This is a genomic window from Paraburkholderia caledonica (genome assembly GCF_000383275.1).
In the GTDB taxonomy this organism is placed as follows: Bacteria; Pseudomonadota; Gammaproteobacteria; order Burkholderiales; family Burkholderiaceae; genus Paraburkholderia; species Paraburkholderia caledonica.
The window spans coordinates 229,386-287,056 of sequence record NZ_KB911036.1 but is presented as its reverse complement, the minus strand read 5'-3'; the positions used below and the strand labels follow the sequence as shown (position 1 = coordinate 287,056).

Below are 57,671 nucleotides of genomic sequence, written 5' to 3'. Positions count from 1 at the left end.
GGCGAATATGAAGACTTTCGGAAACGGTACGAAGCCGCCGTCAATCGTCGAATGGATGACCTTAACCGACGCCCCCGGGTTGCCAGACAATCACTACTGTGCGGAATTCGCGGTCCCGCCAATTCGACCGTCTCTGCCCCGAATGATACGTGACTTGGGCCTGAAGAGGGCTAGCGTCGAGCAATGGCTGGCGACTCTTCGGAAACTCACACAGAAGCGCCTGAAGACTGAAGAACTCGAAATGTCGGGGATCGTCTCACGTTTGTCGGCAATGCCCCTTAATGGCGTGCTTGAGCACACGCAGGTCATTCAACTGCTTGACCTCAAGCACGTGACGCCCAAGCTTTCCTGCGAATCACGATTTGGCTTCGTAACGACGTCTGGATGGAAGGAGGTCTGCGAACGCATTCCAGAAAAAGAGTACAGGGGCCGACGTTTGCCGGGTGTCGGGTACGGTGCCACACATCTGATTCGCTATCGGCATCGTTCACTCGGTTGGGCGCTCGTGCGGTGCCGATACCGCGACCTTTTCTCAGAGCGAGCAGACTGCTGGGGTGTTCTCGACGAGCGAGGTCGGGCGATAGGCCAATCTGCCTTCGGATTGAACAGCCCCGAGCAAGCAATGAAGCTCGCGGAAATCGAGATGAGTCGCCGCTTCGCGTCGTGGGGAAAAGATAATGCACTATCGAAGTGGCGACGCTTTTCTCTAGCGGGTGGTGAGGGCTACCGCGAGATTCTCGTTACCCTTGACGATTGGCCAGCCAGCTATCGGTCCCGGCACTATCGCACCCGAAACATCCTTGTCCATATCCGTACCAGTGTACGTAGCACCAAGGATAGACGTAGGGTGCTCTTCCTGGACGAGGTGCAGAGCGATTGGCATGCTGATCTGCACACACGATCCAAGGCAACGTTGCATGAGCAGGGCACAGCGGAACTTCCTGAGGCTCCGTTTCGACGGGAGTGGCCGCTGTTGTCGATGAAACTGATGCTCTGGTGGGCACAGCGCTTAGGCGTTGATGGCCTTGCATGGAGCAGCGCCGAGCAGCAACTAACGCGCTGGGGTGCATTCCGCGTGCCGGAGATTCTCTATAGGGAGATACTCCCCGATGTCGCCAAATCTGTGACAGCAACGCTATCAATCGAACTCAACCGCACAGTATTGCCAGTCCGAAGCACCAGACAGGTCTGCGCTGGCAAGGATGGGTGGGGAGTGCACAACCGGGAAGGCACCCCTGTCACTAAGTCATTTCATACAAGAGCGCAGGCCGAGTGTTTCGCCAACCTTACCGATGTCTTCGTCAACATCGAGGTGCCAGTACTTTGGATCAGCGGACTACAGCTAATCAAATCAATTCCTCTCTACGGAACCGAAAACGCCGAAGCCTGGTTCGACCGTTCTGAACGACCATCCCATGTTAGCTGAACAAGTCCAAATAAAGGATGCAAACGATGTTTACATGGCGCACCCGTCCCGCTCAGAACCTCAAGCGCCAGACTGAGCCATCGCAGATGAAGTTGCTTGGAGCACGACAACAACAACGACGACAACACGGTGCCGCAAACCATGCTAAGTGACCAACAAATCGACGAACTACTCGCGAAGGCCATCACCTGTCTTGAGGCTGGCTATTTCGATGGCGCTTTGCGTCTATGCGAGAAACTAGAGCGTCATGGAAAAAAGTCTCGAGACGCTGTGTCTCACGCGGCGTGGCTCACGCGTGTGTACCTCGGCGGCCGTCATCGCGAGGACGCGCTCAAAATGTGGGACGTAACACGCGCCGCAGCACATCTTCCAGGTGGGCAAGGTTTAGCTGAAGGCGCGCTGCTCGCGGCCCACGTGGGTCGGGTTGAAACAGTCGCAGCCTGCATAGAGGAGACGTTACGCGTTGCAGCAGCACAAAATGGTGTACTCGTTACGTTTCATCCAACAGCGTTACTACAGCTAGCGGAGTTCGCTTTCGACCGGCTTAATGACAAATTCTCGGCGCTGAAGCTCGTGAACTGCGCGCTCGGGTTCAGAGCCGCGTTCCTTGTGCTGGACGACGTGGAACGTCTTGGGCGATTGCTGTCACGCCTAAATGCCCCGTTGCCGCTGTGGGTCGACTGGGGAGCTATCTTCATCCGCCACATTAGCCTTTCTACCGATCGGCACTGGTTGCATGGACGCAAGATCGGGGATCCGAAATTCGTAAAGTGGGCGAAGGAGCAAGGTGCTGCTTCAGAAGGCGTACTCAAACGAACGCTGAGCGTTGGTCCACCGCAATTACATGAAATGCTGGTGCGTCTGGCTCCACAAGTCGGTGCACCGGAGTTAGGAATTGTGTTGCATGAGCGCTTCAGCGGCACGAAAGACAAAGGTGATGCCGCACCCACCGAGCCCTTGTGGTTTGATCCACAGGTGTTGCGGCTTCGCTATTTCTGGCACGACATGCTCACCGAAGACGAACAACACATGCTGCGAAACGGCGAATGGGCGATGTTTAACACACCCACGCCGGACTTCTCGATGGCACTCGCACAATGGTGGAGAATGATGGAATCGGTGCTTAAGCGAGCGCTGGCGAAGCCGATACACGAGTTGTTTGCCGCCAATCCAGAATGGATTGCTTGGGATCGCGATAACCTTGGCGAGCGCGTAAAAAAGCGCGAGACTATCTTCATTGATAAGTTAGCAGAACAAAACAAGTGGCAGCGGCTTACGCTTGGTGACATGGTTCTCATTCTCAGGAAGTGCATTTCGGACGAGCCCTCGAAGAGTGAAGACGTTGGAGGCGGTTCCCGACTTCGCAAAGAGGCAAAACGATTCCTCAATAAGCATCGCGACCAACTTGGTCCTTTGGTCCTCGGTGGTGGTCGCTGGACGCATGCTCCTCAACTCACTGCGGAAAACGTTGACATCTTCCGTAACCAATCCTCTCACAACGAGTCCGTCAACATCATTGAAAGTTCAATCGGACGATGGGCCGGGAAGCATGTCCTCGATCTGCTTTTTGCCACCTATGTCAAGCAGTGGGGCTTCACTCCGACCATGTATCTTGACCTTTTGACCGCCGCCGAAGAAGCCGATATCTGACACTGACACGGTGAGTTCGACGCCACAAGCGCCGCTGTCTTCGGAGATCAATCCATGCACCATCCACGTGTTCCAAAGGATTGAGCGCTTGAACTACACTCCGAATCCCTGCGTCTCCTCGTCGGTAACGTCGAGGTACCTGGCCCATACCTCGACGGTAATTTGGTCCCAAAGCCGGTCGCGCCCACTCGAATCCGCCGCCGACAGCAGTCATTCGCGGTCCCCGGATTATGCAGATCATCAAATGTCGGCGAAGGCGAGTTTTGCCCTCAATGGTTTGGAGCCACCTCGATCAGCCGTTCACCAAAACAACGGCAAGTACGCACGGGAGGCACAACTACTTAGATCTCAAGTCTCAATGTGCTCGCGCGCATTTAACCTTGCGAAAGGTGGACTGTGCGGGCGCGCTTGGCGAGCGGGCGTGCAATGTCCACCCGGCCCGTGTTATTGATCGGAGCGTTAAGCTAATCGGCGGCTGCACTGAGTGAAAGGGACCCGTTACTTACTCAAACGCACGAGACGGGTGCCACCAGGTGATTCACCCGTGACGTCGAGAAACAGGCGTCACCTGGGCGAACATTGTGCTGAACAATGCGCGCCAGCGCAGCAGTTCCGCTCTCTCTCCAATATGCATTGTTTCTGCCGCCTTGCATATCGACAGACGTTGGCTGCGCAGTCCGTCTGCGACACGATCCGCGAGATCGGGAAAATCCAGCGACTGACCTTGTGCCTCGATCGCCTTGCGCAGGTCTGACTCCCGGTACAAAGCGAACTTTTCCGACGCTCCGAAATAACCGTTGCGCACGACATGTGTAACAGCCCTCGGGAAAATCGCACCGAATTTCAGAAGTAACTCCACGCTATCGCGTTGTCGATTGATGACCCACAGTACGACGAGACCTCGCGCGAGTTCGTCGAGCGCATTGGCGAGCGTGCCGCCGTAATGCGCTACACCCGCCTGGCTACGAGCCGCCGTGTTAACGACGACCACCGGATCACGGTGCGCATCGCAAAAGTTGACGAGATCCATCCAACCACTTACGTCGTCCAAATCGCACGACGCGCACTCCACTTCATCATGAACGGCCTTCATGACATCGGGATTGGACGTATCGTTCTCGACCAGCGCGACATTGACGTCCACGCGTCGCAGATAGTCGACCAGCGCCAGCGTAACGAAACTCTTGCCAACGCCGCCCTTGCTGCCGCCGACCATATAGATAGCAGGATTTTCCATTGCCATTTCATACCTCTACAGGTTTTCGGTATCCGGCCTGATCGGAAATCCGAGGAAGCCCTTGATCTCTGTGTGTTCCGGACTGGTGATTCCCCCATCCCCTTTCTGTTGTGATCCGACGCGCGCATGGCTCGAATGTGATGGCTTCGCCTGAGTGCCCTTCTTCACGCGAGGTGATGTCATGGCGGCATTCGTAGCGACGTGTCGCTCCGCCTGCACGGCCAGCGCTGATTTCAACACCGTCCTGGGCGATCTGCTGGACGATTTCTTCCTGTGTGTAGCCCTTTCTCTGTGCATCGACGATTTGAGGCTGTATGGACTTCATTGCATCCTGGACATTGACGCGGTGCTCATGCGCGGGCTTTTCCGGCAGTGCATCGAGACGGCGCGCTGCGGCGTCCCATTGCGCCCGGGTAAAGCTTTTCACCGCCGGCATGATTGGCTCCTGCACACTCCTTCCATGCCATCTTGCAAAGGGGACTGGCACGCGTCAATACCTGGAAACAGACTCAAATCGGGCTGATGGACGGTACTGGATTGAGTTGGACTTCTCTGGAATAACAAATTTATTTGCGCCGTCGCGTACGCGCAACGTACTGTCATTTGCGCGTCGGCCAACACGAGTGCATCAGCCTTCGAGTCGAATGATCCGAGGCTGTGTATTGACAACGGGCAGCACATGAAATCCGTCGCGCGCCAATTTGCGTCGAATGATCGTGGGATTCGATATGACATATCGGTCTGATGCGCGGCCTGCGGTACGGGCGCAGAAATGACTTTGTTCAATTTGCGCGAGCGTTTACATCCTCGCGCACGGATTCAAGACGGCCTTTGTTTTTTCCGTGCGGAGCGCGGCCGCCCATGCTCATCCATGTTGCGCCATCGGTCATACCTTCGCGATCCCTTTCAATCGTCTATTTGCGTGTGGGGGGAAGACCCGCTCACGCGATACGCCACTTTTTCAGCCGGACCACTTCATCTTGCTGCGCGGACGAGTACATTCTTTTTGCAGCAGGTGTTCATCTTTCTGCGCGACCACCGGCGACCACACTCACAGGATTTGCGAATGACAAAAGAAGAAGAATAACAACGAGGGATGGCAGGATAGGCTTGCGCCGGTTTTGGGTGCCATCTTTTCGTCGAGGTATTGTTTCGCGCAAGCCGGTGCCTTTGCAGCTCGCTCAAAGCCCTGATTAACGATCAATGGTCTCGACCAAGCAATTCGTGCGAAAACCGCAGCATCCCGGTTATCAGTTGGCACGATGAGGCGACTGTGATGTCTCGTCAGCCTATCATCGATTGAGTAGCACCTCGGCCATGTTATCGAGCTCTGCCTTTCGTACCACCCAGTCGGGCAACGCACGATCCAGTTGCCGATAGAAGCGCTCACTGTGATTGAGTTCCTTGAGGTGACACAGTTCGTGAACCACGACATATTCGATGCACGGCCTAGGCGCTTTCACCAGGTGAGTGTTGAGCAGCACTTCACCTTTGGGTGAGCAGCTGCCCCACTGAGTTCTCATGGACAGCAGGCGCAAGGGCGGCGGAGCACGCCGAAGGCCGACGCGTGGTGACATGTCCGCGATCACCCGGGCGAACACCTCTGTCGCGCGCTCCCGGTACCACCCTTCCAACATGTAGCGGACTGTCAGCGCGTCGCGTTTTGCTGTGGTGATCTCAAGTCGTCCACGCCAAAGACGCACGCCAAGCTCGTCACCGTGCGCCGGCTGCACCTTCAGCATGTGACGCCTGCCCAGATAGAAGTGCGTCTCCCCACTGATGTACTCCCGCGGGAGTACGTGCAACTTGCGCGCTTTCGACGCTTGCAACTGCTGCCAAACCCAAGCGGCGCGTTGACGAACAGCCTTCTTGACCTCCGGCAGGGTTGTGCCCTCTGGCGCATCCACTAGCACCGCACCGTCCGGTGTCACATGGATCGATACGCTCCTAGCAGCTCGCACCAAGAACCGAAGCGAAAAGCGAATATGCTCGTCACCGTAGGCAACATCGTACAACGCCATATCAGCCGCTCCCACGGGACAGGCCCACTCGGGTGACCTGAATCACTTGATCGATCGCCTCTTTGGCTTTGTCGAGGCCCATCAAGCCAAAAAGCTGGGGCAACAATGCCTTCCGAATGGCAGCCTCAATGTTCTGCGGGTTCAGCGAATGTTCTGCCACGGCCTGCTGCACCACTCCGTGAATCTCCTGGGCTTGCTGAACCCATGAAGCTTGATCGGTCTGCACAAACGTGTCTTCGCCCAGCACCATTCGGCAGATGCCGAAATAGGCTCGGATGTGCTTGTTATCGCCCAGCCCATCAGGCAAACCACCGACATTGCGGGCATCCACCTGCTCTTCGAACTCCTTAAACAGGGCGTACTGTTTCAGGGGGTGATCGAACATCGCCTCCGCTTCGGCAATCGCCTGCTTCAGCAATTCGGCAAATACCTTCTGCGCATAGGGATCGTCTGCCAGATCCTGTTCGATGGTTTTCTTCAGGCGCGTGCGGATCATATCCGTCTCGTTACGCGTCTTCTCTTCACTCCACTGCTCAGTTGCCTCAGGTCGGCCCAGCTGATGGACCAAATAAACGCCCTCGGGCTCTCGCACTTCGCTGCCAATTACCTGCTTGTCGACGAGGCGCCGAATCTGCTCTTCATAGACGCTGTAGTCCACGGTCTCCAAAGCATCCTGACGAGCGATCTTGCGCAAACTCGTGAAGAAGCGAAGGTCTTCCTTATAGCGCCAGACGTCGCCTTCGGAAAAGCTGTGGTCCTCGAAGAAGCTACGTGAAGACAAAGCCGTTTGCAGGCACAGCCCGAACGCGGTGAGTGCGCTATAGAAGTCATCACGCACTTTCTGGCGCGTGTCGTAGGCCTGGCCGTCCTCGTCTTCTTTGTACCGGGGCATTAGCACCTGGCGGTATTGCTCCAAATCTTGCTTGTTCTCCACCTCGGCAAAGATCGCCCACAGCGAATCGTGCAGGCTGGGCAAGCGCTTGTATTCGGTGCTGATCTGCTGGTACAGGCCATCAATATCGGCTAGCTCGTAGCCACCTTGGGTACGAGTTTCCAAGTCCTGGTAAGCACGCACTGCGGTGTCCAGCTCTTTCAGGATGCCGCGGTAGTCCACGAGCACACCATAGCGCTTGGCCTCGTGCAATCGATTTACGCGAGCCACTGCTTGGATCAGGTTGTGCTCTTTCAACGGCTTGTCGATATAGAGCACCGTGTTGCGTGGCTCATCGAAGCCGGTGAGCAGCCGATCGACCACGATCAGCAAGTCTGGCTCACCTTCACTGCTGAAATCCAGGAGTGTTTGCTCTTCGTAGCCCGCAGCGTTCTTGCCTACATTGGTGTTCCACCACTTTTGTACCTCGGGCAGCTTGCTTTCGTCTACCTCGGTATTGCCTTCGCGACTGTCGGGAGCCGAGATGATGACGGCGCTGCTGACCAGGCCGGTGTCATCCAAATACTGCTTGTAGCGAATGGCTTCCAGCTTGCTGGCCGTGGCCACCTGCCCCTTGAGGCCCAGACCTAGTTTCTTGATGTTCTCACTGAAATGATGCGCGATGTCCCATGCGATCAACTCAATGCGATTGGCAGCGCCGTACACGGCTTGTTTGTTGGCGAACTTGCGCTTGAGGTCCGCGGCCTGCTCAGGGCTCAGGCCTGCCGTGATGCGGTCGAACCAGCGGTTCACGGCTTCTTCGTTGATGCTCAGCTCAGGCACGCGCTCTTCGTAAAGCAGCGGGGCCACAGTGCCGTCTTCGACTGCACGCTGCATGGTGTAGGCGTGCACGATGGGACCAAATTTGTTGGCAGTCTTGTCTTTCTTCAACAGCGGTGTGCCGGTGAAGGCCACGTAGGCTGCGCGCGGCAACGCCTTGCGCATGCGCTCGTGGGTTTCACCGCCATGGCTGCGGTGCCCCTCATCCACGAGCACAATCATGTCGCTGGATGGGTTATAGCACTCCGCCAGCTTGGAGGCCGTTGCGAATTTGTGGATCAAGGTGAAGACGATCCGCTCCGTGCCTTTGCCAATGCGCTTGGCCAACTCGCGGCCGGATCCAACCTTGGCCTTCTCGCCATCCTTTTTGGTCGCCACGGCGGAGCCGAAGGCGCCGCTGTTCATGAAGTTGCGCGCCAGCTGGTCTTCTAGGTCCAGCCGGTCGGTCACCACCACCACGCGACAGGCTTGCGTGCTTTGGTGCAGCACCAGTGCCTTGGTCAGGAAGACCATGGTGAAGCTCTTGCCTGAGCCCGTGGTGTGCCACACGACACCGCCGTCGCGTCCACCGTCCGGCTTGCGAAGGTTGATGCGTTCCAGCAACGCACGAATGCCGAAGAACTGTTGATACCGCGCTACAACCTTGCCCGCCTTGCGGTCGAACAGGACGAACAGACGCAGAAACTCCAACAAGCGCTGAGGATGTAGCAACGCGGCCAGCAACCGGTCTTGGTCTGCGGGCAGCAGGGGATGGGTTTGCGACTGTGCCCACAACTGGCTGAAATAAGCTTGGATCTTGGGCGGTTTGTCGGCCAGCAGGGCCGTTTCCACATCGGCACCGAGAGATCGGTTCTTCCATTCGGTTAACTGAGCATCGCTGAACTGCTCTTCACGCCAGCGCGCCCAGAATTTCATCGGCGTGCTGGTGGTGCCATAGCGGCCCTCGGTGTGGCTCACGGCCAACAGGAGTTGGGCATAGGCGAAGAGCTGGGGAATTTCGTCATGCCGCTGGTTGCGCAACTGCTGGCTGATGCCTTCGTCGACCATGGCTTGACCGGGATGTGTGGCATCGGGCCGCTTGGCCTCAATCACCACCAGCGGCAAGCCGTTCACATAGGCCACCACATCGGGCACGCGTCGGTGCGTGCCTTGGGTGGAGAGCACCTCCAGCTCCTCCGTGACATCCCAGCGGTTGGCCGAGGGATCGGCCCAGTCCACTAAGGCAATCGTGGGCTGATGCTTCTTGCTATCGGGCATGAACTCAGTGACAGTAACACCCAGAGCGAGGATCTGGTAGAGCCGCTCGTTGGCCCGCAACAGACCCTCCGCCAGATTCACGGCCTGCACCTGCCGTAGGATCTGGTCGATGCCGCTGGGCGAGAGCGGGAACTGCTCACCCTTGTAGTCGAAGCGTCGGGTTTGCAGCACCTCGATTAGTCGGGTTTTCAGGATGACCTCGCGCGTGCTGCCGCGTAGGGCCAGCGCTTCCGCTGTGGACAGGAAATGCCAGCCCAGGCTGATGAGCAGGTGTAGCGCTGGGATGTGGGCGCTGTATCGTTCGCAGGTCTGTGGCACGGCACTCATGCGGCCTCCGGCGCCGTGTCCGATTCAGTCAGGCGCACGCGGCGTTTGCCAGTGAGCAGATCAGCCATGAGCGCAAGTTTTTCTTCTTTCAGCTTGTCCCGTTGGCGTTCGACGCAGCGCTCCTCAGACTCTGCGGCGCTAAGCACCTCTGCAATGCGTCGTTGTGCATCGATGCTGGGCACTCGAAGTTTCAGCTTGAAGAATTCCTTGACGCTGACGTTGAGCAGGCCATGGTTACGGGCGCCTTCCTGAGCGATACCCGAGATGGCATCGTTGAGCATGCCTGCCTCGAAGTAGTGCCGAAAGAAGTCGGCATCTGCTTCAACTCCCGGTTTGATGCGGAAGCAGATGTACAGGCTCGACACCACGCCCGCCTCGTAAGCTAGTAATGGTTTGATTGCACCAACTGGATAACCGGCGGAATAACTCTTGTTGTAGGCGAAGTCGCCGCGCTCCAAGTACGTGTAACCCTGAAGGTTTTCGCTGGCCACGCTCTTGTTGAAATACTCACGCTGGCTGATTAAGCCATGCTGACCCGAAATCGTCAGCACGTTCTGGTTACCAACGGTATTCTTTCGCACGATGCGTTCGAATACCTCTTCGAAGGCTGGCTGCTTCCAGCGCGTGTTGGCAGGCCCGAAACCGCGATGGCCGCTAAGCAAGCTTTTCATAAAATTCTGCTTTTGCTTGCGGCAATTGATCACGAGCTGATCGGTCTTTTCGATAGCATTGCTCCAAACACTCAGTGTTTCGGCGATCGCCCGCTGTTCCCGCTGCGATGGGTAGTTCACTTGGAACTGCTTAAGTTGTTCTGTGTCAAGCCGGCCTGTTCCGTGTCCTGCCGTGTCCACAAGCGCAAGGATTTCTTTCTTTCGCCCCAACAGCTGAAGCGCTAGAAACTCAGCGTTAATTCCCTCAACGGGAATCAGTGCCTTGATGTCCTGATTGAAAGACAGTTCTCGCTTTGATATGCCAACAGGCAGATCCTTCAAGAGTGTCATTCCTCGTGTCAAAACAAGTATGGCTCCCGGAGGAACGATGGCGGCTACCGCCCTGCCTGCCGGCGTGAGACGAAGTCTGGTATCCGCTAACCAAAGCGTCTTCATGTCTTTGGCGGTTACCCAAGGAAAGTCCCCTTCCCAGTAGTCATCGCGTTCCTTGCTGGGCGTACCTCCGGAAATGAACTTGGCGCATGCGCCTAGCGGCGTGCTGATCCATCCGTTAGGCGACATCTTTTCCTCCGGGTTACGCGTGCGCCGGCTGCCTATCTGCCTTTCCACCTGCACCAATTCTCGCTTCTCTGGTAGGTCCGTCTCCAGCGCCTCCGCTTGACGCCGAGCTGCGTCGAAGGCGTCATGGCGCTTATTCATAGCCGAGCTCCTTCAGGTAGCCCGTCATCCTCTCTTCCAGTACTGCCAGCTCGGCCTTGAGATTTAGGCGCTCTTCACGCACCGCCTTCATGTCGATGGCGTCAGCCTCTTCGAAGGTGTCCACGTAGCGTGGGATGTTTAGGTTGAAGTCGTTTGTCGCTAGCTCGGCTGGGCTGGCCAGGTAGGCGTATTTGTCAATCGTTCGGCGCTTGAGCACAGCCTGCTCGATGCGGTCCAAGTCTTGTGGTCGCAGGACATTCTGGTTCTTGCTGTCTTGGTAGTCACGGCTCGCGTCGATGAAGAGCACCTTGTCATCGGCCTTCTTCTTGCGCAATACCAGGATAGCCGCGGGGATGCCGGTGCCATAGAACAGTTTTTCGGGCAGGCCGATGACGATATCGAGCAGGTTCTCTTCGATGAGTTTCTGGCGGATCTTGCCCTCGGCTGCGCCGCGGAAAAGCACGCCATGAGGCACGACTACGGCCATGCGGCCGGTGCCCGGCTTCATGGTTTCGACCATGTGCAGGATGAAGGCATAGTCAGCCTTGGTACGCGGCGGAACGCCGCGGCGGAAACGCTTATACGGGTCGTCAGAGGCCGTTTCGTGGCCCCATTTTTCCAGCGAGAAAGGTGGGTTGGCTACGACGATGTCAAAATGCTTGAGCAGGCCTTTGCCATCGAGCAGCTTTGGGTTACGCAGCGTATCGCCCCACTCCACACGATGGTTATCCTCGGCGTGCAGAAACATGTTCATTTTGGCCAAGGCCCAGGTGCTGCCGATGGCTTCTTGCCCATAGAGGGCGTACTTGCGGCTGCCCGCGTTAGCGCGGATGAGCTGGCCGCATTTCATCAACAGCGAACCAGAGCCGCAGGTCGGGTCGCAGATTTCGTCACCCTCCTGCGGAGCCATCAATCGTGCCATGAGCTGCGACACCTCGGGGGGCGTGTAGAACTCGCCGGCCTTCTTGCCGCTAGTCGAGGCGAAATTCTTGATCAGGAACTCGTACGCATTGCCGATCACGTCGAGGTTGCCCACGCGGCTTTCGCGCAGATTGAGCGCGGGCTTGGCAAAGTCTTCCAGCAGATGCCGCAGAATGTCGTTCTTCTGTGCCTCATCGCCCAGCTTGGCCGAATTGAAGCTGATGTCCTGGAATACGTCTCGCAGCTTGGTGAGATTGGCCTCTTCGATGGCGTGCAGGGCTTTGTCGATGCGCTCGCCGTTGCCGGGTTTGTGACGAGCGTCATGCAGGGCATAGAAGTTGGCGTTGCGCGGGAGCACGAAGCGCTCGTTTTTCAACAGCTCTTCGATCAACGCCGGGTGGTCGCCATGCTCAGCCTTGTAGCGGTCGTAGTGGTCCTGCCAAACATCCGAGATGTACTTCAGGAAGAGCATGGTCAGGACATAGTCCTTGTAGACATCTGGTGAGACCGTACCGCGGAAGGTGTCGCAAGCGTTCCAGACGGCAGCATTGATCGTGTCTTGCTGGATGGGCATGGTGTTCATGGGTTTAATTCGTAGGGGATTCTTGAGAAAACAGCGCAAGTGCAAGCGCGTCGAGTTGCTGCTGCCGGTTGCGAATTAGGGCGTGGAGCTGCCGCTCTTCGTGAATGGCGGCATCGGCCAGCGAAACGATCAGCTGCTGCTGGGGCAAAGGGGGGACGGCCAACGGCATGACCTCCAGGACCGGCCGGCGGATGCTCAACTGATCGGACCCTTCGGCGTTGCTGGCCAGATAGCGCTGAGCTGGCGCACGATTGATTTGCCAAGCCAGAAATTCCGGCAACAAGGCTGGTGATTTGATGCGCAGCAGGAAGAAGTTCGGAGAGCACACCGTGGGCTTGGGCACCTCGCGCAGACAAACAGCGTAATTGCGCGCGCCGCGGGCGACGAAGACCACGTCGCCTGGCTCCAGCCATTGTGGCGACTTACTCACGTCGATCTCCGTTCGCACTAATCCATCCCACGCAACATCTCCTGCAGGGCTGAGATCGCGCATTTGAAGCGCAAACGCGTTGCCCCCTTCAACGAAGGGCACGCTGCCACGAAAGGGGTGGCCCGCCTGAACATCGGAAAAGTTTCTTAGTAGCTTGCTCATTTGCATCAATCTGGTTGATGCGTAAATTATGCTTGCGGCTCGCCACGGATGCAACTATGATGCGTCCCTGTTCGCATCATTTCGATTGATGCATGCAATTTTCTCAACTTCCGCAAGGGCCTTACGATGAAAGAATATGAAGTTAACTGCGTGAATAAGCCGAACCGCAACAGTCCCCATGAGCACATCACTCACATCGGGCATACGGCAAACAAGTGGCGCCTTACTAGGGAATCGGCGATTTCCCGAATCGAATCAAAGGCCGAGGCGTTCTACACCGTCGACAGATCTACCGGGAAGCGGATCTTCATCGGTGTCGTTCGCGAGGCGGGGAAGGCGCCGTACCTCCGGACCCATGCAGACGGGAAATGGAACGACAACTTGCTCGCACAGGGAGAATGCGGTTCAGATTGCAAGATTCTTTGAGCAGCGTGCCGTGCCATTGAGTTGCCCCGGCTAGAGCCGGGGCACAGCGGGAGATTCCCCTACGGGGCCGCCGCGTACTTTGTAAAAGGGTGCGAAGGCAAAGTTACGGCGATTGGTCAGGGCTTGAATTGCTCCGGCGATGTGCAAAGCCCGAGCCGATTTTGGTGATTGCGACCATAGATGGAATTGCATATGCAGAAAAAAATAAAAGATATGTTTCGAAAAATCTCGGCAAGCGACGTTATCGCAATCGTCGGGATATTGGTCGCCATCTGGCTCACCTATCACAGCGACGCATTACAGGGGGTATTTCAGAAATCCAACGTAGAACTCGGCTTCGAAAACGCTCCACCCATCAAGGCGGGGGAGAAAATCCAATTTCTTGTGTCCGTCAATGAGAATATCAAGCCGAGCGACACGATCTATATTCCAGTCGAATTCGACGTAAAGAATGCTGGCGATAAGGAGTTGGAAAACGTTTTATTGTCGCTTGCTTACGATAAGCGGGGAAAGCATGCAAGCGACGTTTTCAGTGAGTCGTCCTACGATCATCACGGAACAATGACATCGGGCAACGTGCGACACGAGTCAAATTCAACGGATCATTTCGACTATTCAAATTTCACACTTTTTAAGCTGAATGTCGGCGATCATCCAATGCTGTCTGACGGTGTTGTCGCATACCAACGGCCGGAACAGGAGCCAATGCTGGCTTTGTCGCCTTTAGGGGCCTTGGTGAAGGTCGAATTAGAGGCGGGCAATGTACCGAAAAAGAAGTATTACATTGACTACAAGGTCGTTGAGGTTGCCGGTCAAGAGCAACTTGTGGGCTGGTATAAGAGCTACTATGTGAAAGCGATAGCAATTGAAAAACGAGAGCATGCAAGCTTTTTCGAGTACTTGCTAAAAATTATTCACAACAATGAGGAGGAGATAGCGTTCTTGGTATCCCCGAATTATCAATCGGTATTGGCAGATGAGCGAACTGTGTGGGTGCCAAATAAGAGCGACTCGAGGCTCCAAATGGTTTCATTTAATCCCTATACATGGTCGCTTCTGTTTAACTGACCGAAGGAGACGAGAGAAGTGAATCGCGCCCGTGCAGCGGCTTCCACTTGAAAACTCAGAGAAGGACTTATAAGGCCTTCGAGGCGGCTGTCGAAGGGGCGAAATTCAGTGGCGGCTGGACGCGCAGAATCCGTGCTGAAAGCACCGTCACAACGTTGTGGGCAGGATTGACAGCGTGACGCTCCCTTCGATCGGTTCCCGAATTTTGCTCCGAAGTGCAGCGCGACCCACAGCGCGGCAATGCTCGGCTATAAGCTCAGGGTAAGATTAACCCAATTCCAGTCACATGGACTGGATTCGCCTCGACCATCAGGGAGGGGTCAATACAGCTAGTCTTTGCACACAAAGACCAATCCGACTGGACTTTATGGACACCGCTTAACTTACGATATTCGAAGGTCCGCGTAATGTCACTCCTCATCAAAAACCGTAGTCGCATGTTTGAGGCGTTCTTGGCGCCAATACTTCGCGGTTTGCCTCGGCACGCTCAAGCCTTCCTGTTTTATTTGCGGCACCTCACGTGATGGTGCCGGCGCGTCGTGCGCGACCAATTCCTCCCCGCGTTCCGAGGGCACCGAGAACTCTTGCAGGAAACTGGTTTCGATGATGGGTAGGCCCCGGTTTACAGAATGATGGAACAACGGATCGACCACCTTCAACTGTTCCGGTACGTTTTCTAGCCTATTAGACTTGGCGCGCAGCGCTTCAACTAACTCCCGGCTCACCGGAGCGCGTGGCAACGCGACACGTGTACTACCGAATTTGCCGGCTTGGATACCACCCCATGGGCGCGAATAAACAACTGTATCAGCAGGACTCGCACTGGCCGGATTGGCCGAGGGCTGATTTTGTAGACCGTAGATCGGTGTCCATGAGGGCTCGGCTGGACTCTTGCCGTAGAAGGCGAGGTACGCTCCATTGGAGCAACGCGCTCGCGCGTACGCTTGGGCCGCCAAATAGGCGGCGTGAAAGCGCTTCGTCTCCCGCTTGCCGCGGTGCACGGCTGCCATCGTCTCTACCAAGACGGACGCGCCCATCGCAAAAACTGGCAGCCCTCGATTAAGAGCGAGATCCAACGTCGTGCGGATTTCGGATTCGGTCGCATCGTCCCGCTGCAGTGCGAGTGCGGCAGAAACGATCGCCCCATCGGGCAAATGAGGAAACCACTCGACGAGGTTGTCGACCCATTTCCTACGAGCGTGAAGACGCCGGTTCTTGAGTAAAAGGTAAGCACCGGCGGCCGCAGCGACCGGGTCACGCTTTTTCGCATAAAGCACCAGATCCGCCGCGTTCCAAGCCTCCCCGAGGCGATCAGCTTCGGCAATTGCTCCACGCGCCAAGTAGGACATGATGAGCTCGTTGTCTGGCTGGCTTCGCCCGACAGTGATGTCGAGCGAATCCCCGTTTTCCCCCGCGGTGCGCGTCAGCGCCACGCGCACTCGCCCGCCGGGCGGCAATGAGACCAAGCGCCAAGCAACTTCGTCGCCACCAATTTGCAACAGCTGAGAGGACAACGGCACGTCTAACACCCACTGTTGCATACCGTCGTCGCGGTGCCGCTCAACGGCCTCGACCTCCTGCCCCTTCCAGCGTCCGCCGTGTAGACCCCACAGCGTCATCCATACCTTACCAATCCGCCGTGACGATTGTTTACTTGCATCGCCTCGGTTTCGGAGGTGGTCCAAAGAATGGAAAGGCGTGACCCACTGCAGCCATTCGTGAGGACTCTCATCACCCAACCGAAGAGTGGCCTCAGCAAACTCATCATTCAGCTCAGCTGTTTGCTGCAAAATGGTCCCATTCGGAAGCTTCCCCAGCACATACGCCCGATTTCGCTCTCGATCCTGCCGCTGCGGCAACACAAAGTAAGCGGGCCGTCCCGGTGACGCGGTACCACTGGCGAGCAGTGTTCCATCCGGGGCATAGACGTCCACGGGTAGCGTCAGTAGCCGTGACTCGTGCCATTGGCCCGAAACCGACACTGTCAGTCGTGTCATGGGCATCGCTCCTCAGGTGATCCGAAAGCGGCAGGAATGGACCGCTTTGGTCAGGAACTGTCGAGTGTAAAGTTGCTCGGCATACTCGTTGTTCGAAGCGTTCGTGCCGTAGGACCATTCCCCCTGTTGTTTCACGAACTGGGCTGGACCGTTCGCCAATGGCTTGACTTCGCGCTGTTGCGCAGCGTCCTCCATGAAGGCGCGTGCAACAGGGCGATAACCTTCAGGCTGGACATCCATCTCAACCAGCACTGAGGGCCGAGTCGCAAGGATGTGCATACTTACGTTCCAATCCCCTTCGCCTTCCGTTTGTCCGAGTTTTTGCCGTTCGCCGGATTCTGTCTGCTGTGTCAGCGCTAAAAACGCGGCGACCGCTTCTCGCAACTCTGCGATTCCCACACCGAAGCCGGGGGCCGCGGCACGCTGGGACCCACAATGACCGCGCAGCGCCTGCAGAAGCGCCGCCGTGAAGTGGGCAACGCCGCCCGTTGGTGCGTAAGCCAAGCGGTTCGCAGTCGTCGCTCGTAGCACGGCCCACTCCGTAGTTATGGGCTGCCCTGTCCTCTTGCCCCCGATCAATGCCTTTGGGTCGTCAATCTGATTTATCAGCTCCTCGCTAAGTTCCATACATGCGTCGACTAGAAAGAACAAGTTAGCGGCCGTCTTGCGAATCGTAGCCTGACAGGTGTTAGAGACATGGAATACGCCGGACCATGGATCATGCGGGTCCTCGCCAAAATCGTCGGCTACGAGAAACTGGCTGATCCCATTGCTCACGCCATGCCCGCAAAAATGAAACACGCCCCGGCTGTTTGGATTGGCGCCGAGCCGGTCGAGCCATTGGGCATATGCGGTTCGGATGCAGGCCACCGTCGGCCGTGTCGGATTCGTAACGGTCCCTGAAGGCGCTTGGTAAGGAAATGTCGGGGACGTCAACATCACCAGAGAGCCCAGCGGTGCTTCTGGGTTGTAAAAGGCATGGTCGGACGGCAATGCTTGCCCTGCAGGCATTGCATCGGGGCCGCTCAGAAACCAGTCGGCCAGTGCTTCTACGGACAGACGTGGCGCGGAGAGTGGATCGAGACCGCCGAAGCCTGCCGCCGCCAAGCTCGGATATTCGCCGCAGCCAACCAGCAGCACATGCGTCGCCGCCGCTTGTGGATCTTGTTGTACCGCCGCCGATTCGAAGACGAGGCCCATTAGTCTTCCTGAGTCAGGCGTATCGCTAGGCGCTTATAGAAACTTGGGCGGGCGAAGTAGCCACCATGAGCGTCCAGCAATCCATACCCGGTATCGAAGCGATAGTCGTCCACGCCATTGAAGACAGTCTCGGCACGGAAGGAAAAGACGTCGTTTGTATCATAGATGTTCAACCAGCGCGCAATATTGACTGGCGACTCCAGGCGATCTCTCTTCGGATCAGCTGGAAACTCCTTGGCGCTAATACGGTACAGGGCCATTTCCTCGAATAGAGCGACCTGCGAGCCCACGGTAACGAACACCTCCACCTTTACGTCCGGTGCGAAATGCGTCAAGACGTCGTACATGATCACACCGCCTAAGCTGTGGCCGATTACTATCAGTTTGTCGTCGCCTATCTGCTTGGCAGCTTCAGCGGCGCGCAGTTTTTCAAGCACATCCGTGATAATCTCGCCTGGCGCATCGACTGTACCGCGCTTGTCCAAATAAATAAAAACGTCGCCGAGGAAGCGTGACGCCTTGGCATGGGCGGACTTGCGCATCAGTCCGATGGCTAAAGCAGACGCAGCGTCGTTCGGCGCTTTGGCGAGGCGACTAATCGTCTCGCGCAGGGCACGAAACCTGTTGCTCAATCCAAGAGACTCGGCAGGCTTGCCTGTCATCTTCGCTGCGCGATAGGGACCAATCTCCGCCATCAGGCGGTCGATGAACTCGTCGTTGGACAAGAAGGGCTCTTGGAACGCCCAGGCCGGCACTGGATGGGCAGTAGCATATGCCATCGAGGCTGCATACCCTTCCAGTAGGTCGTCGTAGTCTTGATCGGACTTCAGCAAGACCGACGCTGTATCCCAAACCAGGTCTATCGCTGTTGCGAATCCTTTGGTCTTACTGAGCTGTCCGAGATTGACGCCATGCGCCCCATGATGAAATCGGGCCTCTTCGAGCCAGATTTCGGCGTTCGCGGAATCGGCGCCGGACGTGCCGAGCGCCAAAGCTTCAACGTCTTTCGAGCCCACAGGAACAGACGCCTGATTCCAGCGAAACTTCACGCCTTCTCCACCCCAGTAGGGAAAGCTCATCAATACCTTTGCAGAATCCTGACCCAGCTTCGGTAAAAGGAGGGACTTTAGGAATTTCGATTTGCAGGCCACGCCCTCTGCATAGTCCGGATCCTCGATCCGATTATTGACCCCGTGGACGAAAACGACCGGCATAGTTCTCCTTGTTTTTTTGGTTCCGGCGAGTTTCATTAGCCATGACGTGAGACTTGCTCATCATACGAAATGATACTATTTCGTATGAACGCTTGCATTGATACAAAGCCCAATCCGCGCCCTCCCCGGAACCCCGCGCATCACTTTTCGAGCGCCGCACGCTACGCAATATGGCACCAGCCGCGTGTCTCGTGCGGAGACGACGGCAACTCTCAGTTCGATCTTCGTTCAGCCCTGCGTCACATCAGGCCAGAACGCAAAGTCGCCGTCAGAATCACTGACACGACGGGGTAGCCGTGCCAAGAGCGGCCTTAGGGGAGACGGATTACGAATGAAACAACAGCGCTGCCCAGCTGGGCTTGCGTACCTCATGTGCTGCCTTGCTCCACGGTCGAGAATCCCAGGATCGATTGGATGATTGGCTGAGCGCTTCACTTGCAGCGTGTCCTTGCCGCGTGCGTTGTCGCGTTTTCGACGCGCATCTCTGATTTCGTCAGGAGCGACGGCGACATGCCGGTGCGCTGATCACGAGCTGGTCGCATGTAGATCCGAAGCGGAGATTGGAGTGCGCTTCCTGTAGCGGTGACTGCGGCACCGCGGTAACGGTGGGGCGCAACTGTCGACCCATTTGAAATGGTCGTGAGTTTGATTGTCCGCTTAAGTGAGTTCGCGCCAAGCCCCCCGTGGGGGGCATTTCTGGACTCACTGCGAGCCTCTCTGCCGCGCCCGGCGTGCCTTAGCGAAATTATTCGATCCTCCTCCTCCCACCAACCGGATCCCAAGCCACACCACAAGCTTCAAAACAAAAAACCCCGACAGCTCAACCTGCCGGGGTTTTTAATTCCCGCATCAAGCGCTTCCCCGCGAACCACCCAAATCAAAACTGATCCCACCCCGCATCGTCGCCAGCGGAGACAACGGGCATCGTTCCAGCCTTAACCGGCGTTCGCATCGACGCCGACGCGCCCACCCGCGGCGCCGCCGCAACAACCGCACATCTCGTAACAGCCGGCTTCTCCCGACCAACAGAAGCGACAGAAGCCACCGCAGCAGTCCCAGCCACAGAAGCCCCGGCACCCCCAGCAGCCCCAGCAGCCCCAGCAGCCCCAGCAGCCCCGCCAGCCACCCGCGCCCCACCCCCCACCCCCTCCAAAACCCGAAAAAACCCCACAACCTCATTCAACTGCTCTCCCTGCTCCTCCATCGACCGCGAAGCCGCCGCCGCCTCTTCCACCAGCGCCGCATTCTGCTGCGTGACGTTGTCCATCTGCGTGATCGCGAGGTTCACCTGCTCGATGCCGCGGCTTTGTTCGCTCGTTGCCGCCGCGATCTCCAACATGATGTCAGTGACGCACGCCACCGCCTCCGTCACCTCGCTCATCGTCTTGCCCGCTTCGCCAGCGAGCGACGAGCCGTCGCGGATCTTGTCCACCGAATTGGCAATCAGATCCTTGATCTCCTTGGCCGCGCTCGACGAGCGCTGAGCCAGGCTTCTCACCTCGCTTGCAACCACCGCGAAGCCGCGACCCTCTTCGCCCGCACGCGCCGCTTCCACGGCCGCGTTCAGCGCAAGAATGTTTGTCTGAAATGCGATTCCTTCGATGATGCCCGTGATGTCCGCGATCTTGGTCGAGCTGTCGCTGATGTCCTGCATCGTGCTCACCACCTGGCCCACCACCGCGCTGCCTTTTTGCGCAACACTCGATGCGTTCGCTGCCAGCATGCTGCCTTGCTGCGCGTTATCGGCGTTCTGCTTCACCGTCGACGTGAGTTGCTCCATGCTCGAAGCCGTCTCCTGCAGCGACGCCGCCTGCTGTTCCGTGCGCTGGCTCAGGTCCATATTGCCCGCGGCGATCTCGCGAGCCGCGCCCGCGATGCTCGTGCTGGCATCGCGCACGCGTCCGACGATCGTCGTCAGGCGTTCGTTCATCTCGCGCAATGCGCCGAGCAGCTTGCTCGTTTCATCCTTGCCGTCGACGTTAATGCGCGTGCGCAAGTCGCCCTGCGACACCGTCCGCGCGACGCCGATTGCAAGATTCAACGGACCGCTCACCGCGCGCGTGAGTACCACGCATGCGCCCACCGCGAGCGCTATCGCGAGCAGGGAAATCGTGATGAGCAAGTTTCGCTGGTGCTCGTAGTGCGCCGCATAGCTGGCGATCATCTCCTCCTGCCGCGAATGCGCGTAGTCCGCATACGCATCGGTCGCACGGATCAGCGCCGCTAGCAGAGGGCGGCATTGATCGTCCATCCTGGCGATCGCCTCGTCGCGTTTATTGGCGAGCGCGAGACCGACAATCTCGGTCGCGACGGGTGCGTAAGCCGTCTCCACGCGGTCCATCTCGGCCACGAGGCTGCGCGCTTTGTCGCTCGCGTCGGAGGCCTTCACCATCTCATTCAGCTTCTTCAGGTTCGCCGATACATCTTCGTGGGCGCGCGCCACCAATGCTTTCTCGATGTCGAAATCCTCGGGCTTCACGACAAGCACGAGGTTACGGGCAGCGATCGCCCGACGGTCGACGGCTGTTCTCACTTGCACGGCCATGTCGGCGCGCGCGTTGATGCCGCGCACGAAGCTGGAGAACCCTTCGGTCGAATCGCTCAGCGACTTGAGGGAAAGCCCCGCAACCACGACGACAATCAGGGACAACGTGCCGAAGCCGGCAATCAGCTTCGCTTTAATACTGAACTGGTTCAAGGCGGCCATATATTGTTGCTTCTCCAAGGACGAAACGTCGACGTTTCGTGATGGACTCTCAGGTCCGGACGTGGGAGCGTCTATGTAACCGTCGTACTCCGCGACGGTCCTGCGCAGTGTTGCCGTGCGTGCAAGCACGAAACCGGCATCGCATTTACTGGTTATCGGGCCGTGCTGAGCGGACTTGAGGGAGGCAGCGTGATCCCGGGGTGATCCATTACGGAGTTCTCATGAAATCCGCATAGAACCTAGCGTCGGGTCCGCCGCGTAAGCGATTCACAAGCGCCTCCGCAAGCGAATCGCAAGCGCCTCATAAACGCGCACTAGGCACTAAAAACCCGTCTTTTCGATCCTTTGGATAAGGATGACCTCTGTTACGCTACGGGTTCGCCATACGCGATCCCCGATGGACGCGTCTCTTCCTTCTCTAGCGCGTGAGACCGCGCATGCCCAAACCGAACTCAATGGTCACGCGTCGTCCGAACATCATCATTGCGATCAGTGGCGTGCTGGCCAGCGCGATCCTCGCCATTGCAGTGTGGGTGCTGGCGCAGATGCACGACGACGCGTTGCGGCGCGCGCAAGATTCTGTGTTCAACGTCTCGCTGCTGGTGGAACGCGACGTGTCGCGCAATCTGGAGATCTACGACCTGTCGATACGCACGGTGATCGAAGGGCTCAAGCAGCCACGCGTGCTTGAACTGGAGCCTTCGCTGCGGCAAATGGTGTTGTTCGACGGTTCGGCATCCGCGAAAGACATGGGCTCGATTCTCGTGATCGACGAAACCGGCTATATCAAGTTCGATTCGCAGTCCGTTACGCCGCGCCATGTCTATCTCGCCGACCGCGACTACTTCAAGGTGCATCGCGATTCGCCCAACGTGGGTCTGTACGTGAGTCACCCGTTCATGCCGCGCGCAACGGGCACTGACATGAGCATCGGCTTGAGCCGGCGTATCTCGCGGCCGGACGGCAGCTTCGGCGGCGTGGTGGTTGGCACCATGCGGCTGAAATATTTCCGCAGCCTCTTCAACGGGATGAACCTCGGCGCCGGCGGTTCGATGGCTCTCATGCTAAGCGACGGCACGATGCTGATGCGGCGTCCGTACGATCCAAAGACGATCGGCATCAATCTGACGGGTACCTCCAACTATTCGCGGTTCGCCGCGCAGCCGAGCGGCGACTTCTTCGGCACCGCGGCAATCGACGGCGTCGAGCGCTGGTACGCGTTTCGCCATATCGACATGTATCCGTTGATTCTCGATGTCGCGCTGTCCACGCAGGACATCTACGTCGGCTGGCGGCGGCGGGCATGGATCATCGGCTCGCTGATCGGCGCGCTCGACCTCACGCTGATCGCGCTTGCCGTGCTGTTCGCGCAGCAGATGCGGCGCCGTCTTATCGCCGAGGAAGAGTTGCACAGGCTCGCGCGAACGGACGGTCTCACGGGCATGGACAACCGTCGCACCTTCGAGGAAGCCGCGGAGAAAGAATGGCGCCGCGCGCAGCGCAACGACGGATCGCTCGCCATGCTGTTGATCGACGTCGACAGTTTCAAGGGCTTCAACGACCTGTACGGGCACTCGGCCGGCGACGACGCGCTGATCGCGGTAGCTCAATGCATCACGCACGAGGTGCGGCGTCCCGGCGACACGGCGGCGCGCTACGGCGGCGAAGAGTTCGCCGTTCTGCTGCCGGACACCGACGAAGCGGGCGCCCTCTGCATTGCAGAGAAAATCCGCGCAGCGGTCCAGGCACTCGCGCTCGGGCATGTGGCGAGCTCGCACCATGTGTTGACGATCAGTATTGGCGTAGCCACTACGCAAGGCGAGGCGTTCACGACGAGCCGCGCGCTCGTCAATGCGGCAGACCAGGCTTTGTATGCGGCCAAAGACGGCGGCCGCAACCGCGTCGTGTCGCACCCAACTGTAGGAACCTGCGCGTCGGCAACGAGCCGCGCTTTCACGGTGGTGGCCGGCCATTGAGTTCCTGCCAATATTATCCGGGTAATATGTTGCTTTCTAATTTAACCCGGATATAATTCGACAACTTCCCAACCGGAGTTTGTCGTGACCACGCATCGCCCCACCAGCACTACCAGCACCACTTGCACGGCCTTCGAAGGCCATCGCCTCATCGCCTCGGGCGAGTTGTCCGCAGTCGCGCTCGCCGTCAAGGGAGTAATCGAGCGAGGCGAGCAAGCGCCCATTCTCGTTTTCGACGACGCCACGGCCGCCCCGGTCGAATTCGATCTGCGCGGTACTGCCGAAGAAATCGTCGCGCGCCTGGTTCGCGAGTCGTCCGCTGCTCATCCGCACAACGATGCAAGCAACGACGACGCCGAGCCCGACACCCCACGCGGTCGCGGGCGCCCCAAGCTAGGCGTCGTCGCGCGCGAAGTCACCTTGTTGCCGCGTCATTGGGACTGGCTGAACGCGCAGCCGGGCGGGGCGTCGGTCGCGTTGCGCAAGCTCGTGGAGACGGCGCGCGGAACTGGCGAGCAGCGCGAGCGCAAACGTGCGGCGCAAGAAGCGGCGTATCGGTTCATGACGGCGGTAGCCGGCAACCTGCCGGATTACGAGGACGCCACTCGCGCGCTCTATGCAGACGATCAACCACGCTTCGAAAAGAAAATCGCCGGATGGCCCAAAGACGTTCGCGCCTACGCATTGCGGCTCGCATGCAACGCGTTCGAACCGCCAATGTGAATCGCATCAAACGCGGCGCACAGGCGAAAAAAAACCGCTCACACTCGTTCGAGCGTGAGCGGAAAGTCGGAGAGTTACAACAACATCGCATGCGCTACATGAGGTCCACGCAGCAGGAGAAGTCTAAGAGGCGAATGAACACGCTTCTATCGGACGAATCTCAAACGCGCGCCTGTACGTTCATCACGGTGCCGTCTACCAGGCATTCCTTACATTATCCTGTCCCGCTTATTCCTGGCATTTATCGCTTCAGGTCCACGCCGTCAGCGCCGTAAAAGGAAGGTGAGCGCTGCCGCGCCTCCAAGTCCTGCATGCATGACTCATCGCAACGAGTCGCCACATGCTTGCGACGGAGCAGCAGCGAGCATTCCGTTGTGACTTCCGAAGGATGTTCAAATGAAGTGGTTCGACCGCATGACCGTGTTCAGGAAACTGCTGCTGGCCTTTGCCGTTGTGATTGGATTTTGCGTGGTGATTGGCGGCACTTCGCTGAAAACGCTGTCGTCGATGCATGACATCACCGATGCGATCTGCGACAAATACATGGACGGCCTTTACTGGCTGGAAGAGGCGAATCGCCACAAGATCGACGCCGACCTCGCCGCCGCAAATCTCGGCTATGTGAAAGACGACGCGGGGCGCCAGAAGCTGAAGGACAACATCGTCGGCTCGCTCAAGCTGATGCATCAGGGCTACGATCAATACCGCGCGACTATCGTCACCGCAAAAGGCCACCAGATGTTCGACGACGTGCTGGGCAAGTCGGCGGAGTGGGAAGCTATCGTGCATCAGCAGATCGGACTCGCGCCGATTCCTGCCGGCGTCGACAACGACGAACTCGTGCGCCGCGCGATTGCTTCGAGCGAGGCATTGCGCGATCGCATCACGGCGTTGATCGACTATCGCCGTCAGCAAGGCAACGACGCGCAGGCTGAAGCAGCCAGCGAATATCAACGCATGCGCGTTGCGATGGTCGCGCTGGTGCTGGGTGCGATCGCCGCGGGCGGCCTGCTTGCCGCGATGATCGCGCGGCGTTTGTCGCGTCAGTTGGGCGGCGAGCCGGACTACGCAATGCAACTCGCCAATCGTATCGCCGACGGCGATCTCAGCGTGCGCGTCGAGACCCGCGCCGGCGACACGCACAGCATGCTCTACGCGCTGCGCAACATGCGTGAGCGGCTCGCCACGATCGTGTCGGGCATCAGCGAATCGAGCGAATCCATTCTGACCGCGTCAGGCGAGATTGCACAAGGCAACACCGACCTCTCGCAGCGCACTGAAGAGCAGGCTGCAGCCTTGCAGCAAACGGCGTCGAGCATGCAGCAACTAACTTCGACGGTGAAGCAGAACGCCGAAAACGCGCAGCAAGCGGGCGGCGTCGCGCAAGGTGCATCGGAAGTGGCCGCGCGCAGCAGCGGTCTTGTCGACGATGTGGTGGAAACGATGCGCGAACTGGCGGCCGGCTCCAAACGCATGACCGATATCATCGCGGTGATCGAAGGCATCGCGTTTCAGACCAACATTCTGGCGCTCAACGCAGCGGTCGAGGCGGCACGCGCCGGCGAACAGGGGCGCGGCTTCGCGGTCGTCGCGGGCGAAGTGCGCTCGCTTGCCCAGCGCAGCGCGGTGTCGGCGAAAGAGATCAAGGAACTGATCGAAAGCTCGACGGCACGCGTGGGCAGCGGCGCGGAACTCGCCGAACGGGCCGGCCAGACGATGGCTGAAGTGACTCAGGCGATCAAACGGGTGACGGACCTGATGGGCGAGATTTCGTCGGCGTCGCAGGAGCAAAGCACGGACATCGAGGGCGTGAACCGCGCCGTCGCGCAAATGGACGACGTGACCCAGCAGAACGCCGCGCTCGTCGAGCAGGCTGCGGCGGCGGCCTCGTCGATGGCGGATCAGGCGAGACAGTTGCAGCAAGCGGTGACTGTGTTTTCGCTCGAAGCGACGCGGGGCTGACCGGATTCACGTCATCGCGCGACGTGCCGTTTCAACCGACTGCACGCCATCTTGTTCACGCTTGCCACCTCCAATGGCACTCCGTACACTCGCGCGTAATTCCCGCACGGCGTTTGTTTTTTGCGCCGTCGTCATGAAAAACGCCGACTAGAGGAGAACCCCCGCGATGGCCGATTCCTATTTCCCCCGCTGGCGCGCACAGCCAGACGCCGTCGAGGGGCGCATCGTCGGCACCGACGAGCGTCTCGCGTGGCCGCAGATGTTCGCGATGGGCATTCAGCACGTCGTCGCCATGTTCGGCTCGACGGTGCTCGCGCCGTTGCTGATGGGCTTCGATCCGAACCTCTGCATCTTCATGTCGGGCATCGGCACGCTGTTGTTCTTCGTGCTGGTCGGAGGCCGCGTACCGAGCTATCTCGGTTCGAGCTTTGCGTTCATCGGTCTCGTGATTGCAGTCACGGGCTACGGTGGCCACGGGCCGAATATGAACATTCCGCTCGCGCTGGGCGGCATCATCGCGTGCGGCGTGGTGTACGCGATCATCGGGCTGATCGTGTCGGCCGTCGGCACGCGCTGGATCGAAACGCTGATGCCGCCGGTCGTGACCGGTGCGATCGTCTGCGTGATCGGTCTGAATCTCGCACCTATCGCGGTGCGCGGCGTGAGCGGCAGCAACTTCGACTCGTGGATGGCGTTGGTCACCGTGCTGTGCGTCGGAGCCGTTGCCGTGTTTGGACGCGGCATGCTGCAGCGTCTGCTGATTCTGGTCGGCTTGCTGATGGCGTATGTGATTTACGCAATCGTGACGAACGGCCTCGGCATGGGCAAGCCCATCGACTTTTCGATCGTGGCCAACGCTGCGTGGTTCGGTCTGCCGCACTTCACGGCGCCTGTGTTCGATATGCGGGCCATGACGTTGCTCGCGCCGATCGCGGTGATTCTCGTCGCCGAGAACCTTGGCCATATCAAGGCCGTAAGTGCAATGACGGGGCAGAACCTCGACCGCTATATCGGCCGCGCATTTCTCGGCGACGGGCTCGCGACAGTCGTCTCGGGTTTCGCCGGCGGCACGGGCGTGACGACGTACGCTGAAAACATCGGCGTCATGGCGGTGACCAAAATCTATTCGACGCTGGTGTTCGTCATTGCCGCGCTGATTGCGCTGGTGCTGGGCTTTTCGCCGAAGTTCGGCGCGGTCATCCAGACCATTCCGGGTCCGGTGCTCGGCGGCGTTTCGATTGTGGTGTTCGGTCTTATCGCGGTGACGGGCGCGCGCATCTGGGTCGTCAACAAGGTCGACTTCTCGGACAACCGCAACCTGATCGTGGCAGCTGTCACGTTGGTACTCGGCGCAGGCGACTTCTCGCTGAAGCTTGGCGGCTTCGGTCTTGGCGGCATCGGCACCGCGACTTTCGGCGCGATCATTCTTTACGCGCTGCTCAGAAGGAAGCCTGCGCAAGGCCCGGTGGCCTGACGGTTTTCGTGGCGGCGCGCGTACCTTCAGGCGAGGGACGCCGCCGCAACTCGAGCAGTAGCCGGCTTCACTTCCTGCGCGCGGTCAGCGCCGTCTCCGACAGATCCACTTCGCGCATGAGCTTGTTGAACGTCTCGTCGTTGATGGCCTGACTGCTGCGCAAGCTGAGAAGCACCTGACGCTCCGCGCGCATCGCCGAGAGCTTCATGCGAAACTCCAATGCGTCGGCGCGCCGTGCCATCTCGCGCGGTTCCCGCTCCTCGCCGAGTGCGGCGAGCCTGCGACGATAAATGTCCATCACGCGCGCGGTGACATCGGCCGCATATGCCGAGGCGGATTCGTCGAGGTTCGCGCACTCCTTGTCATGCACGTCGTCTACAGCACGAATGGCGGCTTGCGCGGCCATCACACGTGCAAGCGTTTCTTCCGCAGCATGCGGGTCTTTACCGCGACGCCATCCGCGCAATAGCAGCGGCAACGCGAAGACAGCGACGACCAGCGACAACAGGATCACGCCCGATGCGATGAATATCGCGAGGTCGCGCCCAGGCAACGGTGCGCCGTCCGGCAGCATCTCCGGCAGCGACAACACGCCTGCCAATGTCACGGCGCCGCGCACGCCCGCGACTGTCGTGACTCCCACCGTGCGCAATCCCGGCACCGCGTTCGCGACGCCCTGGCGCGCCGCGCCGCGGCTCGCGAACCAGCGCAGCAACCACACCCACACAAAGCGCATCGTGTAGAGCGCCGCTGCAACAGCCGCGATGTACCCGATCAGGAGCCCGACTTGCGCGTTGCTCGTTTCATGCGCATCGAGCAGCGCGCGTCCGAGAATGTGCGGGAACTGAAGCCCCAGCAGAATGAACACCATCCCGTTGAAGACGAACTCGATCATGGTCCACGTACTGCTCGCGCGCACTCGCGATGCCACCGGCCCGGACGTCGCAAGCGTCGTGTAGTTCATCATCATGCCGGCCGCGACCGCTGCGAGAATTCCCGACAGCTCAAGACGTTCTGCGATCAGGTATGCGGCGAATGGAATCAGCAACGTCATGATGACGCCGGGCGCAGGGTCGCCTTCTTCGGCGAGATTCAGAAAGCGCACCGCGATAAAGCTGAACAGCCAGCTCACCGCTGCGCCCGTCGCGAGACCGCCCGCCGCGATGATCACGAAGCTGATCGACGCGTCGCGCAATGAAAAGACTCCGGTGAGCGCGGCGGCAATCGCGAACTTCAGCGCGACAAGGCCGGAGGCGTCGTTCATCAACGCTTCACCTTCCAGGATGTGCATCAGCCTGCCTGGAATCTTGCCCTTGCCCGCGATGCCGGAGAGTGCGACCGCATCGGTCGGCGACAACACGGCGGCAAGTGCAAACGCGACGGGCAGCGACATCGACGGTACCAGCGCATGCACGAAGTAGCCGACGGCGAGCACCGTCATGAACACAAGGCCGAGCGCGAGCATCAGGATCGAGCGGCGCGCCATGAAAAATTCGCGCTTCGGAATGCGCCAACCGTCCGCGAACAGCAGCGGCGGAATGAACAGCATCATGAAGATTTCCGGATCGAACGTGACGTGCAATCGGAGCTTCGGCCAGGCGAGCATCGCGCCGATTGCGATCTGAACCAGCGGCAACGGCAATGGCGCGAGGCGGGTCACGACACCCGACCCGGCCACGGCAAGCAGAAGAATCAATACGGTGAAGACAATTTCCATCGGTACGAGACTTGGGAAGATAACGGAGAGGCGGACAAAGATTTTTGCGCCGGCGCGTCGCACCTCGCAAGGCCGGCACGCAAGCGGAATGTGGCGTGTCGGCGTGCGCCGCGCGGCGCAGCACGAGCGCCAGGCGTAGACCGCGAGTTTAGCTTGTGAGTTTGACCTGCGCAGCGTGACCGCGCCGCGCGGCGTGCTTAGCGACTCCACGAGGGCCGCCTGGCGCTCCGCAAGATCAGCCATTCCTCGCTGCACGCTAAAGGTGCGTCCGCGCCCTGCCTTGGCGCACGTGCCATGCCGCCGGTGCAATCTTTCACGCGAGTTACATGGCTATGTGCGCGAACGCGCGCATGGAGCTTGCTTAAGCCATATCGATGACGCACATTTTGGAGCAATGGCGCCGTGGGTTGTTCGCACCCGCGTTCGACCGGCCCGGCTCTCGCGTGAGAGGATTGCATGACGATTGCGCAACAGGAAAGGACGGCCAGCGCGCGCCACGGCTTCGACGTCGAAATGACGTCCGGCCTGGAGCGCTTCTCGGTGCAGCACGGCGAGCTGACGCTCACGAGCGTGTTTCAACCCATCTTCAGTCTGTCGCATATGCGGGCGGTCGGCTATGAAGGCTTGCTGCGCGCGCACGACATGCTCGACCGGCCGGTTTCGCCGCTCGACGTGTTCGGCGAGGCGGCGCGCGTGGGCGATGTGTTACAGCTGGACCGTCTCGCGCAGACGCTGCATCTGGAAAACTTCAAAGTGCTAGGCGCCGAGCGCGAGTGGCTGTTTCTCAACGTGCACCCCGGCGCGCTCACCGATCCGTATCTGTCCGCTGCATTACTCGCTACGCTCAAGCGCCTCGGCTTGTCTCCAAGGCGCATCGTGCTCGAAGTGCTCGAGCAGCGCGCTGAAGATCTGGAGCGTCTCGCGGACGCCGTGCGTCAATTCCGCGAGCGCGGCTTCCTGATCGCACTCGACGATTTCGGCGCGGGACATTCGAACGTCGAGCGCATCTGGCAATTGAATCCGGACATTGTGAAGCTCGATCGCATCATGCTGTCGCACGCGGCGCATCGGGCCGACATGGGAACGATTCTGCCGGGCCTCGTCGCGTTGCTGCATGAAGCGGGCAAGCTCGTGCTTGTCGAAGGCGTGGAAACGGAACACGAGGCGCAAATGGCGCTTGCCTGCAACGCCGACTTCGTTCAAGGGTTTTTCTTTGGACGCCCGAACCCGGGGGCGGCCGACGCAACGCACGCGGCGACCTGCATTGGCGAGCTAACCGAACGTTATCGCGATCAGACGGAAGCACACGAGCGCCGCACCGCGAGCCGCCTCGCTCCCTATCTGCGCGCATTCGAACGCGCGGCCGAGCGGCTTGCTGCAGGCGAGCCGCTCGAAGAAGTGTGCTGGAATTTCCTCGCGCTCGATCACGCCGCGCGCTGCTTTCTGCTCGACGCGAAAGGGCGGCAGGCGGGGCGCAACGTCGTGCTGCGGGCCGATCGCGCGGCGCATGAAACGCGCTTCCTGCCGCTTGCCGATGCGCAAGGGGCGAACTGGCTGCGTCGTCCGTACTTTCGCGATGCAATCAACTCGCCCGAGCGCGTGCATGTGACGCGTCCGTATCTGTCGATCAACGAAGCGTTGCCATGCGTGACGTTGTCGGTGGCGACGCGCGTCGGGGCGCAGACCTGCGTGCTGTGCGGCGACATCGACTGGATCGACGAATAGCGCTTCTGCGATGATGTCGTTTTCAACGACACCCGGCTGCGCTCATGTCCGTTCTACTCGAAGTCATTGCCACTACTGTTGCCGACGCACGGCGCGCCGCGCAAGCGGGCGCCGACCGGCTCGAACTCGTGACCGCGATGGGCGAGGGCGGACTGACGCCTAGCATCGGCCTGATCGAAGCGGTGGTCGATGCGGTCAGCATTCCTGTCAACGTGATCGTGCGCCCCCACAGCCGTTCTTTCGTCAACGACGCCGACGACTTCGCGGTGATGCTGCGCGACGTGCAAGCGGTGAAGGCGGCGGGCGCGAACGGTGTGGTGATCGGCATGTTGAACGCGGATGGCGAGATCGACCGCGAACAACTTGCGCGTGCGATCGACGCCGCCGGTGATCTCGCGATCACTTTCCATCGTGCGTTTGACGAAGCTCGCCATCAGCAAAAAGCGCTAGACGTGCTGCTCGGTTTCGATGCGGTGACGAATGTGCTGACCTCGGGCGGCAAGCCCTCGGTGCTCGATGCCGAAGCGACCATTCGCGAACTGGCGCGCCAGGCGGCGGGATCGCGCTGCACGGTGCTGGCAGGCGCGGGTTTGACTGTCGATGCGGTTGCGGGCTTCGTGAGCAGGACGCGAGTCGAAGCGGTGCACTTCGGGTCGGGCGTCCGCATCGGCGGTAACGGGCTCGCCCCGGTCGATAGCGAAAAGGTCGCTCAGGTGAGGGCATTGCTGGATGCCGAGGCGAAAAGCTAGCGCGCGGGCTGAATCGCCAGGCAAAAAAAAGCCGCTGCGTGCATGTGCACGAGCGGCTTTGTTGTAGGCGTCGGCAAGGCCGGTGCCTCGTAGCGCTTACTTCGCCACTACCACAGGAATGCCGCGCAACTGCCCGGCGCCTTTCACTTCCTCCAGCGATTTTTTAACCGACGTTCCCGTCGCCGCTTCGATCTGCAGACGCGCGGCGAGATCGCGCTCGCCCCGCTTCACGCCCGCGAGATTCGCGAGCTTCACATGGCCATAACCGCGCACACGGGCATGCAGATCGGCGAGCTTCGCGACGTCGTCGAGATTGTCGGCGTTAAGCTTGGCAAGCGCTCGCTGCAACGTGGTTTCGTAGTCGTCCGCGAGTTCGTGCTCCATCTTGCGCTCGAGCGTGCGGCCAAACGGGTCGAGCATCGTGCCGCGGAGGCCGCGCACCTTGGCGAGTACGCCGAGGACCGGCCACATCCATTGGCCAAAGGTTTTCTTCGTCGGATTCGCACCCGAATGCGCGCGCGTGAGTGCGGGCGGCGCGAGGTTGAAGTTGATGCCGAAGTCCTTGCCGGCCACGCCTTCGAATTGCGCCTCGAGTGCTTCGCGGAACGCGGCATCGGTATGCAGGCGCGCAACTTCGTATTCGTCTTTCACTGCCAGCAGACGATAGAACGTCGTAGCCACCGCACGCGTTACGCGTTCACTGTTTGCGCCGATCGCGCTTTCCGCGCGACGCGCAGCATCGACCAGCGCACGATAGCGCTTCACATAGCTTGCGCCGCCGTAAATTTGCAGACGGCCTTCGCGATGCGCAATCAGTTCGTCGAGCGTATCGATGCGCACTGTCTGCTTCGCGGCGTGCCGCGCCTGCCACAGCGATTCGAGCGCGGCCGGGTCTTCCGCAGCAAGCCGTCCGATGGAAAACGCCAGTTGATTCATCTGCACGGCCACGTTGTTCAGTTCGATTGCGCGCATCAACGCGCCGAACGACACCGGCACGAGACCAAGCTGCCACGCATAACCGAGCATCAGAATGTTAGCGCCGATGGTGTCGCCGAGAAAACGCGTGGCGAGCGCCTGCGCGTCGCAAGTCGACATGCGTTCGGCGCCCGCTGCATGGCGCATCTTGTCGATCAACGCGTCGGCATGCAGCGTGGCGTCCGGGTTCTGCACGAACGTCGCGTTCGGAATGGCATGCGTGTTGACGACGATGCGCGTGCGGCCATGACGCACCGTCTGCAATGCATCGGCGCTCGCGCCGACCACCATGTCGCAGGCGAGCAGCACGTCCGCTTGCTGCGTGTCGATGCGAACCTGGTTGAGCCACTCGTCGCGTGCGGCAAAGCGCACGAACGACAACACCGAGCCGCCCTTTTGCGCAAAGCCCATGAAGTCGAGCACCGACGCGCTCTTGCCTTCGAGATGCGCAGCCATGCTGATCAATGCGCCGACCGTCACGACGCCCGTGCCGCCGACGCCCGTCACCAGGATGTCGTACGGTGCGGCATCGAGCTGCGTTGCAGGCAGCCGCAACGCGTTGATGCGTTCAGCCAATGCTTGCGGATCGAACGCGGCGCCTGCGGCTTTTTTCAGTTTGCCGCCTTCGACGGTCACGAAGCTCGGGCAAAAACCGTTCACGCACGAGTAGTCTTTATTGCACGACGATTGATCGATGCGACGCTTTCGCCCCAATGCTGTTTCCACTGGTTCAACCGACAGGCAATTGGACTGCACGCCGCAATCGCCGCAGCCTTCGCAGACTTCTTCGTTGATGAAGAGGCGCTTGTCGGGGTCGGGGAATTCGCCCTTTTTGCGGCGACGTCGTTTTTCCGCGGCGCACGTCTGGTCGTAGATCAGCACGGTCACGCCGTCGGTGTCGCGCAACTCGCGCTGCACGGTGTCCATTTCGCTACGGTGATGGAACGTCGTGCCCTTCGGGAAAAGATCGTGATGGCCGTCGTATTTCTCCGGCTCGTCGCTGACCACCACGAAGCGCGATACGCCTTCCGCTTCCACCTGACGCGCGATCTGCGGCACGGAGATGCTGCCGTCCACGGGCTGGCCGCCCGTCATCGCAACGGCGTCGTTGTAGAGAATCTTGTACGTGATGGTGGCTTTCGCCGCGACCGCCTGACGGATCGCGAGAATACCGGAGTGAAAGTACGTACCGTCGCCGAGATTCTGGAAGACGTGGCGCGTCTTCGTGAACATCGAATGCGACGCCCAGTCCACGCCTTCTCCGCCCATCTGGATGAGGCCGGTCGTGTCGCGCTCCATCCACGAAGCCATGAAGTGACAGCCAATGCCTGCGTGTGCAATGGAGCCTTCGGGCACTTTCGTCGACGTGTTGTGTGGACAGCCCGAGCAGAAATACGGCGTGCGCTTCACGCTGTCCGCGGCGTTGGAGAGAATTTGCGGCGCGACCAGATCGACCACACGTTCGCGGCGATCCAATGCGGGCTTGTGCTTCGCGAGCCAGTTGGCGAACACCGGCAAGATGCGCGAAGGCCGCAATTCGCCGAGCGACGAGAGCAGCATGCTGCCGTCTTGCGCCTGCTTGCCAATCACGGCCGGCCGCGCGCCTTGCGTGCGGTTGTACAGATAGTCCTTGATCTGCTGCTCGATGACCGGGCCTTTCTCCTCGATCACGAGCACTTCGGAAAGCCCTTCGACGAACGTGTCGATGCGCATCATTTCCAGCGGGAACGACAGCCCAACTTTGTAGATGCGCACACCGGCCGCGTCGAGATCGGCAACGGTCAGGTCGAGGCGGCGCAACGTTTCCATCAGATCCAGATGCGCCTTGCCGCATGTGACGATGCCCACGTTCGCATGCGGGCTCGGCGCGATCCATTTGTCGATGCTGTTCGTTTTAGCAAAGTGACGCACGGCGTCGAGCTTCGCGTGCATGCGCGATTCGATGGTGAGGCTCGGCAAATCGGGCCAGCGATTGTGCAGGCCGCCCGAGGGTGCTTCGAAATCCTCCGGCGCGCTCCAGTCTGTCCGCAGCGCATCCAGATCGACCGTCGAACCGGATTCGACCGTTTCGGAGATCGCCTTGTAGCCGACCCACGCGCCCGAAAACCGCGACAGCGCCCAGCCGTACAGCCCGAATTCGAGCATGTCCGCAATGTTCGACGGATTCACGACCGGCATGTGCCACGCCATCATCGCAAAGTCGCTCTGATGCGGCATCGACGAAGACACGCAGCCGTGATCGTCGCCGGCTACCACCAGTACGCCGCCGTGCGGCGACGAGCCGTACGCGTTGCCGTGCTTCAGCGCGTCGCCCGCGCGATCCACGCCGGGGCCCTTGCCGTACCACATGGCGAACACGCCTTCGACGGTGCGCTCCGGGTCCGCTTCCACGCGCTGCGTGCCGAGCACGGCGGTGCCGCCGAGTTCTTCATTGATGGCGGGCAGGAAGCGAATATCGCTCGCGCTGAGCAGTTTCTTCGCTTTCCACAATTGCTGATCGACCATGCCGAGCGGCGAACCCCGATAGCCGCTGATGAAGCCCGCGGTGTTCATGCCGCGCGCGCGGTCGAGCGAGCGTTGCATGAGCGCGAGGCGCACCAGCGCCTGGGTGCCGGTCAGGAAAATCCGGCCGCGCGTTGCGGTGAGATTGTCGGACAGCTTGTAGTCGGAAAGAGCGGGCGTGCCGTCGATGGGCAGGCGAGCGGTCATAGGTGAGTCTCCAATCCCATACGTGATGGATGCTGTTTGTATCTTCGGCGCGCGTCCTCGGGCAGACGTGGGGGCCGCAGCGAAAGAGACTCTATTTTTTAGCGCCAATCGGAGTGGATTTTTTCTACTTTGCTTTGGCGTCGGCGAATGAGCGCGAGGAGCGCCCGGTTTTAAGCCTCTTTTGAGATAGATATGCCACGCGAACGGTGGATTCGGGTATGCCCTGGTGGGATACGCGCGATGGCTCGGCCCGTGGTTTAGCCGATCAAACGTTCGATACGGCGGCTCTCACAGGCGCCTCATCCAGCGGCACGATCTCGTCAAAATGCGAATAGTCGATATGGCTCACGCCGTCCCGTTCGCTCATGATGTCGACAAAACGGTGCTGCCAGTAGATCTGATCGCATGTCCACATGTGGCGTGCCTGCATGGTCTGCGACGTCGATTCGTCGACGCCTTCAAGCGTGAGCAGCAGCGACGTGTCGCTTGCTTTTAGCGTCTCGGCGGTCTCGCCGAAAAGCGGACTTGTTTCGTCGATCACATGCATGATGCTCCAGCCGAGCTTGAAGACCGGATGCTGATCGCGCACGAGTGTGAGGTCGTAAAGCTTGCGCAGCGTATAACCTTCTGGAGTCGTTTCGCGACGCATAATGCGCAGCCGTGCATGTGCTTCGGCGATCACGTTCTGGCGCCCGTTGGCCGAGCGGACCATCAAGGTCATGTGACCGTCGAGCGGCCGGATGATCGCGTAGCGGGCGAACATGATCTTCGCGTGCGGACGCGAGAAGCGCGCGAAAATCAGACCGGTTGCCAACGCAATGCTCGACATACCCACGAAAATTTCAAGCGTCGCGATCCAGTGCGCGTACACCGTTTGCGGATGCATGTCGCCATAACCGACCGTGGCCAGCGTTTCGACGCTGAAGAAAAACGCGCCGCCGAAACCCGGCGGATACTGGTTGGCAATAGACGCGTTGCCGAGCATATAGAGCGCGGCAAACGTGGTGTTCAGCAACAGGAAGATCACCGCGAGGCTGACGAAAAACATCGGCCAGCGCACCACCAGCGCGCGGTGATAAAGGTCCTGCCAGAATCGCGTCGGCATGCCGTGCGCGATCACCACGCGGTCGTCCAGGCGCAGTTCGCGGCTGCCGCGCGAAGGGCTATTTTCTGCGCTGACTTTCTCGCGTCCGATGCGGGCAAAACGGTCCGACGGTTCAGTAGCCATCGCGTACTCGTGGAGATGAAAACGGCGCAAGCGTAGCACGCGGCCTCGCTCGCGGAGCGCGATCTTCAGCGCGTCGAACTTGAGCGAAAGAAGGCGTGCGTTTTCTACGCCGGGGCGGTGCGGCAGGGCGCTTCCGCAGCATTTGGAATCGCCTGAATGCCGCGTTCAAATGCCGTGTGCGATGCCTGCTAGCGGCGGCGCAAGCGCTAACGCCGGCGCGGACGACCTGGGCTCTGCTTTAAGGAAATGCTCGCGGCTTCGGAATGCCTGCGCCGTGCTCGATGTCGTCGACGGCTTGCTGGTGTGCCGCAGCGATGGCTTGTGCTTCGTCGGCGTAACCGTTGTCGCCGCCGATGGTCGTCCACGGTTTGACCGCTTTCTCCCGATGCCTGATTTCGTATTCCGAGTCCCAGCGCGCGCCGCTGAGTTCGATTGGGCGGACGTGAATCGAGTACACGCCGTAGAGGAAGAGCTGCTCAACCATGATCGCCTCCGACCATTGCTTTCAGGTGGCGGGCCGCAAGATGCGCCGCGCCGGTCTGCCTAGAGTTCGATTTCCCCGAGTATGCGATGAGCGAGCGCCTTCGCTTCTTCCAGCGCCTCGCCCGGTGTGGACGAGGTAGCTTCGACTTCATAGACCGTGGTTTCCTGGTCCTGGCTCGCCTCGCCTTCGTCGCGCGCGAGTGTGACTACGCCCTGCCAGGTGTCCGCGCCGACCTCTCTCACCGTTGCAGTGGCCGTGTAGATGCCTTTGGTGTAGGTGATGTCCTCCATGGCGTCGCTCCTTGTTCCAAAGGTTCCGGTGATTTCATCCTAGCACGGCAATGGCGCTTCGGCTGAAGCCCCGTGGCGCGGCGCCTCGCGACGACGCGCGCCTGTCCAACCGGAAAGATAACGCCCGAGCGTTACAGCAGCGCGACGACTTCATCGAGCGACGGCGCATGCGCGCCCGCGTGCCGGCAAGCTGCCGCGCCGGCCGCCAATGCGAACGCCAGATGCTCCGGCCACGCGCGCTGCGAAGCGGTCATCAGACTGAACAGCAAGCCGCCGATGGACGCATCGCCGGCGCCGACCGTATCCACCACCTCGACGCGCGGCGGTCGCGCCTCGAAAGTCGCCGCGCCGTCGATCAGCACAGCCGTTTCCGGTCCACGGGTGACGAGTACGGTGGCGGCCGGATTCATCGCGCGCAACTGGGCAAGCGCATGCGCTTCGTCGTCGGTCTTGAAGAGCAGGCGCAGGTCTTCGTCCGATACCTTGATGAGGTCGGCGAGCGCCGCCATTTTGCGTAGCGTGGGCTCGTACCCGTGCTCCATCAGATTCCGGTAGTTCGGGTCGAAACTGATCTTTACGCCGCGCGAGCGCAGTTCGGCGGCCAACGCGGCGAGCGTGTCGCCGAGCGGTTGCCGCACGAGACTGATGCAGCCGAAGTGCGCCCACTTCACCTGCTGCATCCAGCCTGCCGGCAGATGCGCGGGATCGAAGGCGAGATCGGCGCCGTTCTCGCCCATGAAAAAGTAAGCAGGCGGATGCGTGCGATGAACGATCGCGAGCAAAGGCGGGCGCTCCACGCGCTGCATGAAGCGCATGTCGAGCCCTGCCGCGACGCTCGCGTCCCACAGTTCGTCGGAGAAATTGTCCACGCCGAGCGAGCCCGCGCAGGCGGTCGGCAAGCCGAGCCGCGCGACGCAACGCGCCACGTTCCAGCCCGCGCCGCCGGGACGCGATAGCCATTGCGAGGCGCCCGTGCGCACGAGATCGGTGAGGATATCGCCCGCCGAAACGAAGACGGGCAGTTCGTTGGACACGTGGCTCATTTTGCGTGCTCCGTGGAGACGGCCGCGGCGGTTGAGCCGTCGGCCAGCGCATGCGTCAGCACCTCGTAGCATGCGCCCATGGTGTGATAGTCGGTCTTGCCGGCCGGACTCTTTTCGTCGCTGTACTTGCGGTTGTCGCAGGTGAGGATGCGATACCACGCGCCGTATTTGTGATCGACGAAGTGCGCCCAGCTATAGCGCCAGATCTCGTCGTACCAGTCCCAGAAGCGCTCGTTGCCGGTGCGCTTGCCGAGCAGCGCGGCGGTCGCGAAAGTTTCCGCCTGGACCCAGAAGTACTTGTCGTGGTCGCACACGGTGCCGTCGGGGCCGAAGCCGTAATACAGGCCGCCATGGTCTTCGTCCCATGCGTGCGTCATCGCCGCGTCGAACAGTTCGATTGCGCGCGGCAAGAGCCAGGGCAGCGGACGATAGCGCTCCAGAATCAGCAGCAGCTTCGCCCATTCCGTTTGATGCCCGGGCTGGAAACCCCACGGACGGAAAATGTTCGAGCTGTCTTCCTCGTTGTAATGCCAGTCGACCGACCAGTCCGCGTGAAAGTGCTCCCACACGAGCCCTTGCGACAGCTTTGCCTGACGCAGCGTGATGTTCGACGCCACGCGCTCGGCGCGGTCCAGATACACGAGATGGCCGGTCGCTTCGTGCGCGGCGAGCAAGGCCTCGGTGGTGTGCATGTTCGCGTTTTGCCCGCGATACGAACTCACACGCCATTCGGGCGATGCTTCGTCGGCGTAGAGACCGGCGGCGGCGTCCCAGAAGCGATGCTCCATCAATTCGAACGTCGCGCCGATCATCGGCTTGGCTTCCTCGATGCCAGCCATCGCCGCATGCGAGTACGCGAGCAGCACGAACGCGAGGCCATAGCAGTGGCGCGTGGCGTCGAGCGTGCGCTTCCTGCCGTCGCTCCATTCGATTTCCCAGTCGTAACCTTCGTGCTGCCCGTCCCAATGCGCGTCGCGCAGAAATTGCAGGCCGTGGCGCGCGTATTCCAGATGCTTCGGGTCGCCGAACTGCCGATACGCCATCGCGTAGTTGAAGACGTAGCGGCAGCTGCTCACCAGATGCCGCGTGGTTTTGTCGTAGACGGAACCGTCGTCGCGGAAGAAATGGAAAAAGCCGCCGCTCGAATCGAACACATTGGGCGCGTAAAAGCGCAGCGTGTCCTCGACATGAGAGAGCAGAAACTCGCGGCTGCGAAAGCTGGCGACGGCCGGCACGACAGGCGCGCCGTTGGCGGAAGGAGGCGTAGCGGATAGCGTCATGGCGTTTTCACCAAAGTACTGGCACGGGCAATGAGATGAACGGGCACGCGGACTTCTGTTTCGGCCGGCGCGTCTTCGAGCAGCAACTCCACGCCGCGGCGGCCGAGCGCTTCCTTGTCGACCGCAATGGTGGACAGCGGCGGCGTGGCGTGAGCGGCGGCGGGAATGTCGTCGAAGCCGATAATGGCGATGTCCTCCGGCACGCGCACGCCGCGCGCGAAACAGGCGCGCAGCGCCGCGAGCGCGGCAGCGTCGTTGTAGGCGAACACGGCGTCTGGGCGTGGGCCGGGCGCATCGAGGAGTTGCTGCATCGCCCGGGCCGCACCGCTGTCGGGATCGAGTCCGGCGTCGATCGTGACTTCGAGCGACGGGTCGAATAGAAGTCCGGCTTCGAAAAATGCACGCCGATAACCGAGCGCGCGCTGCGCGATGCTGAAGTGCGCGAGCGATCCGCCGATGAACGCCACCCGCTTGCGCCCCTGTTCGAACAGATGCCGCATCGCAAGCGCGGCGCCGGCCGCGTTGTCGAGATTCACCGAACGCAAACCGGGCGCCCAGAGATCGATCAGCACGAGCGGACGCTGCATCGCGACGAGCGTGGCAAGCGTCTCCGGTTCGACGAAGCCGGCAATCGCTACGGCGTCGGGCGCATGCAGGCGCATCTGCTGGATGACGTCTTCAGTGGGACCGGCGGTTAGCACCGACGGCACGATTCCGCGCTCCCGGCAGGCGTCTTCCACGCCATGCAAGACGTGCGAAAAGAATGGGCTGACGGCGAAGTTGTTGTGTTGGCGGTGCAGCAGAAACGTTAGACGGCGGATGCGCGGACGCAATTGGCCCGCGTCATAGCCCAGTTCGCGCGCGGCCTCGACCACGCGCACGCGTGTGGCCTCGGACAGGCCCGGCTGGTTTTTCAGTGCGCGTGAGACGGTGCCGATCGACACGCTGGCCGCACGCGCGACGTCGCGGATGGTTATCGCCATCGAAGCAGGCGGCCGTGACAGGGCGGCCGCACATGTTTGGGTCCGGGCGATTGTATAGTAAAACGGCCGTCAAACAGCTTTGTAGGGTCGCCAATAGCACCCGTAAATACCCGTAGTTGTTGGTATTTTTTGTATTTTGTTGTTTAGTAAAATTGCTAAACACGTGCACTTTTCACGCGACCCGGTCTGTCCCGAGCGTGCGCAATGGCGTTAGCCGAACTTCGGAATGCGGTCTTTCAAAACGGCCGGCGCAACGTCGTCAATCGGCGGACGTCGCCGTTGCGTCTGACTGCCCGCGCAACAAGGCCACGCTTTCTTCCGCGTCGATCAGCACGAATCCGCTGGGTTCGAGCTTCGCCCGCCGCTTGGCCAGCGCCGCGACCGTGGCAATTTCCTCGCTGTTATAGAGCGACGCGCCGCCGGCCGGCTCCGGCTCCACGCGTACGCAACCAATTGCCATCGTGACGAAGCCGAAGAAGGTCGGGTTGCCACGCCGGTCTTCGCCGTGAATGCCGCCGGCCAGACGGTCGGTTGGCGCGTAGAAGCGCTGCGCGCCCTCGTTGAATACGTGAATCGCGCGCAGCACGCGCTCGCGCCAGTCGTCGCTCTGGAACAGGATAAGGAAGTCGTCGCCGCCCACGTGACCGAGAAAGTCGCGCGTTGGATCGCAGACGTCGGCGAGCACCGCAGCGGCGAACTTCAATACCTCGTCGCCTTGCCAGTAGCCGTATTGATCGTTGAATGGCTTGAAGTGGTTCAGGTCCACGTAGCAGGCATAGAAGCCGGCGTGATTGCCAACGAGCCGCGCAATGTGCGAACTGATCGGGATGTTGCCCGGCAGGAACGTCAGCGGGTTAGCGTATCGCGCCGCTTCAATGCGGACCTCGGTTACCGCGCGCACGAGGTTCTCGCCAGTGCCGAGTCCCGCGTACTTGCCGTTTTCGGTGATGACGAAGCCATCGGCGAGATAGCGCTGATCGTCGCTTGCGAGGAGCTTGGCCATCTGCTCGACGGTCATCGATTTCTCTATCACTACCGGCGAGGCGTTCGCGAAGAGCAGACATGGCCGCTTGCCGAACAACTCGCGGTGATATGGCAGCGCGTAGCGGTCCATGAAGCTGCGGCGGTTGATCAGCGCAACCGGTTCGTCATGCTCGACCACGGCGACCGCGTGCAGATCGGGCAGACGGTTGAAGAGTTCCAGCACGTCGTTATTGGTTGCCTGGCGCGGCAATGCAGGCGCGTGCACGAGCATCTTTTCCGACGCCATGCCGCCCGATGGCGACGCGCCGCCGAGCGTGCGCGTCGCCTCGGGAAATACGGCGATGTGGCCTGCGCGCAAGGCGTCGCGGGCGTCGTCGGTGACTTTGCTGGCCGGCTGCGCATGCGGACGGCCAAAGAAAAAGCCTTGCCCGCAGCCGATTCCCATGTCGCGCACGACGATCAGATCCGCCTCGTTCTCGATGCCTTCGGCCACGAGGCGCGCGCCGCTCGCGCTCGCAAAGTGCTGCATTGCGCGAACGGCCTCGAACTTCAAGGGATCGCAGGCGATATCGTGAATGAAGAAGCGGTCGATTTTCACGACGTCCGGTTGGAGTCGCACCCACAGATTCATGCTCGCGTTCGCGGTGCCGTAATCGTCGAGTGCGAACTGCGCGCCTGCCGTGCGCAACGAAGCGATCACCGGCAGGAAACTCCCGATGTCGGGAATCATGCTCTGCTCCGTCAACTCGATCACGATTCGCTGCGGATCGACGCCGCGATGGCGCAGCAGCGCGAGTGTGTCGTCGGGTACGGCGGCCAGACGCCGAAGCGCACCTGCGCTGAAGTTCAGGAACAGCTTGCCGTCGTAGCCCAGTCTCGCAAACGCGTCGATACAGGCGCGCGCGGCGGCCTGTTCGAGTTCGATCGTGCAGCCTTCCACGAGCGCTTGCGAGAAGAGCGCGAATGGCGTCTCGAGCGATGTGCCGGCCGGCCCGCGAATCAGGCCTTCGTAGCCGAGAATCGCGCCGTCCTCGAAGTCGATGATCGGCTGGAATACGGCGGACAGATCACGCCGGGCAATCAGGTCCTCGATGCGCGGCGCAGCGATTCCGGAGGGCGAGCGAAGTTGCATGGCAGGTTGACGTAGCGATGGACCTTCGGCTTATCGACCTGCGCTGCGGAGAATTAAGTGAACTTTTAGTGAAGCGTTGCACTGGTGTGGTGCGTTTGCGCTGTGGTGAGTCGTCGCGCGCGGTTGTGCGCGGGCTGGAGGCGCTTCAGGAAGTTGGCTAGGAGGCGCCCAGGAAACCGCCTATGCCATCTGGCCGAGGCGACAACCGTCGCCGATGAGCGTGAAATAACCAAAAGCCGCGCAAGGCGGCTTTTGGAAAACGACGCTCAGGGAGGGCGCTTATGAATGTCCTATCTGCATTGCGCGCGTATTCAACGGCGGGCGACGGCGGCAGCAGCTCGCTCGCGCGAGGCGGCGCGGGTTTCTCCGCTGGTGTCGCGAGCGCCCCACCGTTGCGCGAGCGCGGCGCAGACCATCAACTGGATCTGGTGGAACAGCATGAGCGGGAGAACGACCGCGCCGACCGCCTGCGAGGCAAAGATGACTTTGGCCATGGGCACGCCGGCGGCGAGACTTTTCTTCGAGCCGCAGAAGATGATGGTGATCTGGTCCGCGCGACTGAAGCCGAGCCGCTTGCTCACGAAAATCGTCATGCCCAGCGCGAGCGCGAGCAGCACCACGCTGATGAGCAGCACACCGCCCAAAGCGGAGAGCGGGATCTGATGCCACAGGCCTTCGGTCACGGACTCGCTGAACGCGCCATACACGACCAGCAGAATGGAACCTTGATCGACGAACTTCAGCACGCCGCGATGCCGCTCGATCCACTTGCCGATCAGCGGGCGCAGCAGTTGTCCCGCCACGAACGGCACCAGCAACTGCAGCACGATATTGCCCACGGTGTGCCAAGGAGAGCTACCGCCCGCCGCCTGATTCGTGACGAGGACACTGACGAGTGCGGGGGTGATGAAGATGCCGAGCAGGCTCGAGGCCGACGCGCTACAAACCGCGGCCGGAACGTTGCCTTTGGCGATGGACGTGAAGGCGATAGAGGACTGAACCGTCGACGGCAGCGTGCAGAGGAAGAGGATCCCGGCGTAGAGCGCAGGCGTGACAAGTGGCGACAGGAGCGGTTTAAGCGCGAGGCCGAGCAGCGGAAACAGCGCGAACGTGCTGAGCAGTACGACCAGATGCAGACGCCAATGCGTCGCGCCCGCAACAATCGCTTCCCGAGAAAGCTTCGCGCCGTGTAGGAAGAACAGCAGGCCGACCGCAATGTTCGTCACCCAGTCGAACCCTGCGGCGGCCTGACCGTGAACCGGCAGCAGGCTGGCCAGTATCACCGTGCCGACCAGGCACAGGGTGAAGTTATCGGGAAGCAGTTTCGGGCGGGCCATGTCGGATTCTCGAAATCGGTGATGCGGGATTGCACGCAAGGCGCGTGCGCGAAAGCGCCGGCGTCGGTGCTATGGAAAACCCCTATTGTCCGTCTAAACCGATTGAAACGGCAAATTCATTTGCCGAATTGATTGATGAGCGCGGTGCATTTTCGCCAGAGCGACGATTGCGGTTGTGAACCACCGGTCGTTGAGTGCGCACATCTCGGAGTTGGGTGCTCCGGTGAGTCTGCGTCCCCCACTTATTTATCGCGATTCGGCGGCAGTTTGCATCGTTGCTTTTTCGCCTTTCGCGAAGGCGTTCCCGTTGATCTACTGCCGCTTTTAAGGCGGTTTTAGCAAGGGTTGTGTCGTAGAAAAACGTCGCAGTAACAACGTGTTACAAGAGCAGGCGAGGCCTAACACTTTTTGGCTCGACACCCTCTGCCGGTGACCATAAATTACCGATCAAAGGCCGTCGGGATGCTCTGCGCTGCGACCTGTCCGCAGCGCCCGCGCCAGTCCCTCAACAAGTCCATCGCAGCTCGAACGGTGGGCTTCAGGCAAGTCTTCGGGCAAGTGAGTCACTGGTGGACGGGTTGTCGAGAACGAAGCACCTGGCGTGGGGCGCGGTAATCGTCGCGCTGTGCTCGTTCGCCTATGCGAAAGGGCCGGGCATGCCGCACGGTGGCGCGAGCTTCGGTGCTGACAGCTATGGTCACGGCAATTACGTGAACCGCGACGTTGGTCGCAACGTCGAGCGTGGCCTCGACCCCTCCGGCGCTCCGGGCGCAGGCATGCATCGCGTCGCCGGACCGGGCGCATATCCAGGCGACGGTCGCGGCGGCATACCGTACATCGGTGTCATTCAACCGGTTAGCGCAGAGTCGCGCCCCGGACAGCGGCCGCAGCCCAACGCGCCGGTTCGCTCGGGATCGATCCGGGCCGACGTCGCCCGCTATAACGAAGAACGCGGTGCACTGCGCGCCGTTCAGCGACAAGGCGACGACAGCCGCCCGCCCGAGAGCTCTCCCTACCGGAACTAGGCTCGGAGCCAAGCCCGCCTGGGCTTTACGTTGAAGCAATCTCCCCAGCAGATCCCCGGCGCCGGTTCCCACCGCATTCACTCCTCGGCAACACCCGTTGCCCCAAGCTCTCTTAATTCACGCGTCTTTCAATTGGCTTAGTGCGCGCATTACGCTTTAACTCACCTCGAAACCCCGCGCGCAATGTGACGTTTCGACGCCACACTTTTTTGAAAACACTCGGCAGCAGACCGTCTCCCGTCGTCAAATTTGGGCGGTTATGCGGCGGCGCGTCATCAGCATGTCATTTGAAGCGTTATCGGGCGCCTTGCGCATAGCGCGCGCAGCTTCGGGCGGCCCGACGTGTCTGTGGCGGCGCCGCGAACATGGGCGCGTGACGGTCTGTAGCAGGCCGATAAGCGACAAAACTAATCAGACCGATATACCCGCAATAACCAGCGATATTTTTGTTCATAAAAATGGTCCGCAAAGATGGTCCCCGCCCAGATTGGCTCGACGATCGAACGGACAACAACAATGGTTCGCGCGAGCTTGCCCTTTCGCACAGCCACACCCCTTTTGACAAAGACTGGAGAATCCATGAAAACAGGCATCAGCCGTGCGCTGAAGACCACCCTTAAGGCAACCGCGTGTGCCGCTTTGCTGGCCAGTGCATCGTCTGCTTTTGCGCAGTCGAGCGTGCAACTCTACGGTCAGGTGGACGAATGGGTCGGCGCGCAGAAATTTCCCGGCGGCAAGACGTCTGTGCAGGTGTCCGGCGGCGGGATGTCGACGTCGTACTGGGGCTTGAAAGGGGCTGAGGATCTGGGCAACGGCTACAAGGCGATCTTTACGCTCGAAGGCTTCTTCCGCGCGCAGAACGGCCAGTACGGCCGCTTCACCGGCGACACGATGTTTTCGCGTAACGCGTACGTCGGTATCGAATCGCCGTACGGCACGGTTACCGCTGGTCGGCTGACCACCGAACTGTTCGTGTCGACGATCCTGTTCAACCCGTTCATCGACTCCTACGTCTTCTCGCCGATGGTCTATCACGTGTATCTCGGGCTCGGCACGTTCCCGACTTACTCGACCGATCAAGGCGTAACCGGCGACTCGGGCTGGAATAACGCGGTCCAATATCAGTCGCCGAACTTCAACGGCCTGTCGGCGAGCGCAATGTATGCGCTGGGTAACACGACGCAGAACGGCGCGAAGAAGTGGAGCGGCCAGGTTCTGTATTTCCACGGCCCGTTTGCCGCGACCGCGGTCTATCAGTACGTGAACTTCAACAACACGCCGGGAGACCTGGGCAGCTTCGATTCCTCGGGCGTGCCGGGCCTGAAGGCGCAGAGCGTCGCGCAAGTCGGCGTCTCGTATGACCTCAAGTACGTGAAGCTGTTCGGCCAGTACATGTACACGCACAACGACCAGACGCTGACGAGCTGGCACGTGAACACCGCGCAGGGCGGCGTCACGGTGCCGGCGGGTCCGGGCTCGGTGATGGCGTCGTACGCTTATTCGCGCGACGGCGGCGGCTTCGACCAGACGCGCCAGACCGCGGCGATCGGTTACGACTACCCGCTGTCCAAGCGCACCGACGTGTACGCGGCTTACCTGTACGACCACATCAGCAGCCAGTCGAGCGGCAATACGTACGGCGTCGGCTTGCGCGCGAAGTTCTAGGCGCCGCCGCGTAGCTGAACTGGCCGGCGGGCGGCGACTGCCGCGCGCCTGGCCCCATGCTCACAACCTCCAAAGCCCGCGTTCCTCACGGAACACGGGCTTTGGTCTTTCCGACTTCTGACGCGACTCCGGCCAGTCGTTTCGCCATCGGCTCTTTGATAAACCGGGCAAAATAACGCCGATTAATTCCTATAGCGAGCGATTCGGATGGACACCCTCGTCAGCATGAAAGTGTTCCGGCAAGTGGTCGAGGTGGGCAGCTTCGTGGGCGCGGCTGAACGGATGGAGATGTCTGCGGCTATGGCAAGCAAGCATGTGATGCATCTCGAACAGCAACTCGGCGCGCGTCTGCTGAACCGCACCACGCGCCGCGTCGCGCCGACCGAGGCGGGCCGCGAATACTACGAGCGCCTGAGTCAGGTGCTCACCGAACTCGAGGAAGCGGAGCAGGTTGTCGGGGCGGCGAGCGTCGTGCCGCAAGGGCGCTTGCGGGTGTCGTCGCTGTCGGCATTCGGGCTGAGTCACGTGATGGCCGCCGTCGCCGACTACGCCGCGCAGTATCCGCAAGTCACCGTCGACATCACGTTGTCGGACCGCGTGGTCGAGCTGATCGACGAAGGCTTCGACGTTGCGATCCGCGCTTCGCCGAGCGGCCTCAAGTCGTCGTCGCTGATCGCGCGGCAGATCGCGATGGCGCATCTGCTGCTGTGCGCGTCGCCGGAGTATCTGCGCCGGCGCGGCACGCCGAAGACCGTCGCCGATCTCGCGCGCCACAACATTCTGCAATACACGGGCGTGTCGGCGCTCGACGTCCTGCAAGCCACCGGCGAAGCCGCGCGCGTGCGCCTGTCCGGCAATCTGATCGTCAATCATCTCGAGGCGCAGCGCGTGATGGTGCTGCACGGTGCGGGCATCGCGCTGCTCGGCACCGAAGTGATCGGCGCCGATCTGGCAGAAGGGCGTCTCGTGCCTGTGCTCGTCGATGAAGTGCCGCCTCGCGAGTTGCCGATTCATGTCGTGTACGCGAGCCGGCGCCATTTGTCCGCGAAGGTGCGCTCGTTCGTGGACTTCCTCGCGGAGCGGTTTGCGAACGAGTCGCTGTGGCCGTCGCTCGAACAGATCGAGGCGCTGGCCGTGAGATAGCGCTCTGGCAAAGCCCGTTGGCAACCGCCCCACGCCGCAAACCGCCGGAGCCGCGCCCATCCGTTTCGTTATACTGGTTGCCAGCACCCACACACGCAAACAGCGTAACGATCTGGGGGAGACATGACCGATCTGTCCACGCCGCAGCGCGCCGCCAGTCACGAGCTGCCCGCCGGCCGGCGCTTGCGCTTCGTCACCGCCGCAGCCCTGTTCGACGGCCACGATGCGTCGATCAACATCATGCGCCGCATCCTGCAAGCGAGCGGCGTCGAAGTCATCCATCTAGGCCATAACCGTTCCGTCGATGAAGTCGCGACCGCCGCGCTCCAGGAAGACGCGGACGGCGTCGCGGTGTCGAGCTACCAGGGCGGCCATAACGAATACTTCCGCTACCTGGTCGATCTGCTGCGAGCGCGCGGCGGTGAGCGCATCAAGGTGTTCGGCGGCGGCGGCGGGGTGATCGTATCCGAAGAGATCGTCGCGCTGGAAAACTACGGAGTCGAAAAGATCTATTCGCCGCACGACGGCCAGCGGCTTGGCCTGCAAGGAATGATCGACGACATGATCGCGCGCTGCTCGGCAGCGGCCCGCGAGGACGCCACAGCGCGGACCGGCGCAGTCGGCGAATGGCTCGCCAGTGTGACCGGTCAGCCCCTGTTGCACCTGCGTTCGAGCGCGCAGGTAAGGGGCGAAACAAGCAGCGCCGATTCGCTCGACGCGAGTTCGCTCGTGTTCCGCCGGCTCGCTCAACTGATCAGCGCCTTCGAAACGGGCGGCGTAGCGTCGTCGAAGCGCGCCGAGCTCTCCGCTCTTACTCAGGCAGTGCAAGTTCCCGTGCTCGGCATTACCGGCACGGGCGGCGCGGGCAAATCGTCGCTTACCGACGAACTCATCCGCCGCTTCCGGCTCGATTACGGCGACACGCTGACCATCGCCGTGCTCGCCATCGACCCGTCGCGCCGCAAGTCCGGCGGCGCGCTGCTCGGCGATCGCATCCGCATGAACGCAATCGGCGACTGGGGCGGCGGTGCACGCGTCTATATGCGCTCCATGGCGACGCGCGAGGCGTCGAGCGAAATCTCCGACGCGCTGCCCGACGCGCTGATGCTGTGCAAGGCGGCTGGCTTCGACCTGATCGTCGTGGAAACGTCAGGGATCGGTCAGGGCGACGCGGCCATCGTGCCGTTCGTTGACGAATCGCTGTATGTCATGACGCCCGAATTCGGCGCGGCCAGCCAGTTGGAGAAGATCGACATGCTCGACTTCGCCGACGCCGTCGCGATCAACAGGTTCGACCGCAAGGGCGCGCCAGATGCGTTGCGCGATGTCGCGAAGCAGGTGCAGCGTAACCGCGCCGACTTTGCGAAATCGCCCGAGGCAATGCCGGTGTTCGGCACGATCGCTTCGCACTTCAACGACGACGGCGTGACCGCGCTTTACCAGTACATCGCCGAAGCGCTGCGCAAACACGGCCTGCGCTCAGGAGGCGGCCGTTTGTCGATTGCCGCCGACGTGCGCTTTTCGAGCGGCCGTCATGCGATCGTGCCGCCTGCGCGCGTGCGCTATCTCGCGGAAATCGCACAGACCATCCACGCTTATCGCGAGCGGGTCGATCAGCAAGCCGGCGTTGCTCGCGAGCGCTGGCAACTCGTGGAAGCGCGCCGGATGCTTGGGGAAGCGAGCGCAGACGCGCACGATGCGCAAGCCTCGCTAGCCTCGCTCGACGCGCTCATCGAGCAACGCACCACAGCGCTCGGCGAGCACGAGCGCAAACTGCTCGACGCGTGGCCGCAAACTGTCGCCGCCTACTCGGGCGATGACCACGTGGTCCGCATTCGTGACCGCGAGATACGCACCGCGCTCACGGCCACGACCTTATCGGGTACACAGCTGCGCAAAGTCGCGCTGCCTAAATTCGTCGACCACGGCGAGATTTTGCGTTGGCTGATGCTCGACAATCTGCCGGGCTACTTTCCGTTCACTGCAGGCGTCTTTCCTTTCCGCCGCGAGAACGAAGACCCGACGCGAATGTTCGCTGGAGAAGGCGATCCGTCGCGCACCAACCGGCGGTTCAAGCTGCTGTCCGAGGGCATGCCGGCCAAGCGTCTTTCGACCGCGTTCGACTCGGTCACGCTCTACGGCGAAGAGCCGGACGAGCGCCCCGACATCTACGGCAAGGTGGGCAACTCGGGCGTATCGGTCGCGACGCTCGACGACATGCATGCGCTCTACGACGGCTTCGATCTGTGCGCGCCGCAGACGTCGGTGTCGATGACGATCAACGGCCCGGCGCCGACCATACTCGCCATGTTCTTCAACGTCGCGATCGATCAGCAGATCGCGCGCCAGGCACAGCAACTGGGCCGGGCACTGAGCGAGGACGAACTCGCCGAGACGCGCCGCATGGCGTTGGAGAACGTACGCGGCACGGTACAGGCCGACATTCTGAAAGAGGACCAAGGCCAGAACACCTGCATTTTTTCGACCGAGTTCAGCCTCAAGGTGATGGGCGATATTCAGGCGTATTTTGTCGAACACCGCGTGCGCAACTTCTATTCCGTGTCGATCTCCGGCTATCACATTGCCGAAGCCGGCGCGAATCCGATCTCGCAACTCGCCTACACGCTCGCTAACGGCTTCACGTATGTCGAGGCATATCTGGCGCGCGGCATGTCGATTGACGACTTCGCGCCGAATCTGTCGTTCTTCTTTTCCAACGGCATGGACCCGGAATACACGGTGCTCGGCCGGGTTGCGCGGCGCGTGTGGGCGATCGCGATGCGCGAGCGTTACGGCGCGAACGAACGCAGTCAGAAGCTCAAGTATCACGTGCAGACCTCGGGCCGTAGCTTGCATGCGCAAGAGATCGACTTCAACGATATCCGCACCACGCTGCAAGCGCTGATCGCCATTTACGACAACTGCAACTCGCTGCACACGAATGCGTTCGACGAAGCGATCACCACACCCACCGAGGAGTCGGTTCGACGCGCGGTGGCGATCCAGTTGATCATCAACCGCGAATGGGGGCTGGCGAAGAACCAGAATCCGAATCAGGGCAGCTTCGTGATCGACGAACTGACCGACCTCGTCGAAGAAGCGGTGCTCGCCGAATTTGACCGGCTGACCGAGCGCGGCGGCGTGCTCGGCGCAATGGAGACCGGTTATCAGCGCGGGCGCATTCAGGACGAGTCGATGCTGTACGAGCATCGCAAGCATGACGGCTCGTATCCGATTGTCGGCGTGAACACGTTTGTGAGCGCGAAGCCGCACGAAGCGCCGACGCCAATTGCGCTCGCCCGCTCCACCGAAGAAGAGAAGCAAAGCCAGTTAAAACGTCTGCGCGATTTCCAGGCGCGGCATCGCGGCGCCGCACCGGCCGCGCTCGAGCGTCTGCAGCGCGCGGTGATCGACGACGAAAACGTCTTTGCGGTACTGATGGATGTGGTGCGCGTGTGTTCGCTTGGGCAAATCACGCACGCGCTGTTCGAAGTGGGCGGGCAGTATCGTCGGAATATGTAGCGAAAGCGGCGGACTGCAGGCGGGCTGCCGCGGCCGTCAGCGAGCGCCTGCAGCCACCCCCGCAACCGCGCGCAACCCTTGGCGGAGTCAGCGCCGGATACCGAGTCGCGCCTTTGCGTCGTCGTATTCCTTCGACAGACGCTCGACCAGTTCGCCCACGCTCGGCACGTCGTCCATCAGGCCGACGCCCTGGCCCGCGCCCCAGATGTCTTTCCACGCCTTCGCCTTGTCGTTCGCGAAGTTCATCTTGGTTTTGTCCGATTCGGGCAGCGCGTCCGGATCGAGCCCGGCGTTGACGATGCTCTCGCGAATGTAATTGCCGTGCACACCCGTGAACAGGTTCGTGTAGATGATGTCCGACGCGGTGGAGTTGACGATAGCCTGCTTGTAGCTGTCCACCGCGTGCGCCTCTTTCGTCGCGATGAAGCGCGTTCCCATGTACGCAAGGTCGGCGCCCATGGCTTGCGCGGCGAGAATCGAGCCGCCGTTCGCAATCGATCCCGACAGCACGATCGGGCCGTCGAAAATGCGCCGCACTTCGCCGACCAGCGCGAACGGCGAAGTAGTGCCTGCATGACCGCCCGCGCCCGACGCAACCAGAATCAGACCGTCCACGCCCGCTTCCAGCGCCTTCTGCGCGTGCCGCAGATTGATCACGTCATGCAGCACGATTCCGCCGTAGCTGTGCACTGCATCGACAATCTCGCGCGCCGGCGCGCGCAGGCTCGTAATGAAGATGGGCACCTTGTGCTCGACGCAGACCCGCACGTCGTGTTCGAGCCGCGTATTCGACTGATGGACGATCTGGTTGACGGCAATCGGTCCGATCACCGAGTCGGGATTCGCCGCCTTATGTTCGGCGAGTTGCGCCTGCAATTGCGTGAGCCATTCGTCGAGCAGTTCGGCGGGGCGTGCATTCAACGCGGGGAACGAACCGACGATGCCGGCCTTGCACTGCGCCAGCACGAGCTCCGGATAGCTGACGATGAACATCGGCGAGGCGACGACAGGCAACGCCAGATTTTGTAGAACGGCGGGCAATGCCATAGTGCGGGTCTCCTGATTGACTACCGGTGCGCAAAGCGCCCGGCTGTTGATGAGTGTAGCGGCATGCGGCTTGCACCGTGGCGAAGCTGACAGCCCGCGCACAGGCCACTTGAACGTTTAAGAACGATCGTTCGATTATAGGGCAAGCGTGTGCTTTGCGTTCGCCGGTTCGTTTGGAACGGTTCGAATGAGTGTTCGGGTTCTATGCTTTGCGTGGGGTGTCCCACCCGGTCCGGACACATTGAGCTTTTACAATGCACTGACTTCAAACGACGAGAGACGCCGGCCATGGCCTTCGAGACTTTCACGCCCTTTCGCGTCGCCGCGGGCGATGCAGATATCTTCGGAGTAAAGGGCGGAGCGGGGCCGCCGCTTCTACTGCTGCACGGTCATCCGCAATCGCATCTGATCTGGGCGCGCTGCGCGGATCAGCTGGCTCAGCACTTCACGGTCATTGCCACCGATCTTCGCGGCTATGGCGCATCGGCAAAACCGCAGAGCGACGCCACGCATGCGCCGTATTCGAAACGCTCCATGGCCGCCGATCAGGTCGCAGTGATGCGGCACTTCGGGTTCGAGCGCTTTCTCGTCTGCGCGCATGACCGCGGTGCGCGCGTCGCGCATCGCATGGCGCTCGACCATGCGGACGCCGTCGAACGTCTGATGCTGCTCGACATCGCACCGACACTGGCCATGTACGAAGCGACCGACCGCACCTTCGCCACGCATTATTTCCACTGGTTCTTCCTGATTCAGCCGGAGCCGCTGCCCGAAACGCTGATCGGCGCGAACCCGGCCGCTTATGTCGATGCGGTCATGGGAAGCCGTCACGCAGGTCTCGCGCCGTTCGACCCGGCCTCGCTCGACGCTTACCGCTCGGCGCTCGCGCAACCCGGTGCGGTGCATGCAATGTGCGAGGACTACCGCGCGTCGGCGAGTATCGACCTTGAGCACGACCGCGCTGACATCGAGCGCGGACAGAAGATCGCCTGTCCGTTGCGCGTGTTGTGGGGCGACAAGGGCGTGATCGAAAAGTGCTTCGACGCGCTGGACGAATGGCGTCACGTGGCGCGCGACGTGAGCGGCCGTTCGCTGTCTTGCGGCCACTACATACCCGAAGAGGCGCCTGACGAACTGGTCGCCGAAATGCTGTCCTTCTTCGAAGCGCTCGAAAAGTAGCGTTGCTCGCTTAAACGAGCGGCGGCAGGCGCCGCGCGATAGGCGTCGATTTGACGATCGCGCTGCTGGTCTCCGCTCGCTCGGCGACCTTCGACAGAATCTCGTCGAGGTGCTCGATCGAATGCAGATAGAGGCGACAGATGAAGCAATCGTCGCCCGTCACTTTGTCGCATTCCACAAACTCCGGAATGCGCCGGATCACTTCTTCCACCAGATGCAACTGGCCGGGTAAAGGCTTCACGCGCACGATGGCTTGCAGCGTGAAGCCCAACGCGCGCGGATCGAGCTGGACGGTGAAGCGTTCGATCACGCCTTGCGCTTCCAGCCGTCGGATGCGCTCGGCCGTACTCGGCGCCGATAGCCCGACGAGGCGAGCAAGTTCGCTGACTGGACGGCGCGCGTCTTCCGCGAGCGCGGCGAGGAGCGCGCGGTCGGTTTCGTCGAGCGCTGCAGGCGCGGGCTGTGCAAGGCGTTTTGACATGACGGCCTTCGATTATTAGGTTTGATCGCGATATTGCTTAAGTTTAGCCATGTATTCGTGACAGCGGATTATCTACACTGCTCGTCAGGCAGAATTGAATCGAGGATCGGATCATGGCTTCAAACGAAATCCGGCGCGGCGCGGCGGAGATGAGCATTGCAATGCTGATGTCGGGCACGATCGGCTGGCTGGTGGTGTCGTCGCAGCAGAGTCCGTTCAACGTCGTGTTTTTCCGTTGCATTTTCGGCGGCGCAACGCTCGCGCTGGTGTGCGCCGTGCTCGGTTTCTTCAGGCGCAAGCTGTTCTCGTGGAAGATGCTCGGGCTCGCGTTGCTCGGCGGCGCGGCGATCGTCGCGAACTGGGTGCTGCTGTTCGCCGCCTATTCGCGCGCATCGATTTCGATGGCGACGGCCGTCTACAACACGCAGCCGTTCATGCTGGTGGCGCTCGGCGCGCTGGTGTTTCGCGAGCGCATCAGCGCGTCCACGGTCGTGTGGCTGCTGATCGCATTTATCGGGCTCGTGTTTGTCGTCAAGGTCGAACCGGCCGTACTGGCGGTGCCGGGGCAATATCTGGTGGGTATCGCCTATGCGGTGGGCGCGGCAGCAATGTATGCGGTTTCCTCGATTATCACGAAGCGCCTGAAGGGCACGCCGCCGCACCTGATTGCGCTGATCCAGGTGTTGCTCGGCGTGGTCACGCTGGCGCCGTTCGTGCGTTTCGACGCGCTGCCTGCCACTGGCGCGCAATGGGTCGAGCTGGTCGTGCTGGGCGTCGTGAACACCGGGCTCATGTATGTGTTGCTGTACGGTGCCATACAGAAGCTGCCCACCTCCATGACCGGTGCGCTGTCATTCATTTATCCGGTGGTGGCGATCATCGTCGATCGCGTTGCGTTTGGTCAGGCATTAGCATGGATTCAGGTGCTGGGCGCGGTGCTGATCCTCGTTGCGGCTGCGGGCGTCAATCTCGGCTGGCGCATCGTGCCGCAAAGGCGCGTGCCGTCCGTCTGAGCGCCGCGCGTCCGGCCAACGCGGCAAGCCGCAATGCTATGGATTGCAAACCATATGCGCCGACGTTTGATCATATCAGCGGACCAATCTCGCCAGGCTCGGCGCGGCTGCCGTTGCTTTCAGACCGCATGCGGGTCAACGGCCGGCGTCAAGCGTCTGTAGGGAAATCACTGATGCGGTCAAAAATCGCGCGCGCGTATCATTCGACCAGACGCTGATCACGTCCGACAGAATTTCCGCCGCTCGCCTTTATAGGTCGAGCGGCTTTCTTTTTGTGGCGGCGGTTTTTGACGCGCCAAAGCTGGCGCGCTTGCCAACGCGCATGCTCCGGCTACCAGTGGCCGGACTTCGATCACTTCAAGCAACGTAGGCGCTTACGCCCGTTGCGCCGCGCGCGCGACGATCTGCTCACCATCCACCATCAGCGGTCCGTTTCCGGCAGCCAGTTCATCGACAAGCGTTTTGACGAGTGCGGGCCATTCACCACGCGGCTTCAGCATTGAGGCGGCCGCACGCATGACCGCTGCGTCGTCGAGCATTTGCAGCAGCGTCGCAAAGCTCATCGAGCGGACGTCGAGCAGCTTGAAGACAATCAGCACCTTGAGCGCATTCTTCGCATTGCGTGCCGGGTCGGCGCGCAGCCACGCCACGCGGGAGAAAGCCCGGTCCAGCGCCTGCCCCACGTTCGTGAACGGTGCGCCATGGCCGGGAATAACAAGGCGCACGTCGAGCGCTGCAATGGTTTCGAGCACCGCCTGCTCCTCCGCGAAGCCGCTTTCGCCTTCGAGTTCCGGAAAGATGACGCCGAAGCCGTTTTCCCACAGCGCGTCGGCGCTGATCAGGACGCGTTCGTCAGCGCAGTACAGCATCAGCGAATGAGGATCGTGACCGGGCGCGCCGAGCACCTGCCAGTCGAGTGCGCCCAGGCGCAGCGTTGCGCCCGGTGCGATGGTGCCTGTGAAGCCGAAGCGCTCGCAGGTCTGCGCGGTCGCGCGGAAGCTCAGCCGAGCCTCGTCCCAGTTGCTCACGGCGCCGGCTTCGGAGCCGGGGATGAGCGTGCGGCACGGCCACGAAGACTGCAGCAGCGCATTGCCGCCGCAATGGTCGGAATGCAGATGTGTGTTGACGATCAGATCGAGCGGCCGCTCGCCGAGCGCCTGCTGGACGAGGGCCAACGTTTGCTGCGCATGCGTCGAGTAACCGGTGTCCACGATAGCGGCGCAGTCGTCGTCGACGAGCAGCACGTTGTTCGACGAAAGCCAGCCGCGCTCGAAGACGCGGATCGATGCAGGCAATGCGGGCAATGCGTTCATAGCGTGCCCGTGCCCGAGTCGGCTGCTACGCCTGCGTTCACGGATGCCTCGGCTTTCGGCATCACGAGAATGGTCGACGTGCCGACCACTGCAACTTCACCGCGCTGATTCCTGACCGAGCCCTCGAGGTGCGTCAGGTCTCCGTTCAGGCTCGGCTTCCAGTAAGCGTCGCGCACGCGCCAGGTCATGGTGAGCGTGTCGCCCGCGTGCGCGGCCTTCTTCAGCTTGATATCGAAGTCGAGTCCGAGTGGCTGCGCGTAGGTCGAAAAATGCGTCGCGAGCAGCGCCATGAAGTGAGCGGTGGGCTGTGTGCCCGACGCGATGAGACCGCCGAAGCGGCTTTGCGCCGCATAGGCTTCGTCGTGATGCAGCGGGTTCATGTCGTTGACGAGCGTTGCGAACGACTTCACCGAATCCACCGACAACGTGAGCGTCGAGCTGAACGTTTCGCCGATGGTGACAATGCGCGGCGGCGCGTTCATGGCTGCACCTTTGCCTGGCCTGCGATCAACCGGGCGCGCCGGGCCTCCAGTTCGTTCCATACGGCGCGCTTCTCGTGATCGTCGTAGATCGACCAGCCGGCGATTTCGTCGATGGTGCGCAGGCAACCTTCGCACCATCCGGTCGACGCATTCATCCGGCACACGTTGATGCACGGCGACGGCACGCCGCCAGCATCCGTTGCTTTGTTGATTACCGCTGTCATCGCGTCAGGCCGTCTCGCGCAGCGCCACGTCGACTACCGGCGCGCCCGTCAATGCAACCAGTTCCTGGGCGCTCAAATTGAACACCGCATGCGGGTGTC

43 protein-coding genes (1 of these 43 only partly in view) are annotated in these 57,671 nt (G+C 60.9%); 16 read left to right on the top strand and 27 right to left on the bottom strand.

Going from position 1 to position 57,671, the window contains the following annotated elements:
• The first annotated feature begins 154 nt into the window (after positions 1-154).
• Together H281_RS0111095 and H281_RS0111090 are read left to right on the top strand one after the other, a co-directional pair.
• Complete coding sequence (locus H281_RS0111095) at positions 155-1,426, top strand: hypothetical protein (protein ID WP_164701868.1); 1,272 nt, start codon at positions 155-157, stop codon at positions 1,424-1,426.
• 96 nt (positions 1,427-1,522) lie between these two features.
• A complete protein-coding gene (locus H281_RS0111090; protein WP_020067181.1) occupies positions 1,523-3,076 on the top strand; it encodes a hypothetical protein in 1,554 nt (517 codons plus the stop codon).
• Positions 3,077-3,614: 538 nt separating this feature from the next.
• Here the strand turns inward: H281_RS0111090 and H281_RS0111085 are convergent.
• The 7 genes from H281_RS0111085 to H281_RS0111055 all read right to left on the bottom strand — a co-directional run bounded on the left by H281_RS0111085 (position 3,615) and on the right by H281_RS0111055 (position 13,095).
• The gene (locus H281_RS0111085; protein ID WP_027804490.1) at positions 3,615-4,319 is read right to left on the bottom strand and encodes a nucleotide-binding protein; all 705 of its coding nucleotides are present in this window, start codon (positions 4,317-4,319) and stop codon (positions 3,615-3,617) included.
• A gap of 1 nt (position 4,320) precedes the next feature.
• Positions 4,321-4,749, bottom strand: coding sequence for a hypothetical protein (locus H281_RS35620; protein ID WP_051120931.1), 429 nt, complete (start codon positions 4,747-4,749; stop codon positions 4,321-4,323).
• Positions 4,750-5,605: 856 nt separating this feature from the next.
• Complete coding sequence (locus tag H281_RS0111075; protein ID WP_020067179.1) at positions 5,606-6,334, bottom strand: M48 family metallopeptidase; 729 nt, start codon at positions 6,332-6,334, stop codon at positions 5,606-5,608.
• A 1-nt stretch (position 6,335) separates the two neighbouring features.
• Complete coding sequence (locus H281_RS0111070; protein WP_020067178.1) at positions 6,336-9,629, bottom strand: type I restriction endonuclease subunit R; 3,294 nt, start codon at positions 9,627-9,629, stop codon at positions 6,336-6,338.
• Positions 9,626-10,999, bottom strand: coding sequence for a restriction endonuclease subunit S (locus H281_RS0111065; RefSeq protein WP_206362265.1), 1,374 nt, complete (start codon positions 10,997-10,999; stop codon positions 9,626-9,628). Before H281_RS0111065 ends, H281_RS0111070 begins: the two co-directional genes overlap by 4 nt.
• Positions 10,992-12,503: a type I restriction-modification system subunit M gene (locus tag H281_RS0111060; protein ID WP_020067176.1), complete on the bottom strand. Its 1,512-nt coding sequence runs from the start codon at positions 12,501-12,503 to the stop codon at positions 10,992-10,994. Before H281_RS0111060 ends, H281_RS0111065 begins: the two co-directional genes overlap by 8 nt.
• Before the next feature lie 4 nt (positions 12,504-12,507).
• A complete protein-coding gene (locus H281_RS0111055; RefSeq protein WP_241077863.1) occupies positions 12,508-13,095 on the bottom strand; it encodes a restriction endonuclease subunit S in 588 nt (195 codons plus the stop codon).
• Between the two features lie 126 nt (positions 13,096-13,221).
• Between H281_RS0111055 and H281_RS0111050 the strand changes: the two genes are divergently transcribed.
• Both H281_RS0111050 and H281_RS0111045 read left to right on the top strand, forming a co-directional pair.
• A complete protein-coding gene (locus H281_RS0111050) occupies positions 13,222-13,521 on the top strand; it encodes a DUF3892 domain-containing protein (RefSeq protein ID WP_020067174.1) in 300 nt (99 codons plus the stop codon).
• Between the two features lie 192 nt (positions 13,522-13,713).
• Positions 13,714-14,589: a hypothetical protein gene (locus H281_RS0111045; protein ID WP_033379525.1), complete on the top strand. Its 876-nt coding sequence runs from the start codon at positions 13,714-13,716 to the stop codon at positions 14,587-14,589.
• Positions 14,590-14,999: 410 nt separating this feature from the next.
• Here H281_RS0111045 and H281_RS0111040 read toward each other — a convergent pair whose 3' ends face one another.
• The 4 genes from H281_RS0111040 to H281_RS0111025 all read right to left on the bottom strand — a co-directional run bounded on the left by H281_RS0111040 (position 15,000) and on the right by H281_RS0111025 (position 21,707).
• The gene (locus H281_RS0111040) at positions 15,000-16,586 is read right to left on the bottom strand and encodes a hypothetical protein (protein ID WP_020067172.1); all 1,587 of its coding nucleotides are present in this window, start codon (positions 16,584-16,586) and stop codon (positions 15,000-15,002) included.
• Positions 16,587-16,598: 12 nt separating this feature from the next.
• Positions 16,599-17,786, bottom strand: coding sequence for a caspase family protein (locus H281_RS0111035; RefSeq protein WP_020067171.1), 1,188 nt, complete (start codon positions 17,784-17,786; stop codon positions 16,599-16,601).
• Complete coding sequence (locus H281_RS0111030) at positions 17,786-19,000, bottom strand: lipase family protein (RefSeq protein WP_020067170.1); 1,215 nt, start codon at positions 18,998-19,000, stop codon at positions 17,786-17,788. The genes H281_RS0111035 and H281_RS0111030 overlap by 1 nt, the downstream gene beginning before the upstream one ends.
• Before the next feature lie 877 nt (positions 19,001-19,877).
• Positions 19,878-21,707 carry a methyl-accepting chemotaxis protein gene (locus H281_RS0111025; RefSeq protein WP_020067169.1) on the bottom strand — a complete coding sequence of 610 codons (1,830 nt, stop codon included), beginning with the start codon at positions 21,705-21,707 and terminating at the stop codon, positions 19,878-19,880.
• A gap of 437 nt (positions 21,708-22,144) precedes the next feature.
• On the opposite strand from H281_RS0111025, the gene H281_RS0111020 reads away from it, so the two are divergent.
• The 4 genes from H281_RS0111020 (at position 22,145) to H281_RS0111005 (ending at position 27,842) form a co-directional block, all read left to right on the top strand.
• Positions 22,145-23,683: a sensor domain-containing diguanylate cyclase gene (locus tag H281_RS0111020; RefSeq protein WP_027804487.1), complete on the top strand. Its 1,539-nt coding sequence runs from the start codon at positions 22,145-22,147 to the stop codon at positions 23,681-23,683.
• Between the two features lie 84 nt (positions 23,684-23,767).
• A complete protein-coding gene (locus H281_RS0111015; RefSeq protein ID WP_020067167.1) occupies positions 23,768-24,406 on the top strand; it encodes a DUF2239 family protein in 639 nt (212 codons plus the stop codon).
• Positions 24,407-24,802: 396 nt separating this feature from the next.
• Positions 24,803-26,368 (top strand): methyl-accepting chemotaxis protein, encoded by a 1,566-nt coding sequence (locus H281_RS0111010; RefSeq protein WP_020067166.1) that lies wholly within the window; start codon positions 24,803-24,805, stop codon positions 26,366-26,368.
• A 166-nt stretch (positions 26,369-26,534) separates the two neighbouring features.
• A complete protein-coding gene (locus tag H281_RS0111005; protein WP_020067165.1) occupies positions 26,535-27,842 on the top strand; it encodes a solute carrier family 23 protein in 1,308 nt (435 codons plus the stop codon).
• Positions 27,843-27,909: 67 nt separating this feature from the next.
• On the opposite strand, the gene H281_RS0111000 is transcribed toward H281_RS0111005, so the two are convergent.
• Complete coding sequence (locus H281_RS0111000) at positions 27,910-29,559, bottom strand: Na+/H+ antiporter (RefSeq protein ID WP_027804486.1); 1,650 nt, start codon at positions 29,557-29,559, stop codon at positions 27,910-27,912.
• Between the two features lie 456 nt (positions 29,560-30,015).
• Here H281_RS0111000 and H281_RS0110995 point away from each other — a divergent pair, with 456 nt between their 5' ends.
• Together H281_RS0110995 and H281_RS0110990 are read left to right on the top strand one after the other, a co-directional pair.
• Positions 30,016-31,284: a sensor domain-containing phosphodiesterase gene (locus tag H281_RS0110995; protein WP_020067163.1), complete on the top strand. Its 1,269-nt coding sequence runs from the start codon at positions 30,016-30,018 to the stop codon at positions 31,282-31,284.
• A gap of 44 nt (positions 31,285-31,328) precedes the next feature.
• Positions 31,329-32,033, top strand: coding sequence for a copper homeostasis protein CutC (locus H281_RS0110990; protein ID WP_020067162.1), 705 nt, complete (start codon positions 31,329-31,331; stop codon positions 32,031-32,033).
• 96 nt (positions 32,034-32,129) lie between these two features.
• On the opposite strand, the gene H281_RS0110985 is transcribed toward H281_RS0110990, so the two are convergent.
• From H281_RS0110985 to H281_RS0110945, 9 genes are all read right to left on the bottom strand, one after another.
• Complete coding sequence (locus tag H281_RS0110985; protein ID WP_020067161.1) at positions 32,130-35,717, bottom strand: indolepyruvate ferredoxin oxidoreductase family protein; 3,588 nt, start codon at positions 35,715-35,717, stop codon at positions 32,130-32,132.
• Positions 35,718-35,982: 265 nt separating this feature from the next.
• On the bottom strand, positions 35,983-36,945 hold the full coding sequence (locus H281_RS0110980) for an ion channel (protein WP_020067160.1): 963 nt from the start codon (positions 36,943-36,945) through the stop codon (positions 35,983-35,985).
• A 238-nt stretch (positions 36,946-37,183) separates the two neighbouring features.
• Complete coding sequence (locus H281_RS0110975; protein WP_020067159.1) at positions 37,184-37,429, bottom strand: hypothetical protein; 246 nt, start codon at positions 37,427-37,429, stop codon at positions 37,184-37,186.
• A 59-nt stretch (positions 37,430-37,488) separates the two neighbouring features.
• Positions 37,489-37,719: a hypothetical protein gene (locus H281_RS0110970; RefSeq protein ID WP_020067158.1), complete on the bottom strand. Its 231-nt coding sequence runs from the start codon at positions 37,717-37,719 to the stop codon at positions 37,489-37,491.
• Between the two features lie 131 nt (positions 37,720-37,850).
• Complete coding sequence (locus H281_RS0110965; protein WP_020067157.1) at positions 37,851-38,762, bottom strand: carbohydrate kinase family protein; 912 nt, start codon at positions 38,760-38,762, stop codon at positions 37,851-37,853.
• Positions 38,759-40,042 carry an AGE family epimerase/isomerase gene (locus H281_RS0110960; protein WP_020067156.1) on the bottom strand — a complete coding sequence of 428 codons (1,284 nt, stop codon included), beginning with the start codon at positions 40,040-40,042 and terminating at the stop codon, positions 38,759-38,761. The genes H281_RS0110965 and H281_RS0110960 overlap by 4 nt, the downstream gene beginning before the upstream one ends.
• Positions 40,039-41,025, bottom strand: coding sequence for a LacI family DNA-binding transcriptional regulator (locus tag H281_RS0110955; RefSeq protein ID WP_020067155.1), 987 nt, complete (start codon positions 41,023-41,025; stop codon positions 40,039-40,041). The genes H281_RS0110960 and H281_RS0110955 overlap by 4 nt, the downstream gene beginning before the upstream one ends.
• 259 nt (positions 41,026-41,284) lie before the next feature.
• Positions 41,285-43,141: an EAL domain-containing protein gene (locus H281_RS0110950; RefSeq protein ID WP_020067154.1), complete on the bottom strand. Its 1,857-nt coding sequence runs from the start codon at positions 43,139-43,141 to the stop codon at positions 41,285-41,287.
• A gap of 311 nt (positions 43,142-43,452) precedes the next feature.
• Positions 43,453-44,478 carry a bile acid:sodium symporter family protein gene (locus tag H281_RS0110945; protein ID WP_020067153.1) on the bottom strand — a complete coding sequence of 342 codons (1,026 nt, stop codon included), beginning with the start codon at positions 44,476-44,478 and terminating at the stop codon, positions 43,453-43,455.
• Between the two features lie 569 nt (positions 44,479-45,047).
• On the opposite strand from H281_RS0110945, the gene H281_RS0110935 reads away from it, so the two are divergent.
• The 4 genes from H281_RS0110935 to icmF all read left to right on the top strand — a co-directional run bounded on the left by H281_RS0110935 (position 45,048) and on the right by icmF (position 51,833).
• Positions 45,048-45,503 (top strand): hypothetical protein, encoded by a 456-nt coding sequence (locus H281_RS0110935; protein WP_020067151.1) that lies wholly within the window; start codon positions 45,048-45,050, stop codon positions 45,501-45,503.
• Positions 45,504-46,082: 579 nt separating this feature from the next.
• Positions 46,083-47,168, top strand: a complete 1,086-nt coding sequence (locus H281_RS0110930) for a porin (protein ID WP_020067150.1) — start codon at positions 46,083-46,085, stop codon at positions 47,166-47,168.
• Positions 47,169-47,375: 207 nt separating this feature from the next.
• Complete coding sequence (locus H281_RS0110925) at positions 47,376-48,311, top strand: LysR family transcriptional regulator (RefSeq protein WP_020067149.1); 936 nt, start codon at positions 47,376-47,378, stop codon at positions 48,309-48,311.
• A 123-nt stretch (positions 48,312-48,434) separates the two neighbouring features.
• Positions 48,435-51,833 carry a fused isobutyryl-CoA mutase/GTPase IcmF gene (gene icmF / locus H281_RS0110920; protein ID WP_020067148.1) on the top strand — a complete coding sequence of 1,133 codons (3,399 nt, stop codon included), beginning with the start codon at positions 48,435-48,437 and terminating at the stop codon, positions 51,831-51,833.
• Between the two features lie 87 nt (positions 51,834-51,920).
• Here icmF and H281_RS0110915 read toward each other — a convergent pair whose 3' ends face one another.
• On the bottom strand, positions 51,921-52,880 hold the full coding sequence (locus H281_RS0110915; protein WP_020067147.1) for an NAD(P)H-dependent flavin oxidoreductase: 960 nt from the start codon (positions 52,878-52,880) through the stop codon (positions 51,921-51,923).
• A 288-nt stretch (positions 52,881-53,168) separates the two neighbouring features.
• Between H281_RS0110915 and H281_RS0110910 the strand changes: the two genes are divergently transcribed.
• Positions 53,169-54,059: an alpha/beta fold hydrolase gene (locus H281_RS0110910; RefSeq protein ID WP_020067146.1), complete on the top strand. Its 891-nt coding sequence runs from the start codon at positions 53,169-53,171 to the stop codon at positions 54,057-54,059.
• A 10-nt stretch (positions 54,060-54,069) separates the two neighbouring features.
• Here the strand turns inward: H281_RS0110910 and H281_RS0110905 are convergent, their stop codons facing one another.
• The gene (locus H281_RS0110905; RefSeq protein ID WP_020067145.1) at positions 54,070-54,540 is read right to left on the bottom strand and encodes an Lrp/AsnC family transcriptional regulator; all 471 of its coding nucleotides are present in this window, start codon (positions 54,538-54,540) and stop codon (positions 54,070-54,072) included.
• A gap of 113 nt (positions 54,541-54,653) precedes the next feature.
• On the opposite strand from H281_RS0110905, the gene H281_RS0110900 reads away from it, so the two are divergent.
• Positions 54,654-55,553 carry a DMT family transporter gene (locus tag H281_RS0110900; RefSeq protein WP_020067144.1) on the top strand — a complete coding sequence of 300 codons (900 nt, stop codon included), beginning with the start codon at positions 54,654-54,656 and terminating at the stop codon, positions 55,551-55,553.
• 374 nt (positions 55,554-55,927) lie between these two features.
• On the opposite strand, the gene H281_RS0110895 is transcribed toward H281_RS0110900, so the two are convergent.
• The 4 genes in view from H281_RS0110895 to H281_RS0110880 are tightly spaced (at most 5 nt apart) and all read right to left on the bottom strand, a layout consistent with a single transcriptional unit that may run on beyond the window.
• Positions 55,928-56,857 carry an MBL fold metallo-hydrolase gene (locus H281_RS0110895; protein ID WP_027804485.1) on the bottom strand — a complete coding sequence of 310 codons (930 nt, stop codon included), beginning with the start codon at positions 56,855-56,857 and terminating at the stop codon, positions 55,928-55,930.
• Positions 56,858-56,862: 5 nt separating this feature from the next.
• The gene (locus H281_RS0110890; RefSeq protein ID WP_020067142.1) at positions 56,863-57,348 is read right to left on the bottom strand and encodes a MaoC family dehydratase; all 486 of its coding nucleotides are present in this window, start codon (positions 57,346-57,348) and stop codon (positions 56,863-56,865) included.
• Positions 57,345-57,572 carry a DUF1289 domain-containing protein gene (locus H281_RS0110885; RefSeq protein ID WP_020067141.1) on the bottom strand — a complete coding sequence of 76 codons (228 nt, stop codon included), beginning with the start codon at positions 57,570-57,572 and terminating at the stop codon, positions 57,345-57,347. Before H281_RS0110885 ends, H281_RS0110890 begins: the two co-directional genes overlap by 4 nt.
• A gap of 4 nt (positions 57,573-57,576) precedes the next feature.
• Positions 57,577-57,671, bottom strand: the 3' end of a protein-coding gene (locus tag H281_RS0110880; protein WP_020067140.1) for a YbaK/EbsC family protein. The gene runs 427 nt beyond the window's last position; only the last 95 of its 522 coding nucleotides appear in the window; the start codon falls outside the window, past its right edge; its stop codon occupies positions 57,577-57,579.

Coding starts and splice junctions, on each gene's coding strand:
- H281_RS0111035 (WP_020067171.1), bottom strand. CDS start 17,786: ATGGGCCTCGTCTTCGAATCGGCGGCGGTACAACAAGATCCACAAGCG.
- H281_RS0110890 (WP_020067142.1), bottom strand. CDS start 57,348: ATGAACGCGCCGCCGCGCATTGTCACCATCGGCGAAACGTTCAGCTCG.
- H281_RS0111040 (WP_020067172.1), bottom strand. CDS start 16,586: ATGACACGACTGACAGTGTCGGTTTCGGGCCAATGGCACGAGTCACGG.
- H281_RS0111025 (WP_020067169.1), bottom strand. CDS start 21,707: ATGGCCGCCTTGAACCAGTTCAGTATTAAAGCGAAGCTGATTGCCGGC.
- H281_RS0111065 (WP_206362265.1), bottom strand. CDS start 10,999: ATGAATAAGCGCCATGACGCCTTCGACGCAGCTCGGCGTCAAGCGGAG.
- H281_RS0110970 (WP_020067158.1), bottom strand. CDS start 37,719: ATGGAGGACATCACCTACACCAAAGGCATCTACACGGCCACTGCAACG.
- icmF (WP_020067148.1), top strand. CDS start 48,435: ATGACCGATCTGTCCACGCCGCAGCGCGCCGCCAGTCACGAGCTGCCC.
- H281_RS35620 (WP_051120931.1), bottom strand. CDS start 4,749: ATGCCGGCGGTGAAAAGCTTTACCCGGGCGCAATGGGACGCCGCAGCG.
- H281_RS0110955 (WP_020067155.1), bottom strand. CDS start 41,025: ATGGCGATAACCATCCGCGACGTCGCGCGTGCGGCCAGCGTGTCGATC.
- H281_RS0110910 (WP_020067146.1), top strand. CDS start 53,169: ATGGCCTTCGAGACTTTCACGCCCTTTCGCGTCGCCGCGGGCGATGCA.
- H281_RS0110905 (WP_020067145.1), bottom strand. CDS start 54,540: ATGTCAAAACGCCTTGCACAGCCCGCGCCTGCAGCGCTCGACGAAACC.
- H281_RS0111000 (WP_027804486.1), bottom strand. CDS start 29,559: ATGGAAATTGTCTTCACCGTATTGATTCTTCTGCTTGCCGTGGCCGGG.
- H281_RS0111050 (WP_020067174.1), top strand. CDS start 13,222: ATGAAAGAATATGAAGTTAACTGCGTGAATAAGCCGAACCGCAACAGT.
- H281_RS0111030 (WP_020067170.1), bottom strand. CDS start 19,000: ATGCCGGTCGTTTTCGTCCACGGGGTCAATAATCGGATCGAGGATCCG.
- H281_RS0110915 (WP_020067147.1), bottom strand. CDS start 52,880: ATGGCATTGCCCGCCGTTCTACAAAATCTGGCGTTGCCTGTCGTCGCC.
- H281_RS0110930 (WP_020067150.1), top strand. CDS start 46,083: ATGAAAACAGGCATCAGCCGTGCGCTGAAGACCACCCTTAAGGCAACC.
- H281_RS0110885 (WP_020067141.1), bottom strand. CDS start 57,572: ATGACAGCGGTAATCAACAAAGCAACGGATGCTGGCGGCGTGCCGTCG.
- H281_RS0110950 (WP_020067154.1), bottom strand. CDS start 43,141: ATGCAACTTCGCTCGCCCTCCGGAATCGCTGCGCCGCGCATCGAGGAC.
- H281_RS0110995 (WP_020067163.1), top strand. CDS start 30,016: ATGACGATTGCGCAACAGGAAAGGACGGCCAGCGCGCGCCACGGCTTC.
- H281_RS0110960 (WP_020067156.1), bottom strand. CDS start 40,042: ATGACGCTATCCGCTACGCCTCCTTCCGCCAACGGCGCGCCTGTCGTG.
- H281_RS0110900 (WP_020067144.1), top strand. CDS start 54,654: ATGGCTTCAAACGAAATCCGGCGCGGCGCGGCGGAGATGAGCATTGCA.
- H281_RS0111020 (WP_027804487.1), top strand. CDS start 22,145: ATGCCCAAACCGAACTCAATGGTCACGCGTCGTCCGAACATCATCATT.
- H281_RS0111005 (WP_020067165.1), top strand. CDS start 26,535: ATGGCCGATTCCTATTTCCCCCGCTGGCGCGCACAGCCAGACGCCGTC.
- H281_RS0111070 (WP_020067178.1), bottom strand. CDS start 9,629: ATGAGTGCCGTGCCACAGACCTGCGAACGATACAGCGCCCACATCCCA.
- H281_RS0110985 (WP_020067161.1), bottom strand. CDS start 35,717: ATGACCGCTCGCCTGCCCATCGACGGCACGCCCGCTCTTTCCGACTAC.
- H281_RS0111010 (WP_020067166.1), top strand. CDS start 24,803: ATGAAGTGGTTCGACCGCATGACCGTGTTCAGGAAACTGCTGCTGGCC.
- H281_RS0111085 (WP_027804490.1), bottom strand. CDS start 4,319: ATGGCAATGGAAAATCCTGCTATCTATATGGTCGGCGGCAGCAAGGGC.
- H281_RS0110980 (WP_020067160.1), bottom strand. CDS start 36,945: ATGGCTACTGAACCGTCGGACCGTTTTGCCCGCATCGGACGCGAGAAA.
- H281_RS0110925 (WP_020067149.1), top strand. CDS start 47,376: ATGGACACCCTCGTCAGCATGAAAGTGTTCCGGCAAGTGGTCGAGGTG.
- H281_RS0111045 (WP_033379525.1), top strand. CDS start 13,714: ATGCAGAAAAAAATAAAAGATATGTTTCGAAAAATCTCGGCAAGCGAC.
- H281_RS0110990 (WP_020067162.1), top strand. CDS start 31,329: ATGTCCGTTCTACTCGAAGTCATTGCCACTACTGTTGCCGACGCACGG.
- H281_RS0110945 (WP_020067153.1), bottom strand. CDS start 44,478: ATGGCCCGCCCGAAACTGCTTCCCGATAACTTCACCCTGTGCCTGGTC.
- H281_RS0111060 (WP_020067176.1), bottom strand. CDS start 12,503: ATGAACACCATGCCCATCCAGCAAGACACGATCAATGCTGCCGTCTGG.
- H281_RS0110965 (WP_020067157.1), bottom strand. CDS start 38,762: ATGAGCCACGTGTCCAACGAACTGCCCGTCTTCGTTTCGGCGGGCGAT.
- H281_RS0111075 (WP_020067179.1), bottom strand. CDS start 6,334: ATGGCGTTGTACGATGTTGCCTACGGTGACGAGCATATTCGCTTTTCG.
- H281_RS0111055 (WP_241077863.1), bottom strand. CDS start 13,095: ATGAGCAAGCTACTAAGAAACTTTTCCGATGTTCAGGCGGGCCACCCC.
- H281_RS0110975 (WP_020067159.1), bottom strand. CDS start 37,429: ATGGTTGAGCAGCTCTTCCTCTACGGCGTGTACTCGATTCACGTCCGC.